The following is a 56364-nucleotide window of genomic DNA, read 5'->3' as shown; positions in this document are numbered from 1 at the left end:
CGGCCCACCGCGCCGCGGCCTACGTCCCTCTCGCCCACGCCGATCTGTATCTGAACCGCGCGCGTCGCTGGAGGAACTACGGACTGTGGAGCTACGCCTCCGAGCTGATGACCGGCGGAGTTGGCATCCGCGTCCGCGATCGCCCCGGCACCTCGACCGGACCGGCTCACTTTCCCGAGTTCCTCGGGGAGATGGGCCGCTCGAGGGGCGCGCGGGCCTTGCGGGAATCGATCGCGGGCAAGTACGGTGGAGCGTTCCATCTTTCGCGGGAGAAGGTGCGTGAGGTCGGTCTTCCGTTCTTGGAGGATTTCTTGCGGCCGGCGTCGAGCGGACCCACCGGCAGCCCTCTCCGCAACACCCAACGCTCTCTGGTCCGGGACCTCGAGCTGACCCCAGAGGAGATCGCCTACCTGCGGCACGTGGAGCCCGAGAGCCGCGCCGTCGAGGAGCTCCTGGCGCCGGACGAGGAAGTGCCGCGAGCGGCGGCCGCGCCGGCCCGACCCACCACCGCGAGCGCCGCCTCGGCGGCCCGCCGGGACGCCCAGCGCAGTCTCGGGGACTTCTGAGGGGAGGAGGCACGACGACGCGTGCGACGGACCCGACCGGCGTCGAGCGACGATCGGAGGATCGCCCGCGGGCCGTGGTCTCCTGGAGCAGCGGAAAGGACTCCGCGTACTCGCTCCATCTGGCCCGTCGTGCGGGCGAACTCGAGATCGTCGGCTTGCTCACGACGATCACGGAGACGTTCGCGCGGGTATCGATGCACGGGGTGCGGGAGGAACTGCTCGAACGCCAAGCGGATGCGGCCGGGCTTCCGCTCTATCCGGTATCGATCCCGTTCCCGTGCCCCAACGCGATCTACGAGGAACGGATGGGAGCGATGATCGCGCGACTGAGGGGGGAAGGGGTGAGCCGGATCGTCTTCGGGGATCTCTACCTCGAGGATATCCGCAGCTATCGAGAGGACAAGCTCCGCGGGACCGGGATCCGACCGGTCTTCCCCCTATGGGGACGCGCCACCCGCGACCTCGCCCACGAGATGATCGCGAGTGGGATGCGCGCCACGATCGTCGCCGTCGATTCCCGGAAGCTTCCCGGGACGTTCGCGGGGCGGTCGTTCGACGAGACCCTCCTGTGCGAACTGCCGGCCGGGGTCGATCCCTGCGGAGAGAACGGAGAGTTCCACACGTTCGTCTCCGACGGCCCGATGTTCCGGGCCCCCGTCGCCGTGCGACCGGGAGCGGTCGTGGAGCGCGACGGGTTCGTCTTCGCCGACCTCGAGCCGGCGTGATTGCAGTCTAGGCGAGCTTCGCGTGGACCGTGACGGCCACGTTGCCCTTCAGCGCTCCGGAGATCGGGCAGTTCTGTCCGGCACCTTGAGCGGCCTTCTCGAACTCCTCGGCGGAAATGCCGGGAACCGTGCCGACGACCGTGACCTCGCTCGTCGTCACTTTCCACGCTTCCCCGACCTTGTCGAACGTGACGGTGACGCTTACCTCGAGCCGCTGGGGAGGCTTCTGCATCCGCCCCAGACCCGCGGAGAGCGCCATCGAAAAGCAGGCCGCATGCGCCGCCGCGAGGAGCTCTTCGGGGCTCGTCTTTCCCCCGGAGGCTTCGGTACGCGAGGCCCAGCTCACCGCGACATCGGGAAGTCCCCCGCTCGTCCCGGTGACGTGACCGTGTCCCTTCGCCAGATCCCCTTCCCAAACCGCCTGGGCCGTGCGCTTTGCTACCATTCCCAGGCGGAGCCCGGCGGGCGATTTAATGGCTCTGCCGGAGGACTTCAGCACGCCGGCGCGCGTGCCATGGGCCATGCGGTTGAAGTACCGGCAGACGCTCCCGGAATTTCGTGGGGCGGGAGAAGGACGAGCTCGTACCGGACTTTATCCGCACCGCCGACTCGGTCGCGATCACCGAGGACACCGGCCGCCTCCTCGCCTTGAGCGACGGCGTATTCGCGTTCGCGATGACCCTGCTCGTCATCAACCTGTCGATTCCCTCGGCGGTGGCCCTGAACTCCCCACCCTACGCCGGCCTGCCCACCGGCGTGGCCATCTCCAGATTCCTTGGTTCGGAGACGAGCCTGTTCATCAGCTACGTCGTCGCATTCCTCGTCATCGCCGTGTGGTGGACGCTCCACCGCCGGATCTTCCGGCACATTCGCGGCGTCGACGCCATTCTCAACTGGACGAACATCGCGTTCCTCATGTTCATCGCGGTGACGCCGTTCGTGACCGGCCTCAACGGCCTCTACGGGTCCACGGGGGTCACGGTCGCGCTGTATTCCGCGGTCCAGTGCGCGGCGGGAATGACGATGGGCCTGATCGCGCTGCACGTCAGCGGCAAGCCCGAGCTCGCCCACCCGACGGCCGATCGGCTCTCCCTCGAGAGGACCGCCCAGACCTCCTTCCTGATTGCCGGCATCTTCTCGGTGGCCGCGAGCATCGCCCAGTACAATCCGACGTACGCCGGGTACGCATTCTACACGATCATCATCGTGACCTGGCACAGCGGCGGGCTCACCCACCGGGAGCGCCCAGTCCGCCCACGACGAACCCCTGCCCCTGCGACGGCTTCCTCGCCGGGAAGCTTATGATGGTGGTCGGCTCGGAACGCCTCGGATCATGAGCACGAGCCGCCTCGACCAGGGCCAGCGCACGGGGGCGATCGCGATGATTGTCGGCCCCATCCAGTTCGCCGTCGTGACGACCGCGGAGGCGCTCATCCTGATCGCGCAGGGCCAGAACTACAGCTTCCAGAACAATACGATCAGCAATCTCGGCGACCCGTCGCTCGTGGCGTTCCCGTACTATTGGATGCTCAACCTCTCGGCGATCGCGCTCGGCGCGCTCGTCCTGATTGGCCTGATGGCGATGCGCCGGGGAGTGCCGCCCGGAGCGTTCGGACGCCTCGGGGTCATCACCTACGCGCTCGTCGGCATTGGAGCGATCGGCGTCGGGATCTTCAACGAGCACCTCAACTATCCGATTCACATATCCGCCGCCTCGCTCGCGTTCATCGCGGCCGGGTTCACCCTACTCTTCGTGGGCCTCGCCGGCTGGGATGATTCCCACTGGCACGCGTGGACGATCCCGTCGATCGTGGGATTCTTCGTGACCGCGATCGCGCTCGTCATGTTCGGCCTCAACCTCTCCTGGCTCCTCGGTCACGGCGGGTGGGAGCGGCTGGTCGTCGCGCCGGCGCTCCTCTGGGTGATCGTGGTGGGGATCAAGTTCCTGCGCGAGGGCTCGTCCGGAGCCGCGCCCGTCCGCGCCGCCTGAGGAGGTCGACGTGCCCAAGCCCCCTTCGAAGGCGACGACTTCCCACGGCCCATCGGTACCGGAAGGAGCCGGAGCTTGGATCGAAGCGGATCGTGCGATCCGCTCGCTCGAGGTCGGCCCCGGACTGATCCGTTGGCTCGCGCATCTCTCTGGGGAGGGAGGCGAATCCGCCTGGACGAAGCCGGCGCTGATCAGCTTCTATGAAGAGAAAGCCGGCGAGACCGACACCGCAGAGCGGTTCTTCGCGGAGCTTCGAGAATTGGTCCTCGCAGTACAGGCGATCGAGGTCGGCCGACGCTATGCACCGTGGGCCTCGGTCACCGCCATCGCCGATGTCCCCACCTCCACGCTCGATCCAGCCGCGACTGCCGCCTCCCCCTCGGCCTGGCTCGCCCGGTGGGTCGGCTGCTGCCAACGAATCGCCGGGCGCTTCGAGGAGCTCAAGCCCTTCCTCGCGGATCTCGCCGAGGAGTCTCCCATCGTGCCCGACGAGGAGTCCGTTGGGATCAGCCAAGGGGAGGCTGGGGTGGCGGGGTTCGCCAAGATGCTCGATGCCCTCATCGAACCCATTCCTCCGCACATCGACATTCCCGGAGGGTCTGCGAAGGTCCCGAGCGGGGAAGATGCCCGCCTCTTCCGGGCCCTTGTGCACGATCTCCCGAGGGGACCGATCGAATCGGCCCTGCGCGGGCGAACGATCCGATACGAGGACGGCGTCGAACTGCGATTCCTGCGTTTCCCTCGCCTCGGGGATATGTCGTGGGATGGGTCTCCGAGCCGTCTGTACTTCCAGCTCGACGCGGATGACGCGCACCTCCCGACCGGCCTCGCGGCCACGCTCGGCACCTACGTCGGCCACGCGATGCCCGCGCTCGCCGCGGAGGGGAGCGCGTTCGCGGCCCGCTGCGCCCGCGCACGCGATCGCCTGCGAAGCGCTTTCTCTACGGAGCTCGTGACGATGGCGTTGACCGAAGAGCTCCCCAACGTGCGCGCCGGCGACACCGAGGATCCGTGAGCGACCCGGGTTCGCTCGCCACCGCACTCGACGAGGCCGGGCTCTCCGCGGGAGAGTACGGGGGTCGAGTCACGGCTCCGGAGCTGCGTCGCGTGCTCGAAGCGCATCTGGAGGCGAAGTGGCCGCCGATCTTCATCTGGGGGCCCCCCGGCGTCGGCAAGAGTTCGATCGTCCGCCAGATCGCGGAGGCCGGGAACCTACGGGTCATCGATCTGAGGATGCTCCTGATGGATCCGGTCGATCTTCGCGGGCTCCCGGTGCCGTATCGGGGGAAGGTCCGCTGGGCGCCCCCGGAGTTCCTGCCGTCGGGCGGCAAGGGGATCCTGTTCCTGGACGAGCTCAATGCGGCTCCTCCGCTCGTACAAGCATCCGTCTACCAGCTCGTTCTCGACCGCAAGGTGGGGGAGTACTCCCTTCCTCCGGGTTGGTACGTGGTCGCGGCCGGGAACCGGGAGAGCGACCAGTCGATCGCTCACGCGATGCCCTCCGCGCTGCTCTCCCGGTTCGAACACCTCGAACTCGTCCCCGACCTCGAGAGCTGGAAGAGCTGGGCGTTCGGCGCCGGGATCGATCCGTCCGTCATCGCATTCCTGGAGTTCCGGCCCACGCTTCTCTCCCAGTCACCGGGGAGCTCGAAGGCGTACCCCTGCCCACGCACCTGGGAGATGGTCAGCCGGGTCCTCGCGCTCGATCTCGGAGACCGGGAGATGCGAGCGGCGATCGAGGGATGCGTCGGAGCGGGCCCCGCGACCGAGTTCGATCTCTTCCGCAAGTCGCTCAACGCGCGGCCGAGTCTCGAGAAGATCATCGCCGGGGCCGACCTGATCCCGCCGGACCCTGCGACGGGCTACGCGGTCGTCACCGGGCTCGTGGCTCGCTACGCGCGCGAGAAGGGCCGGGTGCCGCGCATGATTGAATACGCGCAAGCGCTCGGCAAGAACGGTCTCCGCGAGCTCGAGGTACTGCTCATACGGGACCTGGTGCGCGCGAACCCCTCCGCCGCCCAGCTGCCGGCGTTCCGCGCGTGGGCGGCGCAGAACGTCGAGGCGCTGGGCTGATGGCCCGAGCGCGACGGCGGTCCGGCCCTCGCGCGGCGCGCCCATCTCGTGGGCCGGAGTCGCCGGTCGTCGCACCCCTCGAGTCGACTCTCGATCTCGAAGCCGCGCGGATCCTGGAGGGCGCGCGCTTCCACTTCCTCATGCGCAACCCGTTCCTCGGCGTACTCGCACTCGGAATGCCCTGGAAGGAGTCGACGACGGTGCGCAGCATCGCGTGCGACGGTCGGGTCCTGTACTACCGCCCCGATTTCGTTCGAACGGCGCCCCCGATGCGGCTCGAGGGCCACTTCCTCCACGTGCTGCTGCATTGGGCTCTCGGGCACCCGTGGCGGGGCGAAGGGCGCGACGCGCGCAAGTGGCAGAGCGCGAGCGATCTCTCCCTCGTCCCGCTGTTCCTTCGGAGCGCCTACGACTATCGCGAGGTCCTGCCGCTCAAGGCACCGGTCGATCTCGCACGGGATCGCTCGACCGAAGAGATCTACGCCCTCCTGCCGCCGCCCGAGGAGAACCCGCCGGAGGATGCGATCGTAGCGGACATCGCCGAGTGCTGGCAGGAACCGTCCGGGGAAGCGAGCTCGGGCCGCGATCTCCAGGAGCGCTGGCGCGACCGGATCGTCCAGGCGGCGCAGTCGATGGCCTACACGGGGGAGGGCCGAGAGGCGGCCGAAGAGATCCTCGCATCGATCGGCCGCCCGCAGCTCTACTGGCGATCGGAGCTGGTCCGCTTCCTGCAGCGTGCGTACGCACAAGACTACTCGTGGATCCCGCCGAACCGACGCTATCTTTCGGTCGGGCTCATCCTCCCCGGCACTCGGACCCGGTCCGTGGGCACCCTCGCGATCGCGATCGACACCTCCGGTTCCATCGATCCGGCGAGCGCGCGCGCATTCCTCTCCGAGGTCCAAGGCATCGCGGATCTCGTGGGTGGATCCGGCCGCTTGGTGGTCCTCGAGGCGGACGACGCAGTCCGATCCGTGCGAGAGATCCGACCCGGGGTTCCCGTCCCTCTCGAGTTCCACGGGCGCGGAGGTACGGATTTCCGCCCCGCGTTCGAGTGGGCCTCGCGCTCCGGCGCGATCCGTCCGACCGGGTTGGTGTACCTCACGGATGGGCAGGGCACGTTCCCGGAGCGAGCTCCTCCGTTCCCCGTGCTCTGGGTCATGCCACAACCCGTGCGGGTCCCCTTCGGCGCCGTCGTGGCGCTTCCCGGGCTGTAGACCTCGAGCCCGGCCTCCCACCTGCGGAAGCCGCACCGAGTCAAGGGTATCTCCTCGCCGGTCCATCCGACACCATGGAACGAACGCGAACTCGGACCCGATCGCCGAACTGGAAGGCCCTGCGGCAGAGCTGGGACGAGATGCAGGCGCTGCACATCCCCGAGCGCGAGGCGCGGTTCGAGGCGATGACCGAGATCCTGTCGGTCGCGTTCCCGTCCCGATTCCGCGCGCTGGACATCGGCTGCGGCACCGGCTCTCTCTCGGAACGGGTCCTCCGACGCTGCCCCGGCGCCCGGGTCGTCGCGATCGACCACGATCCCGTCCTGCTCGCGATCGGTCGGAACGGGCTCGGAACCGTCCACGATCGGTTGACGTGGGTCGATGCGGACCTGCGGGCTCCGGATTGGGACCGATCGGTGCCCCGCGGGCGCTTCGACGCGGCCGTCTCGACGACCGCGCTGCATTGGCTGAAGCCTCCCGAGCTTCGCCGGTTCTACAAGGGACTTGCGCGACGACTTCGACCGGGGGCGATCTTCCTCAACGGGGATAGTCTGCCTGCGGACCCGGGGAGCAAGAGCCGGATCGTTCGCCTCGCCGGGGAGATCCGTCATCACCGGGCTCGCGACCGTGCCCTGGCCGATGCTCGGCCGTGGTCAGAGTGGTGGCGGGAGGTCTCGAAGGAGCCCGGCCTCGGGGAAGAGTGGGCCGAGCACGAGCGTCGATACCCGCACGCGCACGGCAACGACCCCGCCTCGGGATTGAATCTGCACTGGCGCGCGCTGGTCACGGCGGGCTTCCGCGAGGTCGGCGTTCTCTGGCAGGATCTCGATAACCGGGTCCTGGTGGGTGTCCGCTAGCCCCATGCCCTGCCGCCGCACGGCCGGCAGAGTAACGCTTAAAGAAGGGCTACCGACCCTCTGAACGAGGGAGGCGTCCACGATGAACGATCTCGGCTTCCTCCTGGCGGTCGTCGCCAGTACGTTCGTCGTCGTGGACCCGGTCGGAACGCTCCCGTTCTTCGTCGGTCTGACGAGCGAGTTCTCCCCGGAGGACCGAGAGCGGATCCTGCGCCGAGCCGTCCTGATCATGACGGGGATCTTGGTCGCCTTCACCCTGGTCGGTCGGTTCCTGTTCACGGCCTACGGGTTCGGGTTCCCAGCGTTCGAGATCGCCGGCGGGATCCTGTTGTTCATCATCGCCTACGACATGCTGCGGGGGGAGATTGGACCGACCAAGCTCACGCACGCCGATCGGGAGGACGCGGCCCAGGCACGGGACGAGGTCGCGGTCTTCCCCATCGCGATCCCGCTCCTCGCCGGCCCCGGCGCGATCTCGACCGTGATGATCTATGAGTCGAGCGCGTCGAGCGACGCTCTGGGCATCTCGGCGACCTTCATCGCGATCGTGATCGTGGGGATCGCGACGTACGTAATCTTCCGGTACGGCCAGATCATCCTGCGCGGCCTCGGCCGGGTGGGCGTCATGGCGATGACCCGGATCTTCGGCCTGTTGCTCGCGGCGGTCGCGATTCAGTTTGTGCTCAACGGAGCCATCGCCATCATCCCGCAGCTATAGGCGCCGACGGAGGTCTACGGTTCGGATTCGTTCCCGCGAGGCAGGTACCGGGCAGCGGCGCGGCTTCCGAGGGCATCTTCGGTGGGCTCCGGGCTCGCGAATCCCCGCTGTTTCGCTGCCCTCAGGATCGCCTCCAAGGCCTTGACCCGTCGTGCAAGCATCTGGTTGTCGCGGAAATATTCGGCCGCTTGAAAGTGGCTCACCGCGCGCTCCTGCGCCGCGTGGACGAGCGCGAGAGAGAGAGCCCGGACCCGATCCCCGTCCTTCACGGCCGCGGGTGAGTCGGGGCGAGGAAGGATCGCGAGCACCGTGAAGAGCCACGCCTCGAACGCCTCCCCATCCACTGCGTCCACGTCGATCCAAGGCGCAAGCGCCCTGCGTAGTTCCGCCGAAAGGGCGATCTTCTCAGAGGACACGCTCTGCTCGGCACGTGTCACGTTCCGCCTTGCTCCACCCATTTCCTCCTCCCAGGAGTCATTGGCGTCGAGGGCGGTTCCCGCGCGTGAGCGCGGCGGCTGACTCCACAGCCGTCGGCGATTGCAATACGATGGCGTGGCTTGAGTCTTTCCCGCTCAGGAGCGAGTACGGCGCCGGCCCGCCGTCGTTGCGCGGCGCGGTCGGGCCTTGGCCGGCGTCTTCGGCGCCGGCTTGCGCGCCCGGGCGGCTAGCTGCCTGCGAGTCATCTCGAGGATCGCGCCGGAGGGCGAGCTCGGGTTCGCGTCTTTCAACCAGGCCTTCTCCCCGGCCCGGATGGCGATCGGCAGATCGTTCTCGGCGGGCGGGAAGCCACATTCGTAGGCGTCCGTGTACGCACAGTACGGATTGAACGCGGCGTTGAAATCGAGATCGTAGCGGTCGTCTTCTGTCAAGGTGAAGACGAGGTAGCGTCCCGGTCCGTAGGACTCCTTTCCGCTCGTGCGGTCGCGGAACGGTACGAAGACGCTCGTCCCTACTCCCTCCCCCGCGTGGTAGACCCGAAGACGATGGCGGTGTCCTTCCAGGGAGAAGACCAGGTCCCCCAGGTACCGCATGACGGCGGAACCGTCGCGGTTGGTGCGCAGGAACGCCTCCTCGGGGGTCGCTCGGCGCTCGAGCCGCGCCGGCAGGCGGTACTTGGCGTCGACCGGAAAGTAGTTCAGAGGGTTGAAGGGAACCCGTTCGGCCACGAACGGTGACTCCGTATGACGGGCCATGAACTCGTCCTTGAGCGCGCGCTCCTCCTCGATAGCCTTGCGCCACTCGCTCTCGATTCCGGGCATGCGAGCCTGTCCGACCGGTCGGCTGCCTTAACGGTTCGCCGGGGGGATCACGCGTATCCGAACTGGCGTTTCGCGAAGTCGCTCATCCGGTCCGGCGTCCAGGGGGGATCCCAGATCATATCGACCTTGGCGGAGTGCACGTCGGGCACTTTCTCCATCGCGGCCTTGATCTCGTCGGCGAGGATCCCGGCGACCGGGCAGCCGGGCGCGGTCAGGGTCATTCGGAGGACGACATCATCGCCCGTCCAATCGAACCCGTAGATGAGGCCGAGATCGACGATGTTCATCGGGATCTCCGGGTCGTAGATCTTCTTGAGTTCGGCGACGAGTTTCGCTTCCCGTTCCGCGTAGAGCCCGCCCTGCCCCGTGACCACGGGGGAAGCCCCGGGCGCGGAAGCGGGTGTACTGGCGGGAGCGACGGGAGGGGACGGCACGTCTTCGGACATACGAAGGTGTACACCGGCACGCTTCGTATAAGGCGTACTCCCGCCGGGTGTCCGTGCTAGAGCGCCGGGGGAACGAGTTAAAGACCCTCTTCTCGTGGAGCGACCGATGAAGGACGTCCACGCGATGGCGCCGACGCGCGGGCGGTACGAGCTCCGCCAGGTCGGGATCACCGGGATCCGCAAACCGATCCACGTCATCCGCGACGGGATCGACCACGTCCTCAGCGCGAGCTTCAGCGTCGCGGTCGACCTTCCGGCCCACCGCAAGGGATCCGATCTCTCTCGGAACGCGGAGCTCCTGGCGGAGATCGTCGACTGGACCGCGCAGAAGCCCGTGGAGAGCTTCGAGGCCGCGTGCGCCAAGATCGCCGAGGAGCTCCTCGTACGGCACCAATACGCGAACGACGCGACCGTCAGTGCGGAGGCGGAGTTCTTCCTCAGGAAGGGGATCGCTCCGGGGCGAGAGAGCTTCGAGGATTTCACCATCCTCGCCGAGACCCGCGCCCACCGGGGGGCCGACGGCCAGGTGACCCTGACCCGGGGCATCGGCGCCGAGGCCGTCGGGATGACGGCGTGTCCCTGCGCGATGGAGACGTGCCGCGAGCGCCTGACGGCCGAGTACCCGCTGCTGGCGGATCCTTCGCTGAAGGGTCTGCCGATGATCACCCACAACCAGCGCAACCGCACGCGTCTATTGTTCGAGCTCCCACCGGGGATCGAGGTCGATGCCACGCATCTGTTGGAGGCAATCGAGCACGCCCAGTCCTCGCCGACCTACGCGATCCTCAAGCGCGGAGACGAGGCCCAGCTCGTCCTGAACGCCCACCGCAATCCGAAGTTCGTCGAGGACGTGATGCGCGATCTGCTCGCCGATCTCCCCGCCCGGTTTCCCAAGATACCGGACCACGTCGTCGTGCGCGTAGGAACCGTCAGCGAAGAGTCGATCCACAAGTACAACGTCGAATCCTCGCACGAGACGACGTTCGGCGAGCTCCGTCGACCATCGGAGTCGTAGGTCGGGCGAGGTAGCCGTGCACCCGGCCTTCGATGCGATCCGGCGAAGACCCGGTCGCTCGAGCCTGGCGTCGCTCGGCATCGGTCTTGCGGCCGCACTGGTCGTCCTCCTCCTCGCCCTTTCCTCGGGCATCCAGACGAACTCGACCCAGCTGGCCACATCGAGCGGCATCGATCTGCTCTCGACGAGCGCGAACACGAGCCTCTCCTCGTCGACCTTCCCCCCCATCCTGCAGGCGCACCCCCTCTCGAAGCAGATCCCGGCGACCGACTCCAACGTCGAGGTCGCGAGCCCGTGGCTCCTCAGCGATCTCGTGTTCGGGAATGCGTCATTATGGGCCGCCGCGAACAGCTCTCAAAACGGCAGCGCGATCCCGAGCGCGTGGGCCCTGACCGGATCGGGATCCGTGGGCTGGATTCCCTCCGACAACACCGGGATCGAGGTCCCGACGCTCTACTCCGGACCCGGGTTCACCTACCCCGGAGATCCCCACTACGCGAACGGGACGTACAACGGCCCCGCGACCGGCGAGGTCGTGCTCGATCAGGGCCTCGCGTCGGTGATGCATGTGGACGTGGGCGACCTCGTGTGGGCGAGCCCATCGTCTGCCTCGGGTCCCACGCAGGTGCAAGGATGGTATGCTCAGGCGACGGGGTTCCGGGTCGTCGGCATCTCGGGGCCCTTCTGGCTTCTGCCATCGGCGTTCCTCGGGTTCTTCTACCTCTCCGAGCTCCAGACGATGCTCGGAAGCGCGCACGCGTCGACGGACTACGCCTCGCTGATCCTCATCCACCTATACAACGCATCCAATCCATCCGCGGACGCGACCCGGATCGCAGGAGCGTTCCCCCAACTGAGCGTCTTCACGCTCCAGAGCATCCTGGGGGCCATCCAGGACGCGGTCTCGCTCTACCGCACGTTCGGGGAGATCGTCGGCGCGATCGGTCTCGTGGTGGCGGCGCTGTTCACGACCACCGTCGTCCTGATGAGCGTTGACGATCGCTCCCGGGAGATCGCGCTGCGTCGCGCGATCGGCCACACGCGAGCCTCCGTCGGGCGGATGGTCGTGGAGGAATCGGTCCTCCTCTCCCTCATCGGTCTCGCGATCGGATTGCCGCTCGCCTTCCTCGCCACCAACGCGCTCAACATCATCCTGCTCCAGCGAGTCAGCGGGCTCCCGGCCGGGTTCTCCTTCGTCTCCTTCGATTTCGGGGTGATCGGGACAGGCGTCGCGATCGTCGTCGCGATAGGCCTCGTCGCCGGCATCGCGCCGGCCGCCCGGGCAATGCAGCTGCCGATCGCCGAGGAGCTGCGCGCGCCATGAGATCGATCTCCTGGCGGAGCCCGACCCGCCACTCCCGCCTACAGATCGTGCTCGCCGCGATCGCGATCGCGGTCGCGGTAGCCCTCCCCGTGATCCTCGTATCGGTGGGCGGAGGAGTGTCGGCGCACGAGATTGCCCAGTTGCAGCAAACCGGGTACGTGATCTCGGTGTCGTCGGCCGGGATGCACGGGGTCTCGTTGTCCCATGGGCTCGTTTCGGAGTTCAATGCGATCCCGCGCGTCGCGGCCTCCTCCCCGGTGCTCAGCGTTCCGATCGACATCTACGCCGGAGGCATCACCCCGACCGCGGTGCTGGCGGAGGGGGTCATCCCCGATCAGTTCACTCCGACCCTCGGCCCATCCGAGGCCGGCCTGTTTCCGTCTCCGCTGCCGCTCGGCGATCCGACCGACCTGATCCACTACGCCAACGGGACGTACGCGGGGCCGACGACCCTCGATGTCCTCATCTCCACCCCGTTCGAGGCCGCGTCGGGCATCCGGGTCGGCCAGTCGATCGTGCTGTCGCCCTCCGCGAATCAGAGCCTCGGTACCGCCTACCGCGTCACCGGGGTGTTCGGAGTCCCGCCATCCCTTCTGGGCCCGACCGGGGCGTTCGCCGTGATCGTTCCCCTGTCCGATCTCCAAGTGCTGACGGGCTGGGCGCGGACGAGCGCGACTCCCTCCTCCCTCCTCGACGCCTCGGACACGGTCCAGGTCGCTCTGAGCGGGACCGCCGAGAACGATCCGTCCCAGATCAATGCGGTCGCCGCTCAGATCCAGTCGCTCGTCCCGTACTACGGCGTCACCACCCAGCTGCAGCAGGCGCAGCAACTCGAGAACGCCAACGCGATCCTGACCGGGTTCTATCTGGCCCTGTCCTCCGTGGGTCTTGCGGTCGGGCTCATCTTTCTCGCCATCGTCCTCATCCGGCGCGTGGAGTCGGAGCGTCGTTCGATCGGGATCCGCCGGGCCCTCGGTCTGCCGCCCCGCTGGATAGCGGTCGGCATTCTCGCCCGCGGAGAGGCTCTCGCGGCGGCCGGGATCGTCGGCGGTACGGCGCTCGGGGTGATCGTGATCTCGATCCTCGCGGCGTACGGGACGGGCGCCGTGAAGCAGGCCGCGTCGCTCGCGACGTACGACCCGATCCTGCTCGGCTTGATCGCGGCCGGCGTGCTGGCGCTCGCCTGCCTCGCGAGCGGCCTCGCCGCGCGCTCGGCGATGCGCCTGGACATCGTGGAGGCGCTGCGATGAACCCGCTGAGCCCGGCTCCGACCATCGAGATCGTCCGGGTGTGGAAGCGTTACCTTCCTTCGACGACCCCTGTCGATGCCCTCCGAGACATCTCCTTGACCCTCGAACCCGGGGAGCGGGTCAGCGTCGCGGGCCCGAGCGGATGCGGAAAGACGACGCTGATGAACATGCTCGGGCTGCTTGACACCCCGACCGCCGGAGAGGTCCGGTGGAACGGACGGCCCGTCGGAGGGCGCTCCGAGCGAGAGCGGGCCCACCTGCGCCTGACGGGGATTGGATTCATCTTTCAGCGCTTCTACCTACTCCCCACGATGACCGCCCGCGAGAACATCGAACTGCCCATGCGCGCCGCCGGTGTGGACCGGGCCGAGCGTGCCCACCGGGCGGACGAGCTCCTCGAGGAGGTAGGTCTCGCTCCCCGCGCGGGCTCGTTCCCGCATCAGCTCTCCGGCGGAGAGGAACAGCGCGTCGCGATCGCGAGGGCGCTCGCGAACCGTCCGGGCCTCTTGCTCGCGGATGAGCCGACCGGGGAGCTCGACAGCGCAGCGACGGAGACCGTCCTCGCCCTGATCGACTCGGTCGGATCCGCTTCCGGCGCGACCGTCGTGACCGTCACCCACAATCCGGAGGTGGCGGCCCGCTCCCACCGGCACATCACGATGCGGGACGGCCGGGTCGTCGACGATCGTCGGGAGGAGTGAGCGATGAGCCGGATCGCCATCCTGCTGAACGACCGCTGTCACCCCAAGGAGTGCCAGTGGGAGTGCGCGGAGTACTGCCCGGTGAACCGAATGGGGCAGGCCTGCATCGTCGAGGGGCCCACCGGCAAGCCGATCATCTCCGAGACCCTGTGCATCGGTTGCGGGATCTGCATCCACAAGTGCCCGTTCGACGCGATCAAGATCCTCAACACCCCCGAGGCGGACGAATCGGAGATCGTGCACCGGTACGGCTACAACGGGTTCCGCCTCTACCGGCTCCCCGCGCCTCCCAGCAAGGGGATCACGGGACTCCTGGGTCCGAACGGAACCGGGAAGTCCACGGCGCTCCGGATTCTCGCCGGTGTCGAGATCCCCAATCTCGGAGACTACACGAAGCGTCCGGAGTGGGAGGCCGTCGTCGAGCATTACCGCGGGACAACCCTGCACGCCCACTTCCAGAAGATCGCTCGGGGCGAGTTGCGCACGGTGGTGAAGCCGCAGTACGTGGATCGGATCGCGGATGAGCCGATGACCGCGGAAGCGTATGTGGCGGCCGGCGGAGGCGAGGCCGCCCCGGCCCTCGACTCGGTCGGGCTGAGCGCGAGGGCCGAACGACCTCTTTCCGAGCTCTCGGGCGGAGAGCTCCAGCTCGCCGCGATCGCGCGGACGCTCGCCACCGAGGCCGATCTCTACCTCTTTGACGAGCCCTCGGGGTACCTCGACATCGTCCATCGCCTCCAGATCGCGCGGACGTTGCGCCGCCTCGGCGAGCGCAAGAGCGTTCTCGTGATCGAACACGACCTCGCGCTGCTCGACTACCTCGCCGACCAGGCGCATCTGCTGTACGGGGAGTCCTCGGCCTTCGGGGTCATCACGCGCGCGATGCCCATGCGCACCGCGATCAACACCTACCTTCAGGGCTACCTGCGGGAGGAGAACGTCCGCTTCCGCACGGACCCGATCCGCTTCGTCGCGCATCCGCCCAAGCCCACGACCCGCCTCGATGCGATCGTGTCGTTTCCCCCACTCGAGAAAGAGTTCCCGAAGTTCCATCTCTCCGTCGGCGCCGGGAGCCTCGCGAAGGGGGAGACCGTGGGAATCGTCGGGCCGAACGCCACCGGCAAGACCACCTTCGTCCGCATGCTCGCCGGGGTCGAATCCCCCACCCGGGGCGCACCTCCGGCCTCGGTGACCGTCAGTTACAAGCCGCAGTACCTCCGCGCGACCCACAAGGCGAGCCTACGCGAGCGGATGGTGGCCCTCGCGGCCGATCCGACGTTCGACGCGGCGCTCTTCGAGCGCGACTTGGTTCCCGGCCTTCACCTGGACGAGGTGCTCGACGTCGCGCTCCCCGATCTCTCGGGCGGAGAGCTCCAACGGGCGGCCGTGGCGCTCGCCCTCGCGCGCCCCGCGCAACTCTATCTTCTGGACGAGCCCTCCGCTTATCTGGACGCCGACGAGCGCATGTCCATGGCGCGCCTGATCCGACGCCAGGTGGAACGCCAAGCGATGTCGGCCCTCGTCGTGGACCACGACGTGTACTTCCTCGACATCGCGTGCGACGCGTTGATGGTCTTCTCCTCCCGCGATGCGGGCGCCGCCGGTCTGGGCGAGGGCCCCTTTCCGATGCGGGAGGGGATGAACCGCCTCCTGCGGAACATCGACATCACCTTCCGCCGCGACGCGGAAACCCTACGCCCGCGGATCAACCAGGAAGGCTCGGCCCTCGATCGAGAGCAGCGGTCGGCGGGCGAGTACTACTACGAACCACTTTCCTGATGACGGACGCGAATGGCCAGCGATCCGTGTGGTGGTCCGTAGTCTCTTCCGACGCCGATCTGCACAATCGAAGTTCTACGGGTCGAAAGAGCGCTGTCGCCCCTGAACCGACGCACGTCCAAGAGCATCGTGTGCGGCGCAGGCTGGAGGGTCAGGGCGGAGACACGGAGCGGGCCTAGCGGAGAATATAGGTCCGCCAGCGCTTAGCGAGGCGTGCCACTCTCCGCTGTTTCCCGTCAGTTTCTCACCTCAGCTCTGGTCCATCTCGCGGCGGCAGGTGCCGTGTTGCTGCTGGGCTCGGGAGTAGGGGCACTCACCGTGCGTTGGGACTTTCTCCTCTGGCTTCTCCTCATCGGCTTCGTCGGGTTCACAACGGCCGGATTCGCTCTCCACCTCTTTCCGACGATCGCTCGGCGACCCCAGCCACCCCCATGGGTTGCTCAGGCTGCGTTCCTCCTCGCCGAGGGGGGACTCGTCCTCGGGGCCGTCGGCCTCTCCGAAGCGACCTCACCTCCAATCCCGGGATGGGTCTTCTCCCTCGGGGCGATGTTGTTCCTGGGCGGCGTGGGAACTGTTTCCGGTCTCTTCGCCTACGGACTCTTTCAACCCCGGGTGGAGACTCCCGGTCCCGAGGCCCGGCCGGGCGATGCCGTCACGGTTCCCCTCTTTCTTGCTTCGTGGGCATCAGCGGTGAGCGCGGGAGGGATGTTCGTCCTTTCCGGATTTGCGGAGGGGCCCGGGTATGGCTGGTGGCTCGGCGCGGTACACCTGTTCGTCCTCGGGCACGTCATTCTCCTCATCACGGCGGTCAGCCTCCGCCTCGTGCCCCGGTTCCTGGGCGCAGACGTTTCGCGTCCGCTGGTCTACCTGCTCGCCGGCCTCGCCATCGCGGGCGCGATCCTCGTTCCCAGCGGTATGCTCGCAACCCCTCCTCTCCCGACCGGCGACATCGTCGTCTTCGCGGCGCCCGAGGCCGCATTCGGGATCCTGTTCGTTTCCATGCTGATCATCCTCGTGAGGCGGGCCCGGACTCGTCGTGCCGAGGCCGGCCTACACCTGATGGGAGCGACGTTCTTTCTGGTCGGTGGAGCGATCGGCCTCTGGATGGTCTCCGAGTCGAATTACACCTTGGTCATTGCCCACGCACTCGTCAACGTCCTGGGCTTCGTGGGGCTCATGATCCTGGCCATGTGGTTCGGGATGATCGCGCCGTTCCAGCGTATCTCCCACGCCTGGACCCGACGCATGCTCTGGGCGCTCTCCGTGGTATGGGTTGCCGGGGTGGCCGCCGCCGCAACGGCGGGCGCCCGAGGATGGGTAGGTACCAGTTGGTTGGCGCCGTTCTCGGGGGCCATCCTTCTCGGAGTGGCCATTGCATGGGGGGTCGGTACGGTACCGGTCCTTTACAGGGGACTCAATCCCCTGCCGGGACTGACCAGCGAGGAGATCCGGACCATTCGAGAAAGATGGAGCAGCCGATGAACCACACGAACGAGCTGCCGTCGCATCTGCTGTCGAACGACCACCGAGAACTCAACCTGAAGTTCGAGGAGTTCCAGGCGACTCCCGTATCCGCGGCGGCTCAGCGTCGCGGACGCTTCGAGCGGTTCGCGACCGACCTGAGTCGCCACATCGAGGTCGAAGAGCGGCTTCTCTTCCCCGTCTTTGCGGAAGCGGATCCCTCCCGTCGCGCCTTGGTCGACCGGATGCTGGACGAGCACCGACGGATCGAGGAGGTTCTGCGAAGGATCCGACTCCGGCTGGACGAAGGGCTGGCGTCGACCGAGGATCTGGAGTTCGAGCTCGTCAACGTCCTCTGGGCTCACAACGCTCGCGAGGAAGATGCCGTCTACCCTTGGTTCGACACGCACCTTTCCGACAGCGATGCAAGGGCGGTGCACCGGGAGCTCGGGGAGCCCGAGCAGAACCGGCACGAGCCGTAGGGGTCCTCCCGAGGAAGCCGCACATTCCTCAGAACCCAGACACGGTTCTTGAGGACAGTAGCCATCTTCAAGGTCGACGGCACATTCGATGCGACCGGAGCGGTTTGCCCGCCGGAGGGAGGGTGGCCCGGAGGCGGGGAATGTCCTGACCCCGCCGTCAGAGTGGGACGTCGCGGGTCGTGACGCCCGAGAAGAGGTGGAGTCCTCGATCGTGACGCACCGAAAGTGTGTCGCGCGACAAATGATTCAATAGTCTCTCATCCGTGCAGGCAACCCGTATGAGCATCCAAACCAAGCGGGTCTATGAGCCACCCGCGCCGACCGATGGGCGGCGCTACCTTATCGACCGACTCTGGCCGCGGGGACTCAAGAAGGAGAGTCTCCGTCTCACAGAGTGGCTCAAGGACCTCGCCCCTTCGCCGGGACTTCGTACTTGGTTTGGGCACGACCCCCAGAAGTACCCCGCCTTTCGGAGACGCTACCGCACGGAACTCGGGAAGCACTCCGACCTACTCGACCGACTCGTGCGGGAAGCGCGCTCCGGGGTCGTCACCCTCCTCTTCGCTGCGCACGACGCCGAGCACTGCAATGCCTCTGTCCTCCGAGAGTCCCTCGAGGAACGCCTCCGGGGTTGAAGGGGAGACCGGCCACCGGCTGAGGTGAGGGCCGAGTCTTCGTGGAGGACGTTGGATGCTCATCGTGACCATGGTGAAGATGGTTCCCGATCTCCAGAAGATGCTCTTCGCTCCCGCCGCGAAAACGATGCGGCGCCGGGTCCGACCTGTAGCTCAATCCGTTCGACGTACGGGTGGCTCTTGTAGCTCCGACGCGGGTGCGATCGGAAGACACTCCGCTCATCGTAGGCCCGGGTCCGCCCGACCGGGTGACCGTCGGATCCCACGCGAGGGAGTCGGAACTGCTGTTATCACGCGTCGACGCAGAGGCCGTGGGGACTGGCGGAAACTCTCGGACCCCCGTGTGAAGGAATTCCGTGCTAGCAGCGGGACAGGACCTCCATGACCGGCGTTATCCAATCGCTTCGTATTGACCGTACGGAATAGAGAGGGAAGATGAGGAACCAGAACGTCAGCCCGGCGAACGAGTGGACGCGGGTGAGGTTGAATGCGCTGGCCAAGACGCACTTCCGTAGCCAACACGAGGTGCTAGAGAGCGTGATTCGCCGACTGGTGGAACGTCACGAGGAGGTCTGGAGGGCTCAGCCGCCCGGATCCTACCGTCCCACCGCTCCGATGTACGCTCTTGCGCTCCAGTGGGAGCTCGACAAACTGGGTCCGAGGTGTTCCGTGTGCGAAGGGGAGGTGGCTCTACCTACCGGCCCTTCGTCTCGTGCCCCGCAGGGATCTTGTCTCAGTTTGGCTCTTCGGTTGCCTCTGGTTGCCGGGGGGTTGAACGTTCCCCAGAACCTCGCCCTCTGCCATGCCGGTTGCATGCCGGGCCTGGGGGGATGAGATCCGTGGACGTCAAGGTCCAAACCGAGAAGTGCACGGGTTGCCGGCACTGCTTCGACGTCTGCCCCGTGAACGTGTTCGTGATGCACGTCCGCACCGAATTCCCCGATGTTATAGACGATGCCGAGGTCGCGGCGAAGTTCCAATTCCGTGCGGAGAAGTCCGTGGCCGAGCAGGGCCCCGACTGCATTCTCTGCAACGCCTGCTTAACGGAATGCGAGGGTTCTTGCATCACGATCTGGGACGACGAGGGGAAGACCTACCAGTCGGTCTACAAGTGAGTCGCACGCCCGAGCGGCGCGTGTTACGGCACCGAGTGGTAGTAGTAGAACGAGCAGAGCCGCCTGGTATCCGGAGAGGGTGGGCCCGAGACGAGCTCTCGCATTCCTCCCGCAGACCGCTCCGCCCTTCTTCTAACGATAGCCATGGATCGGTCCGGGCACGAGGATGCCACGCGCTGTGGGAGACCGGCGGCTGTCAGCAGAAGAAAGAGACGGACGACTGATTCGAGATATCGACGCGGCAATCTTCGCTGCGGCGTCTTATTCCTTGCAGGAGGAGCGACCGCTCATCTCACGATCGAACTGGTCTGGACACGCTAGTTCATTCGTCCGGGTCGAGAAATTCGACGAGTTCCCCGGAACGAAGAGGCGTCGCTCAGTCCGTCGTTCGATGCTCGCCTGAGGTCGTGGTCGCGACCCTTGACCGGGACCGAGAGAGATGAACGAAGGGAGCAACCGTCGCGAGTGCTCCGAGCCCGAAGATCAAGAACGAAGCCGCGACCAACCCCAAGAAGACCTCCGGTGCAGCGGACCCGGGCGCTAGAAGGTCCGCACCGAAGAACCCGGCAAGCCCGACGTTCGCCAGAACGAAGTGAAGCCGTGGGAGATACAGCGGTCGAAGACGGACTCCGAGGTGGTTAGGTATGATGATGACGCTCACCCCGGTGATCATCATTCCCACCCAGCCGAAGAGGGCGACCAGGTCCCGATCGTCGAACAGGCGGCTCGGCACAGAAGCCGCTCCTCCGAGGATCGACTGGGCACTCGTGACGAGCACGACGCCGCACACGACGAGCAAGTACACCATGCCGGACGCGATGAGTCGCAGGCCATCCGAGGAGGGGACGGCGCGGTGAATGGGTGGAGCCACTGCGGATGGAAGCAAGTCGAGCCTCACCGGGCATCCTCTGGGATCGGTCCGCAGCAGCCACCGGACCCACGACCTGCAGTCGTTTCTCTTTGCGGCCCGAGACCCCCCTCATCCATCCACATGGGGAGCGCCTTTCCCTCGTGCGCCAAACACTTCTCGTGGTGCGCCGGGCAACAGAAATCGACCTTTAGACGGATGGTCCGGTCCTTACTGAAGTTCGGCGATTGGGGAGCCACCTGCCAGCCTAGAGGTACCTCGATTCCCAATCGGCCATCGTTCGAGGATACCACGTGCGACTCGGCGCTCGCCTCGCAGTTCGCCCGGCTGCAGCGCACGGTCAACCCATGCCCTGGCGTTCCCGGTGCATGCTCCAGATACCGGACGATGTGCCCATCCAAGTCCGCGATAGCGGAGGATGTCGCCTCGAACGCCGCGGAGACTCGAGAAGCAGCACCGTCGGGGAGCGCGGCCCGGAGGCAGGAGAGGGGGTAGTCATTCTCGTAAACCAAGCTCTGGTGGTCCTTCTCTGTCAGGTCGGCCAACGCCTGGGATAGTCGTGCCCTGGCTTCCTCAGGATCGAGTGTGAACTCCTTCAGCGCCTCCTGGGCCCGGGCGATCCTATCGCCTTCCGTCTGGTGATCGTTGGCGATCGCATCGAGATGCTGAAAGCAGGTGCTCATCGCCCAGGGCCTTGCCTCGACCTTCAGGTCGACGTCGACTCGAGCGGCATGCACGGTGCGATACTGCTCGAGGAGGCGGAGTCCTTCGCTGATTTCTCCGGGCGGTAGGTTCCGGCCCTCCTTCAACACTATCGCCATCTCCGCTAGACGCTCGATCAACTTCTCCGCGACGTCGTTCTCACGCTCTAGCTCGTCTAGTGGGTCCTGTGCTTCGATTGCGTTCATCGTTTTTTCTCCGTGGGACTTTCGCGACGGTATGGTTGTGTCGTCGGTTAAGGCGCGGACCTAGAGGGTTCGGCGGACGATGCTCCGGCGAATTGGATTCCCCGATTCGACTTCCGGGGGCTCCGAAACGAATATGCCCTCCCCGGCGGCTCGCGGGGCATGGTCCCTCGCGCCCAGCTCGCCCGGTCGCGGGGGACGACCCGACGGGTCCATCCGACGAAAGCCCCCCAGCCCGTTCCCGGGCCGACGCGCATCTGTCGCTTGCGGGTGCCCCTCCCGGACTCCGCTTGGATTGCCCGCTTCTCCCGGGAGCACCCCGACGTGACCATCGAGGTGCTGAGCAACCTTGACCTGGGGGCGCGTCGGAGCCTCAGCGAGGTGCGCCTCCACGTAACCGAACCCGGCCCTTGGGCCGACCAGCTCCACGCCATAGACCTGGTGGAAAAGGTGGAGTTCCTCACGTCCGGGCCCCGGGAGGTTCACCTCCGAGTGATCCACCGCACCTCCCCGTTCATTCCGATTTTCCGGAAGCTCTACCTGCTGCGACGCTTTCCATTCACGATACGGGCCGGAGAGGCATCGTGGGTCGTGATCGCTTCGGAGCAGAAGATACGCCAACTCCTCGACCAGTTGTCACAGCGCGCACCGGGAGTGATCCTCGAGTCGGTCCGTCACTCAGAGGTCACGACTGGAAGAGAGGCGCTCACTCCTCGTCAGGCCGAGTTGCTCCAACGGGCGATGGCGGCCGGATACTTCGACGTTCCCCGCAAGATTACCCTGACCCGTCTTGCCGCCCAGGAACGGATGGCGGTCTCAAGCCTTTCCGAGGCGTTGGCAATCGTCGAGAAGAAACTGCTCGAGCGCTGGCCGCCGGGGAGCTAGGACGCCCCTCACGCGAGGGGGCAACGGCCGTCCACCGAACCGTTTCGGCGCACCGGTAAGCCGCTGGCCGCCTTGTCCAGTATCATGGAGACACCGCGCAAGAGGGAATTCACCCTTGAGTCGAACCGGATCATCGTACCCTCGGTCCACGTCCTAACCTTCCGTACGGCCCGGGATGACAGCTTCGCGTTCGCTCCCGGCCAGTACGTTACCTTCTACCTCTCGAGGGCGGGGAACTCGATCACCCGTTCCTACTCGTTCTTCTCAGCGGCCGGGAAGGTCGGGCAGTTCGATCTGCTCATCAAGCAGGTCCCTGGCGGATACGGCTCGACCTTCCTCTGCGGCCTCGCCCCCGAGAGCCACCCGACGCTGAAGGGGCTAGCTCCACTGGGACGCTTCCTGCTGGATCCTCCCGGAGATAGGACCGCCGTGTTCGTGGCGACCGGGACGGGGCTCGCCCCATTCATCCCCATGCTGGACGATATCCGAGCTCACTCCCCCCAAACCCCCACCTGGCTCATCTTCGGCGAGCGCTTCCGGGAGGATCTGTTCTACTTCGACGAGATGCGCGCACTTGAGATCGCTTGGCCGGCGTTCCACTTCGTACCGGTCCTCTCGCGCCCTCCGGCAAATGGGACGTGGCACGGTGCCGTTGGCCACGTGGAAGGAGCTCTGCGCGAGCGATTCCCAGACTTATCGAACTCGGATGTCTACGTCTGCGGCGTCCCGGCCATGGTGAACGAGACCCAGGAGCTCGCGCTCCACCTGAACTGCCCCAAGGACCATGTCTTTGTGGAGCGGTACTGAACGGGGGCCCGCGACCGAACCCCCGGCTTCCTTAACGGACGAGCGGCAGCTCGGAGGTCCGAGTACCCTCGAATGGGGAATCTAGATCGCCACGGTCTCGGAGAGGAACCGTTCGATGTTCGCCTCGAGCGCCGCCCGGGTCCCCGCATGATCCGAGAACCGGTTCGAGAGGCGGTTCTCGGCGTCTTCGGGTAGCGCTGACTCCAGGCAGATGAGCGGGTACGCCTCCTCGTAGGTGGCGGCGTCATGGTCCCTGCTTGCGAGGTCGATGAGCTTGTCGCCGGCTGCCCCACGGCAGGATTCGTCCCCGGAAGCCCATCTGCCGATGAGGGCGAGGAGCTCCCGCGCTCGAGCCCGCATCTGTTCATGGTTGGTTCGCATCCGGTCCAGGTGCTCAAAGCAGCCCGGCATCGCGACGCCCTGCGCTTCGGGGCGGAGTTCGCGGTCCATCTGCGAGGCGTGAACACGGTGAAGGTACGCGTCTAGCAGGCCGACTCCGAAGCGGACGGCCTTGGCATCGACTCGCTCCCCCGACTTCATCCGGTCTCCGAGTTCCACGAGTCGTTCCAGCAGGCGCTCGGCGACCTCGTGCTCCCGGTGCAGTTCCTCTAGGGCTCCGGCCGGCTTCGACATGAGTTCGCTGACGAGGTCTGCCCCCGCAAGAGGCAGAGACTTCTCTCGGCAAGAAGGGAAGACCGAAAGGGTTCGGCCGCCCCGGATCTTTTCGGTCGGTGTCCACCGCGAGAGGATGAGAGGGTCCGCGCGGGCTCGGGAAGTTCCGACCGAACCCATTCGGATTCCGCTTCAAGGGTTTCCAGAGAGTACGGTCGCTGGGAGGGAGAGCGATGTCCCACGATTGCCGGTTCTGCATTTGCGTCTCCTGCTATCCATGGGAAGAGGGGGTCCACAACTTCCGCCATCCCTATCGCGCGGAAGCGTGCGACTGCGATCACTGCCCTCGGGAACGCCCACCCTACCCGGACTATCCTCTCGGGCGGAGTTGGAGACGGGCCGTCCCACCTTCGGATTCGATGGTGCCTGCCGGTTCTCCTGGGGCGCGCTCGGAGCCTTATCCTCCCGCGTCCGGTACGTAGGCAGCCTACGGAAGGACATCAGCCATTGACGAGCCAATCCGGACCTGAGCGGGCCGCCGGTGCCGGTCTCCGAAGCGGCTCGTTGCTCAGAATCGCGTTCTTTACCGACAGCTTCCTGCCCACGCACGACGGCGTTGCGGGGACCACGGCCGCACTCGCCGCGGAACTCGCCGCCCGCGGCCACGAGCTTTCGGTGTTTACAGTCCGGTTGCCGGGGCAGAAGCGACGGGAACGGCTCGCGAACGGTGTGACCGTGTACCGACATCTGTCCCTACCGGCTCCGAGCTACCCTCAGTACCGCATCGCACTCTTTCCGTGGCCGTCGTTTCTTTCCGGAGGACATCGCTTTGACGTGGTCCATGTTCACACACCCGGGTTCGTTGGACTCGCCGGTTGGCTCGCCGCTCGATGGTGGCACGTCCCCAAGGTCGCTACGTACCACACAAACCTGACCGACATGTTGCGGGGGGCGGGGACGAGTCGGCTGTCGCGCGCGTTCTACCGGGGATGGGGAAGGTTCAGCGTTGAACTTTGCCGTTCGTCCGATCTAGCGACCGCACCAACGGTGGCGGCGGGGGCGGCCCTCCGCGCGCCAGGGCGGTCCCACCTCCACGCGCCTCCTCGAATCGTGGAGAACGGGATCGACACCACGACCTTTCGACCGGGGATCGCCTCTCCCGACTGGAGGGCCCGATGGGGCGTGGAGGGGGTTCCGCTGATCACGTTCCTCGGGCGACTCACCCGGGACAAGGGGGTCCATCGATTCCTCGACGCGGTTGAGCGACTGGGAACTGCGACGCGTTGGCTGGCCGTCGTGGCGGGTGAGGGACCCGAGCGACCTTCGATGGAAGAGCGGTTGCGCCCCGGGACTGCCCTGTCCGCACGCGCCCAGTACCTGGGGCCGGTGCTCGAACGAGAGAAGGCAGCCCTGCTCGCGCAGACTCAGATCTTTGTGCTTCCCTCGCTGTCCGACACCTCGTCGGTGGCCCTCCTCGAAGCGATGGCGTCGGGGGCGGCATGTGTGGTCACGTGTCGAGGAGGTCCCGGCGAGATCGCACGCGAATCGTCGGCAGGTCTCATCGTCGATCCTCAGGACCTTGGAGCACTGACCGCGGCGATCGAGCTCCTGCTCAACGACGGGATCCTCGCTCGCGAGTTTTCCGAACGCGGCCGAGCCTGGGTCATCGCGCGTGCGTCCGTGGAGAAGATGGCGACGGAGTTCGTGAATTCCTACCTCGCGGTGCTACGGGCCCCTAAGGCTTCGCCACTTTCCCCGGAGATCAGAGCGAAGCGAGAATGACCATCACGATCACAATCAAGATGGCGGTCATTAGGGTCAGCGCTTCGAGGACGTGATTGAAGCGCACGAGGGTCGTCAATTGCGGCGACGGGGTTCTCCGGCTTCGTAGGACCCGGATCCTCGGCCCCACCACGAAAGTGTGCAATCCCGCCGAGATCACCATGAGCGCGGCTACAGCGAAGCTCGTGACGATCCACTCTGCCCCGGGAATCCCGGTCCAGTTCTCCGCCGGAGGCGTGTACCACGAGAGGTTGGCGAGCCCGGTCGCTAGGGTGGCGGCTAGCGCCGGCCACATGACCCACGCGAAAGCCCTACCGACCTCAGAGATGACCCGAGATACCGTCTCCGGCTGGTTCGGAAACGACCTCCGAATGCCCCAGACGGCGATCGCGAGAGAGATGTTGCCGCCCACCCAGATTATGGCCCCCAACACATGGATCACGAGAATCAGTGGAACCCATTCGAACATCCGGACCCCTTCCCATCGAACGAGGCTGCACCGCCGCGTTCTTACCGCGGCCCCTTGACCAAGTCGTGCATCAGGATCGAGCGGCGAAGAGAGAGTCTCTTCTCGTGGCACGGTCCGGGTTTACACCCGTGGGTCGGTAGCTACGCGCGTGGAATCTCATCGACCGGCGACACTCTGGGTGACTATCTGCCCTCCGCTCGAACCTGAGCGGCTTTCTGGCGTCGCCTCCGGTTTCTACCTAGACTTGTTCGAAGGACCTTGCCGTGCGCTTGGCGTCCGTCTCGAAGCGCCCTCCCCTCGCTCTTCGCCCCTCCCGCAATCGCCCGCACGCGTCCTACTTCCATATCGTGCGGAACGGATCGCCCGCGTCGTGTGAGGGCTCAATCCTCCTTCAGACCCACGTTCGAGATCTACGGGCACGATGAGCCGGAGGCTTCCAAACCCATCCGCCATCCCGCTCGCTCGAACACCGAAACGGTTCGGCGAGGGCTTGTAATCCAAGCCCGGGATATCCCTGTCGGCGAGGGAACATGGCCAAAAAGGAACTTGCCTTCCGCTTCGAGGTCACGACTGCGGCCCGGGATGCGATTGCTGCGGCCATCGCCCGGAGTCCGCCTCCCGCGATCGTGCGGCTTGGGATACTCCCCGGCATGCACCCGACAGTACAGATGTACCTATCGAGGCCCCGGTCGGGAGATGAGACCCTCGACTTCGGCGCGGCGCGGCTGGTCGTGGACACGGCCAGTCGGGTCTATCTCGACGGTGCGACCGTGGATTTCCATGAGGGGTCCCCCCAGCAAAGTTTCTCGATCGTAGGCCCCCACTTCAGCACCCATCCGCCGGTATCCTCTACATCGGACCGAACGGTGGAAGGGCCGGGTTCGACCCCCGCAGCCGTCGACTCGGCAGGGGTCCATCGCACCGAGAACGAGCGGGAACGCCAGCTCCGGGAGGCCCTCCGGCGGGTCTATGATCCCGAGATCCCGGTCAACATCTTGGACCTGGGCCTAATCTATGACATCGAGTGGCCAGAAGATGGAAAAGTGGGCGTTCGGATGACCATGACTAGTCCAGGCTGCCCGGTCGCCGGCATGCTCCAGGACGAGGTCAAGGCCGTCGCCGAGAGGATCCCGGGCATTCGCGAGGCCGTCGTCACCGTCGTATGGGATCCCCCTTGGGGGCCGGAGAAGATGAGTCCGGCGGCAAAGCGCCAGTTCGGCTACGCGTAAGGGCCCCGATTTCAAGTCCGTGTGGGCCGGTACGATGGCGACGAGTTCACGGAGGAACTCCACCTCTGCTGAGAGACACCTCAAGGGTAGAACGTCGAAGCATCCACGCCGTAGGCCCGTCGGAACGGAATGCGTTCATAGAGGTAGAGCGCGGGAAGGAGTGCTCCGAAGAGAACGATTGCGACGACGTTGAACAGGCCGGCCCATTCGCGCAGGACCGGAAGGCTGCCGAAGTCTGCATAGATTCGAGCGGCCAGGGAGGTGTACAGGAGTGCGACCGGAAGGTAGAGGACTCGATGGAATGGGAGCCTCTTGCCCAGAACCGCGGGCAGAATGATCAGAGAATGGGCAAACACCAGCGAGAGGACGAAGCCCAGGAAGACCGCATGGAGGCCCGCATCGTAGGAGAATCCGAGAAGGATTCCGCCCTCGGAGTACACGATCCCTCCGCCCACAAGGAGCCACGCATAGCCGCTGAGCAAACAGAACGCCGTGAATCGGGGAAGGCCGGGTCGCGAAAGGTTCTGGTACGCGATGTCGTGGAACAACAGCCAGACCGCGACGAGGATCCATCCTGAGGCTACCACCAGAAACCCGGACGCGAAAAAGAGGGCGGAGAGGACACATCCGAGGAGAGCGAGCGCGACCGAGATTGCGAACGTGAGTTTGTCGAGCATGTTCAGGCGGAGAACCCGGCTCAGTTCCAGCCTCTCGGCCCCAAGCAGGAGGACCAGGAAGGTACCCCACCACGGGATCAGGAACGGGATGTCGAGCCCGCTCCAGCCCAGGACGTTGCCTCCGACAAGGCAGGCGGCGCCCAGGACCTGGACAACGGTGTGCAACGCGGGCTGGCGTCGAAGGATCACTAGGAAAATCAGCAGAAGGGCCACCGCACCGCTGGTGATGACCGGAAAGGCGAGGGCGGCGTCCCCACTCAGAGCGAGCGAAATCGCACCGACGGCGGTGAGCAATGGGGCGAGATAGAAAACTCGCTGTTCAAGCGCTACGGCCCGCTCAATGCCGATAAGGCTCGCAAGGACTCCGTTCACCATCAGAACGCCGTGGGCGTCCGGGAGCGAAGTACTGAGGAGCGGGATCGGCCACCCGATTAGCCACAGCGCCGCCCAGAGGCCCAGCGCCAACGCGAGGAGTGTCAGGGCGATGCCTAGGAATCGGACCCGAGAGCGCGTTACCACGGGAGGTCCCACGCACCGTCCGAGGGAAGATCCTACCGACCGCGGCCCCGCCGGCCGTCAGGGGATAGTGTGGAGAGGTGTCCGGTCCACTGCGGACCCCTGCTTGCCGATTCGCACACGCCAGGTTTTCGGTCCCTGTTCGAGGTACTCCCAGGAAAACTGGCCAGTGTATTCGGCCTGGAGCTGGTAGAAGAGCGGCTTCGGGTCGTGGTCATTCACTAGCACGAAGGATTCCCCGAACTCGAGATTGGTGAATGTTCCGAAGATGCGAGGATGGCGCTCGGCGGGGCTTACCCCCCGGATGTCCAGCACGCGCTGGCCGCCTTCGGCTGGTTCCCCTTTGAGACCGGCAACGACACTGCTGCGCTCGACCCCGGACATGTCTTCCCCGTCCCTGAAGGCATGGAGACGCGGCTTCGAACTAAAGGACGTGCCGAAACGTTTCGGAGTTCCGGTAAGGCGGCACCGGCCGGCCGAGGCTCTCCCGCTCCATGGACCGGTTCGTAATCTCACCGCGAACTGAGGACATGCCATCTTCTCTCTGACGGCGCGGAGGGTCATGCCGCCCTCCTGTATCCGAGTCTGAGGTGCTCCTCAATGGGAGGCATCTGCGTAGAGCGGGCCGTCCACAAGAAGACCGTAGTCGCGGTTGCTCTCGGCTCGAAGGACAGGAGGATTCAGCAGGCAAAGTTTGGGCCGACCGATTCCGAGATGGTCAGCTACTTGGCCGGGCTCGGGGTCGTCGCGTCGATGTTCGTTAGCCGAGCCTAAGGCATCCCAGCACGGGCATCTTCCAAGGATGACCGGGGCTAGGATCGCCTGACGGTAATCCACTCCAAAGTAAGCCACTGGCCCCGGCACGGCTCTCACTCGCGGAGCCGATTCCGGCCGGCAGGGTTGATCCCGGGGGACGGTTCTCCCGTCGCCCCGGGGAAGTGGTTCGTCGCCTTCGGTGGAGGACCGGAGCGACTACGTCGGCACGTCTCGATCAGAGAGTTGGCGATGTCGCGGTCGGAATAGTCGGGCCGGATCAGCGACGAAAAGGGCCGGGCTCTCGTCAGTCGGCGAGTACTACTACGAAGCACTTTCCTGACGCTGCATGTCCTTGGCCACCGCTGGTTGAGGAGGAGTTGCGACTCTCCCTATGGGGAGGATCCTCGTCCCTCGAGCCCGGGCCGCGGCGTCCCGTAAGTCCGGGTGCAAAGGGCGGAATGGTTAACCGGGCCGTCGGCATGAACGTCGTCGAACACCACGGAGGTTCCTATGCCGACGACGGTCGCTTCGCCTGTCAGGGTCGGCAAGGTGGACAGGGTTCTCGTGGTCGGTGCCAGCGGTTTCCTGGGTCGGTCGGTCGTTCGAGCCTTATCGAGGGCCGGCCACGAGGTGCGAGGCCTCGTCCGCGACCCACTCAAGGGGGCTCGCGTCACAGAGGATGGAGGAACCCCGGTGCTGGGGGACATTCTGGACGTTCCCTCCCTTCTAATGGCCGTGTCGGGCTGCTCGGGGGTTATCCATGTGGCAGCGAACCCTCCGGTGGGAGAGGACCCGACAAGAGTACGCGTTGAGGGTGCCCGGAATCTCGTGGAGGTAGCTCTACGGGAAGGGGTATCTCGTCTCGTGATCGGCTCAGGATATTGGGTGTACAGCGGTCAGCCAGGGCCAATCGGTGAGGACTCACCCGTCGATCCTCGGGGCGAGTCGCAGATCAACTACGACGCGGAGCGGGCCGGTTTGGAAGCGAACACGCAGGATGGTTTGGAGGTGCTGGCCGTGCGTCCGGGGATGGTCTATGGGAACGGGTCGTGGTTCCGCTACATGGCAGAATCGATCCGGGTCGGAGATTACAGGGTCGTCGGCGAAGGGGCGAACCGCTGGTCATTCATCGACCGGTGGGATACCGGGTCAGCGTTCCGCACCGTTCTCGAATCGGGGTCGGCCGGTGAGGTGTACAACGTCGTGGATGGGCATCCGGCCCCCCTTCGCGAGTTTGCCGATTTTGTTGCCGCCGAACTCGGCGCACCACCCCCGCGAAACCTCGCCCTTGAGGAGGCGGTGCGTGAGATGGGAGAGACGGTCGCGCGACATCTCGCTGCCGACCGGCCCACCTCAAACGCTAAGCTCAGGGAGCTGGGCTGGAGGACGCAGTACTCCAGCTATCGAGCAGGTGTTCCCGGCCTCCTCCGCGAGATGTTTCCCCGCGGCGGGGGGACCGGGTAGAGAGAACCTTCCTGTTGATTCGGAGTCGCGGGCTCGCAGATCTCCGTCCGATTGATGCGGGCGCCTCCCTCCCTCCTCGAGGAGAATGTCCCGGAGGCCGATACCGATAGAAGTCCCGATGAAGTGGAATGCGGTAGAGTCACGGAATGGAGGCAGTACCCCTCAGCGTGGTCATCGTCACGCGAGATCGTCCCAGGCGGTTGACAAACCTGCTCCAGGACTTGCGAGTCCAAAGTCGAGCCCCGATCCGGGTCGTGGTGGTGGACGACTCCGATCCGCCTGTTCCCTGGGATCGAGCGTTTCCCGATTTGCCACTGATTGTGATCCGCTCCGAGCGTAGGCTCTTCATCTCACGCGCGAAGAACCTGGGAGCTGCCCGGACCGGGACCCCCTACGTGGTCTTCATCGATGATGACAATCGCCTCCCACCTCAGCTTCTCGCAGAACTCGCTGGCACGCTCGATCGAGATCCGCGGTGTGGCGCGGTGATGCCGGCGGTCCTCTATCATCGCCGTCCCGCGCTCATCTGGGTGTACGCGACCCCATTCCGCACGGATCGGTGGGGATTCTCCTTGGTCGGTCGAAACCGCCCGCGGCGCCCGGACCTCGAAGGGAAGCTCCTCGATACTGACGCCCTCCCGAACCTATCTATGGTCCGCTGGGATGCCTTCCGCGAGGTCGGCGGATTCGACGAATGCTTGCCGGTGAACAGCTCAGCGGACTTTTGCCAGCGCCTGAAGAAGGCCGGCTGGTACGTCTGCGCGAATACGGGTATCCTCACGGAGCACGATGTGGAGCCGCCCGGAATTCCGGGATACTGGGCCGAGCACACGGTGGGTGACCCCGCACGCGCGCGCTTGGAGGTGATGGACTGGCTCCGATTCCACCGACGGTGGAACGGTACTCGTCCGCTCTTCGTGGTACGCGCGAGCTACCACGCCCTCGGGTTCTTGGTCCCCAAGATGCTGGCCGCGATCGTGCGCCCAGATGGCCGACCCATGGCTCTTTTCATCGCGCTCATCCAAGGATATCATGAAGGTCTACGGCCGTCCTCCACAAGCCCACCCGATGGGAAGGGAGTGTGAGTGCCCCACCCGCCGGCCCTCGCTAGCCCGGTCGCAAGGGTCTGCGCTCGTCCTTGTAGAATCCTGCGAGAAGTAGGGAAACAGACCTCCGATGTGAGTCCTCTTCGGTCGCCTCGATTTCAATGGCGGCGCGAGCCAGAAAACCGCGACACCAGATTGGATCCGTCGCTATCGACAGGTGGTGTCCCGAATCGTTCTAGCGCGAGACCGCGGGCCCTGCTCGCGAGCGCGTCTGCCGTGGCGGAGGCGGTGATATACCCGCTTAGACATCCACGGCACAGACGAACGCCTATCCTTCCACCATGACCTCAACCCTTCGTACCTACATGCGGTCGTGCCGGATCCTCGGGAAATCGGAGCGACCTCTGTGCATGAGCGATTTGTGACCTCTGAGCCGGGGGAGCCGGATCTCCTCCAGCTCCTCCTTGCCTCCGGGCGGGTCCCGTTGCGGTTCGTTCGAGAATCGACCACGATATTTCTCGTCGCTTCGGATCCTTCAGCGGTGTGGCCGGTCGAGGTTCTGCGACGTGGAATGGCTCGCGTCCATGTTTCGGCAGGGACGTTAGAGGGAGCCCCCTACCTCCTCTCCGCTCCGGAGGAGAGGGCTCGCGTGTTGGGGCTGTTCCGATTAAAGTACGGGGACGCGGCTTCTGCCCGCTGGTTCGAACGGTCCGATCGCGTCCTACGCATCGAGTTGGGATCTCCCGAAGTCCGGCCGACCCCCGACGGAGTCTCGTACCTCCGCTGGCTGACCGCGGAGTTCGATAGCATCGCGCCGGAATATGACGAACAGATCGCCACCAACCGGATCAGCTGTTTGCTCCGCGAGCGCTCGTCGCGCCTCCTCGAGGAGTGCTTTCGCTCCTCCTACCATCTACTAGAGATCGGTTGTGGCACGGGCCTGGAGACCCTTCCCCTGCTCGAGGCAGGCCATGAGATTCTCTGTGTGGACATCTCAGAACGCATGTTGGAGATCGTCCGGTCCAAGGCGCGCGCTGCCGGGGTCGGGGAGCGGTTGCGGACCCGGCGACTTGGCGCGTCCGTGCTATCGACATTGGAAGCGGAGTATGGACCCAGAGCGTTCGAAGGGGGATACTCGACCTACGGAGCGCTCAACTGCGAGGCCGACCTGCGGGCGGTGTCCGCCGCGTTAGGGACCCTGCTCCGCCCGCCGGCTCGATTCGTAGCGGGGGTCTACAATCGCTGGTGCCTGTTCGACATCATGGCGTACGGTCTCTCGGGGCGATTCCGTCAGGTGCAGGGCCGTGTACGAGGACACGTCCGGGCTGGGTTCTCCCGCTTCCGCGTGGACGCGTACGCCTATTCTCCCGACGAGTTTCGCCGGAGCTTCGAGGAGGAGTTCTCAATGGAATGGCTGGAAGGAGTTACAGTCCTCCTCCCGCCGCCGAACCGAGCGAAGTGGGTCGAACGGTTCTCGCGACGCTTCGACCTCCTTGCGCATTGGGACGAGCGGATTGGTCGCTGGGGGCCGTTTCGATCTCTCGGGGACTCTTTCCTGATGGTCCTCTCTCGCCACGATACGCATGCGGCGAGCGCAGGCCCGTGATCGGTCGGGCGTAGGGCCACCGACGCGCCTGGAAAGGGACCGCGGGACGGATCGGCGGTCACCGGGCAGACGCCCCCCTCCGCTCGGCGGTCGTCGGGTGGATGCAGTTCTGTCCGCCGATCTGCTATATGTCAGAATGTCTGTATCGCTTCCGGGCCTATGGTGCGGCGCTGGATTGCGGAACATCACACTATCAAGATTTTGATGGAACCGGGGGGCGCAATCGTCGGCTTCACGATGAAGCGGTATTCCTACCTCCTTTTCGTGAGCCGAACGTTCTTCGGGATTAAGCGAGTCCGAACCCAGGATCGAGTCGTGGCTCGCGCGGGATACAGCACGCCCCAAGTCCTCGAACTGATTTCCACGCTCTATCCAAACGGCGCATAGGCCTACCGCACTGCCGCCATCCCGCTTTCGTGGCGCGCCTTCGCGCTCCCCTCATGCGCAGGCCATCAACATGGAGACCCTGCCTCGCAGCACTCCGATCCCATGTCTCTCCGAGCGACTTGGCAGCGCGATGGACCAGGAGCAGGTCGATGGCTTCGGCGGGCACCCCGCGCCGGTACGATTGTCGTTTTGCCGTGCGGCCGTCAAACACCGCGCCCGAGTGACTCACAAAGTCGCACTACGCCCCCTTCGGGGAGCGCGGAGCGCGGCGTCGCCACGGCGAGCCGGTAATCCGTTATCCGAGCTCTTCCCCACACCCCGGCTTTGTTTTGAAGAACGCAGGCTCCGAAACCCCGCCGGGGGATATCCCCGCAACCCGGGCTGCGTTTCGATTCGCAGGGCGTGGTGGTCATCTCACTGTGGGGCCACCCCGCATCGCCTATGAGGCGGGCGACGCTGAGCGTGTCATTCACGTCCATCAGAGCCTGGACCCAGATGCGTCACGGACGAGTTCGTGGAACAGCTCGAGAAATTTCGGGATCAAACGCGGCCAGCTGAAATCGAGTGCCCGCGTGCGCCCACAATCGCCCAGCCGGGTCCGAAGCAAGGGATCGGAGGCCAGCCGGTCGAGGGCGTGGGCTAGGGCCGAAGGATCTCCCGATGGGACCAGCGATCCCGTGACCCCGTCCGCTACGACCTCCGGAATGCCTCCAACCCGTGTCGCGAGCACCGGTAGGCCCGCCGCCATCGCCTCCAACAGCACGATCCCGAACGGCTCAAAGTGGGAGGGGAGAACGAAGAGGTCCGCCGAGGCGTATTCGCGCCGGAGGGAGTCCTGGGGTACGGCGCCCGTCCAGATGATCACGTGGTCGATCCCGAGTCCCGTTGCCAAAGATCGAAGGGCAGTAGCTCCTCCCCAGTCTTCCCCGACCAGTCGAACCGATACCGCCTCCGGTCGTTCCAGCAGAGCCACTGCACGAAGGAGATCGTCGAGTCCCTTCTGCTCGGGGTCGATGCGGCCGACGTAGAGGATTGTGACCGGACCGGCATCGGGCCTGGGACCGCGCCTCGGGAGGAAATCCTCCGTTCCGATCCCGTTGGGAATCACCCGAATCCGTTCGCGATCCACTCCGAGGGTCGCCAACGAGATGGCCTCGCTCTGGGTCAGCGCGACCACCCGGTCTGCCCCGGCTAACGTCCCTCGTGCCACCGCTCGAGCGTAGAGTCGGGAGCCCGATCCTCCGTCGAAATGCGGAGTGATGACCAGTGGCAACCCTCGGAGTTGCTGGGCCAGGCGCCCGGCCCACGTAGGGAAGAAGCCGAAGGCGTGGGCGTGGACGATTGCGTGAGTGAGGCGCAGGGCGTCCCACGCCATGCCGGGAGCAGCGATCCCGAGTCCGTGGGGGGCCGGAAAGCCGCGGAACGCTCGATGCCGCCGTACCGGAAATGGGAGCGGTTCCGACGCGGTGAAGAGACGCGTGAACGGGCGGTCGCGGTAGAGATCCGACGTAATGACTTCTACCGACGCTCCTGTCCGGTGGAGGTTCGTCGCCAGGTCCTTCACGTGCCGCTCGACTCCCCCGATGGCTGGGGGGAATCGTTGGGTGAGTTCCACGATGCGGAGATCGCTCCCCGCGTGGGGAACGCCCGGTCCGTTCACGGTTCGGAGGGCCGAGCGGCGAGCGCGGCGGATTTCGTCCACGGCCAAAGCCACGGGACGGGACGAGCGCCGTCCCGTACCAGCTCGACGATCCACTGGACGAGGCTCAACGTGACGACCACGTCCAGGATCTCGAGCGCCCAGGATCGGACGGTCCCGTAGACGGAACTCTGGTCGAAGTTGCTGAGCGTGGGCCAGAGATTGGTGTCGAGCGGGGTGACGAATCGGGCTCCGAGGTCGTTGTTGATGAGCAGGAAGACCAGCGAGAGCAACCAGAGGTAGACGAGGTACGATCGGCGGTCCGGATGGAACGCCGCGCTGTCGAGGGCCATCAGGGCAAAGATGTAGATCATGTACTGTTCGTAGAGGCCCCAGCGCAACAGCAGGAACACAGTCGTGACGAGCATCATGGCGCGCAACTCCGTCTGAGGGTCGTTCGGGCGGATCCACCGAGCGGCCACATAGCCGGCCAGGATCGCGCCGGGCACCCACAAGTAGGAGAACAACGTGAACAAGTGAGGGACCGTCGAGAGGACGGTCACCAAGGGCGCCGCGGTCAGCACGCCCGCGAGGTTCATTCCACCGCCCCCCCCAGCACTTTGGGATTGTCCGGTCGACGTGATCCCGCCGAACCCCCACCCTTCCGCGGTGAGCACAAGGACGGTCAACGCGACCGGGACGGCAAGGGCCACGAGGAAAGTTAACCGGCGCACGCCGCGCGCCCGGAAGAACTCGAGCGGGAGGTAGATCGCCGTGATCAGTTTCACGAAGATGCCGACGCCGTACAGGAGGTTTCGTTCGATCGGATTGCGGTACCAGAAACCGGCGAGGATCGCGGCGACCACGAGCGAATCGAACTGGCCCCAGATCGCCGAGATCAGGATCGCATAGGGGAAGAGCGACCAGAACGCGAGCGCCCCGAGCGCGGACGCGCTCCTTCCGGTCCAGCGCAGGGTCAGTCCGTACAGGAGCACCGCCGTGAGGGCGTCTCCCAGGATCGGCGGCTGCTTGATGAGGAAGTACAGGACGAAGCGATTACCGCCTCCGATTACCTCCCACAGCCGATAGATCTCCCCGAGGACGGCGGGCCAGAACGGAAGGTAGGCTGCCGACGGCAGATTGGTGTTCAAGAAGGCGAAGCTGACCGAGGGAACCGGCGGCCAGAACGACACGTACGGGTTGATGCCCTGCGCGGCGGCATGGCCCGTACGGATCCAGACCTCAAGGTCGTACGGGTTTCCGGTCCAGAACGAGAACGCCTCTCGAAGAAGGATCCCGGCGAGGAGAATCTTCCACGCCACCGCCGGAAGTTTCACGATGCCGACCTGCTTCGGGGATCGCTCGCCCCGTGGGTCGCGAACCCCGATCGAACGATCGCTCCGCCGATCACGCGCGCGGAGGGCTCGCCCGGGGCCGTCGCGTCAAGGCGAGCGCGACCAGTCCGAAGAGGAACGTCGCGAGATAGACGGCGAGCAGGACATCATACAGGTAGCGGATGTTGCCCCCGTAGTAGGTGATCCCGAAGAGGTAGTTCGCGAAGTCGGTCATCGAAGAGAATCCGACCTGGCTGTACGCGAAGATATCGCCGAGGAAGATCGCTGCCAGGAGGCCGGAGCCGATCACCCCGCCGATGAACGCGGCGCGGGAACGAACAACGAGCAGGAGCACCGCGCCGGCGATCTCCGCGACGGCGGTGACCAGCACGACGTACCAATGGAAGTAGTAGCCGCTCGAGACCGTGCCGAAGTTCGTCTGGAGATTCTTGTCGGTGGCCAGCATGACCACCGAGAGGGCGAACGCGAGGAAGAACGGGAGTGAGTAGAAGGCCGGATCTGCAAGTCGGTCCCGAATGCTCGTCATGCGATCGCTCCGAACGGTCGAGTGGTCGAGGGTGTCACTCTCTTTTTGGTCCAAACACGGAATTACTTGGTCCAAACCCGTTCGGCGAGTCGATGGCTTTAACCCGGGGGGGCCCCATCCTGCGTTCCATGGGTCTCGCCGAGCTGTTCGTCGCGATTCTGATCGTGGGAGTCTCTGCCATCAATGCCGGCGTCACCGTGGCGGCGTGGACCCGAGTGCGGGATGCGAGATTTCTCCTCATCGCCTCGGCGAACCTCGTCCTAGCGGCCCTCGGAGCGGTGTGGACGTGGGGGCAGTTACCGGTCGGCCCGCCGTCGTTCGCGGACGCCGCACTCCCCGTCCTCACGCTCGCGCTCCTCGCATCGCTTCTGTTTTTGGCGACCACGCTCTGGCCCCGCCGCCGCTAGCCGATGGAGGAGGACCCGCTCGCCCTCGAGACCCGAAGACGCATTTACGACGCGGTTCGGAGAACTCCGGGGCTGAGCGGACGGGAAGCCCAGCGAAAGGCCGGGACGGGTTGGGGCGAGACGGTCTATCACCTCGATCGACTTACCGGGTCGGGGTTGCTCCATCGCGAGCGCAGCGAGCGCCAGGACCATTACTTCGTGGCGAGCGTGCCGCTCGGCGACCGTCGCATCCTGCGTCTCATGCGATCGGCGTCGGCGCGCCGACTCCTCATCGCGCTGCTCAAGACTCCGCACCAGACCGTTCCCGATCTGAAGGTTCGAACTGGTTTGAGCGCCGGCCGCCTCTCGGTCCATCTGCGACGGCTCGTCGAAACCGGGGTCGTTCGACCCGGACGCGAAGGTCGCCTCCGAACGTTCGAGGTCACCGATGCGGCGGGTGTCGCGCGAATCCTCGTCACGTACCGGAGCGGGCCGGCGGACGAGTGGGTGGAACGGGCCTTCGAAACCTGGTCTGAGTTGTTTCGTCGATAGCGGTGCGCCTCTGAACCAATGGATTCCGTACTTGGACCAAAAAAGGGGTTACCTTGGGAGCGTCTCGCATCCTTCGCAATGATCGCAGATGGCAGGAGGAGCCGGGCCCGGGCCACCGCTCCCGTCGCCCTCGCGATGGCGGGGTTTGCGGTGACCCTCGCACTCATCGTTGCGATCTCTCCGCTCGCCGCCGCGCAAGGCGCCTCGGGACGGTGGACCCCGTCGACATCGCTCGGATGGAACAACGGACTCGTGGCGTGCGACTTCAACCTGACCAGCCCATCGGTCGCGGTCGCGGCGGTGGACGTCCCGCAGTCGGGCCTCTCCTCCGGTGTCGCGGGGATCGCCGAGGTCAGTCCGGCGGGCCAAGTGGTCGCCCTCGCCGACTGGGCAGGAGCTAACTGGACGCTCCGGAACGCGAGCACCCCGAGCGAGTTCGACCTCGCCTACACCGCCGATCTGGTGCTCGTGGTCCCCGGCGCACCCGCACCGCCGATCGGAACGACCGAGGTCCAAGTGGACTACATCCTCGCCGGAGGGGGCGACGCCTACGAAGGGAATGCGAGCTCGGTCGAGGCGCTTCTCCAAATCTCCAACTGGACCTGGCAGGCCTCGGGAGATCATCTCGTCGTGAACCTTCCCGTCTGGCCCGCATTCGCCTCCACCGAGCGTCTCGGCGCATCCGGCCCGGACGCGCTCGAGATCACAAGCTCGTCCACCGCGACCGGAGCCCTCCGGGAGTATCTGGTGCTCTCGGACAACGCCACCGCGGCCGGCGTCGGGGGCCGCACAGAGCCGGTCGGTGTCGTACCCCTCATCCGGCTGACTCCGAGCTTCGCGTCGGTCAACCTGACGATCGGCTCCGGGGCAGGAGAGTTTTCCTCCCTTCGGTACGCGGCCGTGATCGGGATTCCGGTTCCCTCATCCATCGCGGGCATCCCCCTCTACGAGCTTGTGGTCGTGGGGAGTCTCGCGGGAGTCGTCTCGGTTATCATCGCCGTCGGAGCGCGCCGAGTCCGGCAGCAACTCTCCGACAGCGAGTATGCGGAGGAGTAGCTCTGCCGCGATCGATTCTGTCGGCGGGACGGCTCGGAAGCGCCGACACTGAGCTCGTCGTGGCCCCCCTCGATTGGAGCGTGGTGACCGAATCGCGTGCGCGGCTTCCGGCAGATGTGGGGCCATCGCTCCGCTTGGGGCGAGAGTAACGTGTCGGTCTCGAGCGCACCTCGGCTGTCTGCCGGCTACAACCTTACGTACGAGGAGAAGTCGCCAACGAACCTCTCCGGGGGGATCGTCGCTTACAACGAGGAGCAGAACCTCGAGGGGGCCGTGCGCTCGCTACTCGACCAAGAACTGCCTTCGGACGTTCGGTGGAATGACCTGTGGATTGTCGCGAGCGGCTGCGCGGACCGGACCGTAGAGATCGCGGAGCGACTTGTGTCAGAGGATCGCCGGGTGCGCTTGATCACGGAGCCGGAACGCCGGGGAAAGGCCCGGGCCCTCCAAGAGGTGTTCCGGCGGGCCGAAGGGAATGCCCTTGTGCTGCTCAATGGCGATGCCCGAGCCGAGCCCGGAGCAATCGCGGAACTCGTACGGGTCGGGGCAGCACGGGCAGCTCCGTATGCGGTGATGGCGCGTCCGGTGGTCCCGGACGATGCGCCGGGGCGGTGGGCCCCCACGTTCCGATGGATGTGGGACCTCCACCACGAGTTCCATGCGGAGCTGCTCGCCCGCGGGGAGGGTCGCCATCTTTCCGACGAGCTGCTCCTCGTAAGTCTGCCGAGCGTGCCAGCCATCCCAGACGGGATTATCAACGACGGATCGTACCTCGCCGTCTGGCTGTCGCAGCATGCCGGGGGCGGGTGGTACGCGCCTGACGCCCGAGTTTCGATCCGGGTTCCCTCTGAGGTGCGCGACCATCTCCACCAGCGGCGACGAATCCACGTCGGCAATGCCCAGGTCTCCTCCGTATTGGGGGACGCCCCGGCGACGATTCCCCGCGAGTTCCTTCGCCACCCGGCGGCCACGGTCCGAGTGGTCCGAGGGATGATTGACCGCGAAGGGGGGCTTGGACACTTGGCCCGACTGGCGACGTGGGAACTCGCGGCCCATGGTCTGGCGGCGTGGGATCGGCTGCCGCCTCGACGGGACCACGTACGTTGGCGGCGCATTGGTTCCTCCACGCCCCCGCCGGGCGCCCAGGGCACGTCATCGTCGACCAGCTTCGATGGGGCGTCAGGCGCCACCCCAACGGAGCGCCGGGTGGCGTCGCTTCTTCTCGTCGCAGGCGAGTTCGGGACCGGCATCCCCCTTGAGAGACTCCAGCGGCTCCTCCCCGCCAACGGACCGGAGAGCGTCGACGCGCTCGAACGCTGGCTCCGAGAGCGACCGTGGCTCGCGCAGGTACGGAACGCGCAGGCATACGCGCCGACGACGCCCGTGAGTCCCACCGGAGACCGGGGCCCCCGCGCGTTCGAGTTTCGTCAGTTCGCCGACTCCCTTTGGCGCGGGCCACTCTCCTTCAGTAGGGATCTCGTCCGCTGCATCGGTATCACGGGCTCGGTGGCGTTCGATGAGCCGCTCCCGGACGACGACCTCGATCTGTTCGTCGTGACCCGGTCCGGCGCGCTCTGGTGGTTCCTTGCTCGGGCGTACTTCTCGCTGTTCCTCTCGCGGCGACGACCGGCTCCCCTCCGAGGCCCGACCCCGTGCCTCAACTACGTGCTCGAAGATCGCGCGGTGTCTCCCGAGTTCGCGCGACCGCGCGATCTGCTCTTTGCCCGTGAGGCTCTGAGCGTCCACGTGCTCCATGGGGAGGAGTACTATCGTGGAGTGTTGGCCTCCGCCGGGTGGATGCGCGCCGAGCTCCCCTATCTCTACGACTCGCGGACCCGATCGCCGGGCGGCATCGCGACTCAACGAGCCCCAACGGGGATCCGAATGCTGAATGCGATCGCATATCCCCTCCTCGCGACGTACCTGCAGCTCGCGGGCCTCGTCCGGAACGCGCACGCCCGTCGTCGAGGGACTTCGGAGGACGAATTCCGCACCGAAACAGGTGGGCAGCGCCTCGTTTTTGCATCCCGTCGATTCGAGCAACTGCGAAGGCAGTATTCGGAGAACGGGCACGCGAAGACGGGCCGAGAAGGGAGGGGAGCGTCGCCGCATGTACCGGCGGTTCGATGAGGGGCACCCTGGCCGGCGCGGCCGCCACCGGAGACGAGCGGACCGGCTCGCCGACGGTTCGTCTAGCAAGGCCCCGTCGCAATCATTCTCCTCACCGTCGCTAGCCCCGGTTCGCCCTGGGGTGAGCGAGCTAGACCAGATGCGCACCTTCCTCGGCGAGCTGCCCGATCATATCGAGCCCGGATTCCGCGAAGGAGCATGCCTGTCAGGCTCGGCCCTTCGCATCCCTCGGGCCCCGGTGATCATCGTCGGCATGGGGGGATCCGCTACTGCAGGGGAGCTTGCGAGCGTCGTCCTCGGCGGAGAGGGAGGCTTGCCGATCCGGGTGGTCCGAGGCCCCTCGCTTCCTCCCGAGCATGGCCCCGGCTCGGTTGTGATCCTCTCGAGTCATTCAGGAGAGACCTGGGAGGTACTGCGCGCGTACGAGGAGGCCGGACGGCGCGGCGCGTGTCGTATCGTCTTCACAGCCGGGGGCCAACTGCACGAACGCGCGGACCGAGAGGGAGTCCCGATCTTTCGGCTCGCTCCCGATCGGCCCCCGCGGACCACCGTCGGGTCCGCCCTAGGGGGGCTCCTCGGACTGTTCGATTCCTGGCTGGCCGTATCGAATGCGGATCGGATCGCCGGCACGGTTCGGCGGATCCACAGGATGCGGAGTCGGTACGCGAGTCCTCGGGGTCCGGCCGCAGCTCTCGCTGAGGCTCTCGGGCGAAGGACCCCGATCATCTACGCCGAGGCCGGTCTCCTGCCGATCGCCCGCCGCTGGAAAACGGGGGTGGAAGAGAATGCCAAGCGCCTCGCGATGTTAGATGAGCTTCCCGGTGCGTTTCACAACGCGATTGCCGGCTGGGATGCGCTCCCGAGTTCCGACGCCAATCGGTGGGGCGTTATCCTTCTGACTTGTGCGCAGACATTGCGACCGGTCGCTCAGGGGTGTGTCCACTTCGAGCGCTTGGTGCGCCGGCGGGCGGCGTTCGCCCGGGTCGTTCGACTCCCTGGGAACGATTCGCTGGAGTACACGCTCGGGGGCGTCGTTCTCGGCGACTTCTTCAGCCTCTTCCTTGCCGACCGCCTCCGATCGGCTCCTTTGGAGACCGGAGCGATCGACCGTTTCAAAGCGAGCCTTGGGTATGCGGACCAGGTACCACCGGCACGTACGAGGGCCCACCCGCTTGATCCGATTCCGGCATCGACTGCTTGAAGCGGAACGAGGGTGCAACCCCGGCCCTCCGAGTGGCATTTCGCGTAGGCGAGGGTGAGTGGACCGGCTCGGAGCCGGGAGGTCGTCGGTTCAAGTCCGCGTGGACCCAAACAAACCGACTACCCGCGGCGAGCATCGGACTCGCGGAGCCGACTTCGAGCGGCTGGGTTGGTCCCGGGGGACGGATCTCCCGTCGCCCCGGGGAAACGGTTCGCCGCCTTCGGTGGAGGACCGAAGTGGGTTCGTCGGCACGTTTCAGTCAGGGAGTTAGCGATCTCTTGCACCGAGTAGGCCGGTCGGATGAGCGTCGAAAAGGGCCGGGCTCTCGTCAGTCGGTGAGTACTACTACGAACCACTTTCCTGACGACTGACGCGAATGGCCACGGATCAGTGTAGTGGTCCGTAGTCTCCTCCGATGCCGATCTGCACGATCGAACTTCTGCGGGCCACCGCGCGACCTCTCGGTCCTCCGCGCACTTCGTCCGGTTGGCGCGGTCGCTCGTCACTCCCAAGGTGCTGAAACAGCGGGTCTCGCCCGTCTCCTCGTCGCCCTTTTCCTTGAACACCACGCGCGACTCGGAACCGCGTTAGCGAGCCACCGCGCATGCGTGGTCGTGGCCTCCGGCCGGTTCGCGCGGAACGGCGCGCGTTTCGCTCGGGTGGGCTAAAGTTCGGCGAAGGGGTTCGCGGCATCGAACTCGGAGGCGCGTTGCGCGCTCGTTGTGGTCATCGACGCGGAGCGAGCGCGCAGGCCTCAGGCCGAGCGGTGCCAGCGAGGACCGAGGCCGGGCCCTCTTGATGTTCGCGCGGGCGGCAGTCGCTGCGCGGACTTCAAGAAGGGACCGCGTGGTCGATGAGAGGAGCGCGATGAGTGCAGGAGCAGGGAACCACTGACTCGAAGGCGGCGAGGTACGTGACCTACGTGTGGGCTCGGGTGGACCTTGGGTGAAGGGCGGAGTGAGCGTTCTCTTCCGCATCGGTTCCGAAGAGCCCCTTCGCCTTCGCGGCTCGGTCAATGGCTCTCGAGCCCGCGGGCGTGAAGGACGATTCCCCGCACCGCCCGCAGATGCGGACCTCGAACGCCCCGAGGTTGACCCCGCGGAAGGTGAATGCCTCCTTCCCACGGAGGATGGGCCCCCCCGCACTCGGGGCAGACTTTGTCGCGAACCGCCTTCCTCATCCGAGCCGGCGAAGCCTACGCCGGGGCCTTCAGACCCCTGGCGGGCGTCACCGGGTGAGGCACTTCGAGGCTGGCTGCTCCATGTCCGAACAGTCCCTTGGCCCGCGCCACCTTCTTCAAAACGCTGTAGGTCTCGGGTGGTGTCAGAACCTCCCCGCACTTGGAACAGACCCAGAACGGGTAGTTGCCGAAGAAGACACGCTCCATGGAAAACGGACGAACCTCTTCCAGCAGGACACCCCCGCACTCGGGGCATGACTTCCCCTGGAGACGCTTCCCTTTCGCGCTCATCGTCGGTCCTCCGGAAAGCCGGTCGAGACCTTAAGGGTACACCGGCCCGCGCGGACCTTCAGATGCCATCGCCCGTACGCAACGTCGAACCGGTTCTCGCCCTCGGGCCGCCAGGAACCCTCCCGGACCGCTCTTTCCAGGTCGGTCCAAGCAAGACCCCGTTTGAGGAGCTGCCTCGTCGCGTGCAGGTCGGGAGCCAGATCGCAATCCATTCTGGGATTAACCATCCGTCCACCCTCGACAACTGAGGGGGGACGGTTGGTCCCGTATGGTCCCTTCGGTCGGTGGGATCCCGGGTGGCAGTCGCCTTTTCGAGACTCGCGCCGGCGTCTTCTGGAGGGTGGCTCGCACCGTTCCACACCACCGCCTCGTCGCCCGCGCGATTCGAACCGGGTCCGATCGGATTCACCGCGAAGCGCCGCCGAGCAACGATACTGCCTCCAGGTCCCGGAGAACGATGTCCTCATGAGAGTCGGGGCAGAAGGAGTGGATTTCGTTGCGGGCCGGGTCAAGGGTCAGCGTCCCGGCCCCCCGAGCCGTCGTCACCGTCTCGAGGAGTCGGCACGGGGCGAGCCCGAATACGTGGATCACGCCGGGATCTTCGACCGCGCAGTAGAGGTGGTGTCGCTTGAGATTGAGCCAGAGGACGTCCGGAGCGCCCGCGAGGGCGCCGACGCGTTCTGCCCGCCCCGAAGGGAGTTCCACGGTCACGAGTACACCTTCGTCGCAGGCACAGTACAGGAGCGTCCCCCCGGGGTCCTGTTCCAGTCCATGGGGACCCTTCGCGGGGACGCGGATGAGACGGCCCAACCGACCGGTGTCGGAGGCTTTGACCTCGGCGATGGTGGGAGGGTCGGCGATGTTTACATAGAACGAGTCAGTCGCGGGGTGATAGGTCGCCCACCGGGTTCTCCCTGGAGCGAGAAGCTGGTCGATCACCCTCCCACGGGCCGTGTCCACGAAGGTGAGGGTCGGTGGGGCCCCGGGGATTTCCGGGTTCCCGACCCCTGCCACCAAGAGAACTCCCCGGCCCGGGTCGAAGGCCATCCCATTGGGCCGAGAGCCGGTCGGAACCCGGAAGGTTTCCTTCGTCGTGTCCAAATCGATGATGCTAACGGTATCCTCTGCTCGATTCGAGGTGAACAGCCGGCGCTCGTTCTCGGCCACCCACACACCGGCGACCCCCGCCAGATTCGGAATGGATTGGAGGAACCTCCGGCCCTCGAGATCCACCACGTCCACGGCGTCGTTGGAGGTATGGGCGACGTACAGTCGGGACGTCCGACTGTCTACGGCGGCGTGGTCGAATCCTCCCTCGGGAGGGTGCCCGGGCAAGGCGATGCGCGCGACCCGGGCCAGGCTCATGCCGGCAACCTCACTCCGAAGGTGCTTTCCTTTGCTGGGATCATTTGCGGATCCGTTCGGTTGTCGGTCGCAGGGAAGCTACGCGAGTCGGTCGTAGAGCGAGTGGGGTGGCTAGGAAGATCCACGCGTGACCTCCCCAATTCTCGATGTCGTGCGCTATGTCGGCGACTCGCAGGCGATTCAACGGTGAGTCGGGCAGGACGAAGAGAGCACGATGCAGCGGGACTGCTCCGATTCGGCGAAGACGTCGCCAGACGGAGACCCGATAGCGACTGGGCTCCACCGGAATCTGGTACCCAAGAAGCAGCGAGCGCTCTCGTGTCGACGGAGGCCGAGTCAATGTTCCTGATCCCCGCGGTAGTACTGGTAGAGCCCTTCGAACACCGGCTCGGCCTTGAGAAGAACTTGCCGGTCATCTGGCTCCGCCAGGAGGAGACCGTAAAGGATGATCTCAAGCCCACGTGACTCCGGAAGCCGAAAGGCAGCGAGGTCAATATCGCGAACGAGCTCAGCCATGCGGGCCAGAGCCCGGTCCTTCCGGGGGTACTTGGCCGGGCACTTGACCAACAGCGCGTCGAAAGTGACTCTCCCGCCACGGTGGCCCAGCTCGGCCGATGGGAGGTCGAAGGGCGTCGCCCCGCGGGGAGCCACCTCCTGCGGGCCCACGAACAGGAAGCTCGCCTTCGGATCCACGAACCGGCGAATGAACCACGCCGACGCGCACCGATCAACGTGCGGCCTCCGTTCGGTAGCCCACCGCATCTTCGGGTTACGTTCGAGGTAAGCCGGTCATCCTTTGGATCCCCTTCCAACTCATGCGACGGAGTGTTCGAGCTTCCCTTTCTCGCGGATCCTCCACTCGCAGTAAGCGTAGAGCGCATCGTATGCCGGTAACTGGAGCCGCAGGTTGTCGTGATCATCCTTCGCAATCTGGCGGAACCCGAGCGCCATCGCCTCGAGTCCCGCAGACTCCGGCCGCGGGTTCGCGAGCGACGCGTCGGCCCCTCGAACAATCTCTGCTAGATCCAGCAGGGCCGGGTCCGTGAGCTTGTACTTTCGAATGACGGCATCGAAGCTGACCCGTTCCTGCCCACTCTCCTCGTAGTGGTGGAGTTCCGCTCCCGGTGCATCGAACGGGACCGCCCCCTCCTCCTTGGCTACCTCGAATACTTTCTCCTTTGGGACGAACAAGAACTCGGCCTTGTTGTCCACGAACCGGCTGATGACCCAGGGGCAGGCGATACGGTCGACCTTGGCTTTCTCTCGCGTGACGAACTTCATGGTTTCTCCCAATGTCCCAGGGAATGAACGCACATAAGTGTAACGTACGTTACATTGGATGGTCCGTTACGACTCTCGCCGCTCGGCGGAATGGTCAGAGCTAGGACTTCGCGTAGACCTCTCGTGGGTATGCTCTGACCCCAACACGCTGACGCCTCACCCGCCTCCTCATCCCCCGCGTCCTCAAACACCACGCGCGACTCGAACCCCCCCCGCGTCCGCGACCCGTCCCGGGCGCGCCGGCGGGCCTGCCAGCGGGGCACGCTGGCGTAGCGTGGGACGGGAGCGGCTTGCGAGGACGCACGGCAGAGTTTGGCGAAGGGGTTCGCGGCGTCGGTCTCGGAGGCGTTGGCGTCGGTCCGAGGACCATCGTTCCTTCCTCGAGGTTTGGAGAATCTCAATCGTCGAAGCGACCACGTTAGAAGACCGCCGCTCCCGGCCGCTCTTTCGGCATCGCGACCGAGACGCCCAGGTCCCGGGACTCCGCGAGTTCGTACATCATCTCCGCCAGCATCAATTCCTCCCACGCGGCACCCGTATTGATGATGATCCGGGTGGACGTTTGGTCGCGGGTCGACCCGTCGGCTATTCCTTCACCGAGCGGACGGAGCTTGGCGCGTCGCGCGTCCGGCTCGAACAGACATCCCGGACCGCTCGCCTGCGCGACGCTGTCGGTCCAGATGCGGGTGGCCGAGTCCAAGAGCCGAACGTCGATCTCGGGACGTCGATAGGCACTGATGCTCAGGAGCAGCTTCGGCTGGGCGATCATCTCCGACGTGACGACCGTGTTCTCAGCCGAGGTCACGAGGACGATCGCCGGCACGCTCCGGACCACCTCGGCCGCGTCCTGGCCAAGCTCGACCCGAAGACCAAGGACACGGTCCGCCCACGCGCGGAACTCCTCTCGTCGAGCCAAGGTCGGGCTCCACGCGACCACACGGCTCGGTCGCAACGTGGAGGCGATGCAGGCGAGGGCGTTCCGGGCCTGGTCACCGGTTCCGATGAACCCGACCTCTTGCACGCCCGGCTCCGCGAGGTGGAGAGCTGCGGCCAAGGCCGCCCCGGTACGGAGATTCCCGACGAGACGGCCGACGAAGACGGCCCGAACGTCCATGCTCGAGTACCCATAGAGCGCCACCACCTGTTCTCCTCGGTCGTATCCCTCGGCGTTGTAGGCGTAGGAGCGGTAACCCAGCAGGTCTTCGGAAGGAATCGCGGCTCCCTGCCACGCCAGAAACACCCCGCGGGCCTCGAAGCGGCTCCGGGGGAACGGCACGACATCTCCCCGGGCGTCGGCTCGGTACCCCGCCTCCATGCGCTCGACCACCTTGGGGAGGTCCACCAGCTCTTGGAGATCGAGGTCCCGAAGGATCCGCATAGCGATCGCCCGCCCTGACCAGGGCAGGTCGTGATAATGGGCTTGCGGGTTCCGCGGCCTCGACGGCGTTTCACGCGGTCATCGACGCGAAGCGAGCGCGCAGGGCTCGCGTCGAGCGGTGCGAGCGAGGACCGAGGCCGGGGCCGCATTATGCCCGCCGAGCGGAGCGAGGGGACGGTCGTGTCTCACGCGACCGCGGGCTTAATGTGGGGAGCGCGCGCCGGTCTCAGCCGGGCTTGTGTGCTGTCTCGTAGGTCTGTCGGCAACTGTCCGAGCAGAAATAAACGACCTTTCCCCCGTACGACCCTTGGGCGGCTGCCTTGGCGCTCTCAATCGACATTCCACAGACCGGGTCCTTCACTTTCGTCATGCTAACGTCGCCGACGATGATTATCCATTAGAGTACTTAGCCACCTCCGTCCGTTGGGGCTGTAACGTTGTCGGGGCTTCTGGCTCCCTTGCTTCTCAGTCCGTGCGTGGAAAAGCCCCGAAGAGTCACACAACCCCGTCCGTTTCCCCCCTCAGGTTCAGCTAATATCGTTCCGACCCTCGTAGGCGTTCGATGGCCCACGGGCACGTGCATCAAGGCCCTCGGGAGCGCACAGGAGCAGGACTCCTGGCTGTGGACTTCGCCAACTCGGTCGCCTGTCCAAGTTGTCGCGTCGCAGACGCCCTCTCGTCAATCGAAGAGTTCAATCGATGGATACAGGCGCGGCCGAACCTGTCGATCAGTAAAGCCGGACGTAAGGATATCGGGTCCTTGCGTCAGTTCCGGGCAGACATCCGGGTGTTGCTTGGTGCCTGCGTTGGCCGCACCTCGCCGCCCGCATCTTCGCTTGCCCGAGTGAACTCGACTCGGCAACGAGCCACAGGGCGGAACGATCTAATGTGGCACCGGGGGCGATGGATGGTCATGGAGAGGAGTACGAGGAGGTCCGCAGCTGACGGGATCGCCGGGGCTGTGGCCCAATCGGTGACTGACCTTTTGACAAGCCCCGGGCGGGCGACGTTGAGGGCGTGCCGGGGCCCCGGATGCAACCATTTCATCCTAGCCCGGACTCGCCAGCAAATCTGGTGCTCCCCGACGGGGTGTGGGAACCGGGTTCGAGCTGCCCGCCACTACCGGAGGGTGATGGGCCGGAGGTCCACACCTCGCCGGAAGACTCGCCACAGCAGACCCTAACGGAGTTTGACCCACCTCGCTGAGCTTTCCCGACGAGGTCGATCCTGTTCGTCATCAGGTCGGGACAGATCCATTGATACTGAGGGGCCGTACCGCACGCCCCGCGGGGGTATCGAGTCTAACCTTCCGGAGCGACAGAGAGTTGAGCACGACCGTCGTCGAGGAAAGAGCCATCGCGATGGCCGCGGCGATGGGGAGTGTTTGGAAGACCCCCAGGCCCAAGACCGGCACCAGCGCTCCCATAGCGAGCGGAAGTAGAGCCGCGTTGTATCCGATCGCCCAGGTCAGGTTCCCTCGGACCTTCCGAACCGTTCGACGACCGATGCGGAGGGCCAGCGCCACTCCTCGAAAGTCGGACCGTATCAGGATCACCCCTCCGGCCTCGCGGGCGACGTCCGTTCCCGACCCGATCGCGATACCGAGGTCGGCTTCTGCGAGAGCGGGGGCGTCGTTGATCCCGTCGCCAACGTACGCGACCTTTCGACCGGCCTTTCGGAGTTCACGGATGAGGGCGAGCTTTGCTCCCGGAGTCATCGACGCGTGGACCTCGGCGATTCCGGCCTCTAGCGCTACCGTCTGAGCCGCCGATGGGTGGTCCCCCGTGACCATCACGACCGAGATGCCGTCCGCCGCAAGCGTCTGGATTGCCTCGTGGACCCCGGGCGCCACTTCGTCGAAGAATCCGAGCAGGCCGATTGGTGTCGAGTCTCGGAGGACCACCGACCATCCCCTACCCTCGGAGGTCAGCCGGTCGATCGCCGTTTGGAGCTCGTTGAGCCTCGCCCCATCCTCGAGGGCCGCACGTTCGTTCAGAACCGCCACCTCAGCTCCGGCGACCCGCCCACGTATCCCCCTACCGGGGTCAGCCCGGATTGCGTCCGCCGCAGGGAGCTGGAGATCACGTGCCTCGGCAGCCCGGACGACCGCTCTTGCGAGAGGGTGTTCCGAGCCGGACTCGAGTGCAGCCGCCAACGAGAGAAGCTCCTGCTCGGTAGTCCCGGGCGTAGTGATTGTGTCGGTTAGGATCGGCTCGCCCCGGGTCAACGTACCCGTCTTATCGGTGAGTACAACGTCCACCCGACTCGCCTGTTCGAGGGAGTCCCGTCCCTTGAACAGGATGCCTTCCTCTGCCGCTCGCGCTGTGCCCGCGACAATCGCAGCGGGGGTCGCGATTCCGAAAGCGCACGGGCATGCGATAATCACGACCGAGACGAAGACGAGGAGGGCGACCGTGAATCCCACACCGAGCAGCGCCCAGGCCAGGGAGGCGCCGATCGCGAGGAGGAGGACGAGGGGGACGAACACTGTGGCGATCCGGTCGGCCTGTTGCTGGAGCGGAACCCGACTGGTCTCCGCTTCGGTCATAAGCCGGCCGATCTGGGCAAGCGCAGTGTCCTCACCCACTTTGGTGGCTTGCACCGTTAGAAGCCCCTCACCGTTGACCGAACCTGCGATGACCCCGGTTCCGGTGCTCTTCTCTACCGGCATGCTCTCGCCGGTCAACACCGCCTCATTGACCGAGGAACGCCCCTCGAGCACCGAACCATCCGTTGGAAATCGGGCGCCAGGTCGCACTCGGAATCGGTCGCCCACCTTGACCTCCGAGACGGGCACCTCGAACTCCTTCCCGCTTCGAAGAAGGAGCGCAGTGGTCGGGAGAAGCTCATTCAGCCGCCGGAGCGCGCCCCGGGCGCGTTCGCGCGTAAGGTGCTCGAGGTAGTTGCCGGTGAGGATCAGGGTTATGATGATCGCCGACGCGTCGAAATAGTACGCCGCGGGGAGACGGGCCGGCAGGACTAGAGCCGCGACGCTATACGCAAACGCGGCAGTCGTTCCGACGGCGATCAGAGTGTCCATGTTCCAATTGCGGCCCCGGATCGCGTCCCGGGTGCCGACGTAGAACTGCCAGCCGGGGTAGAACTGTACGATGCTCGCGAGGAGGAGCGCTACCCATGGCCAGGTGGGGAAGGGCTGCCCATAAGTCAGGAAAACGATGACGATTGAGGCTGGCCAACCGACAGCGAGTTTGGTCCGAAGACGGGCCATCTCACGTTCCGGCTGAGCGAACTCCTGAAAGCACCGGTTCGAGCAGAAGGAGTAGGTGCGGTTGTCACGGACGAGCTTGAGGGTGGCCGACCTCTCATCGACAAACATACCGCAGACGGGGTCGGTCGCCAAGGCCGGTGTTCAGCTTCCCGACCGAGGAGGAGCGTCCCGGACCCACGGCCCCCGGATCTCGGCAATCCGGCTCCAACCCGGCCATCGGCGCTCGAGCAGCCGGTCCAGGGAGTATCGGGACGGGCCATACGTCGCGTTGACGATCATGAGGAGGAGGAACACGAAGGCGTAGACGATTCCCGTCCCGATGTCGGTGGAACTGGGACCGTAGGGGCCACCGAATCCTTCAGGGACCGCCCAGATGAACAGGCTCAGGAGTATGCCGCCTCCGTAGGCGACCTTGCGAGCGAATCCGAGGAGAAGCGCGGCAGCCAAGGCGATCTCTAACACCCCAGTGAGGTAGACCCAGAACGTCGGGTTCTGCGCCGCCTGACCGGCCCAGAAGGAGAACCAACCCTGTAACCACGCGGGCTGGCCGTTGCCCGCGGATTGAACCATCGAGGAGAACGAATCGGGTACCCCACTCCCGAACTTCAGGACGCCGTCAATCCCCCAGACGGCGCCAAATAGGACACGCATCCCTGTCTTGAGGCGCTCTCGATTACGGTAGATCCACGAGTCCAGTCGTTCGTGGGAAGCTGATACAACCGCCATCGAATGCATTTACCTCCGTACGCTCTGGATGAAAGCGGGTTTCAGTGAATCGCTTGCAGGTCGTTGAGAACCTGACGGTACTGTTCCGACGTGATTTCCCCGCGGGCGTAGCGCATCCGGACCTCGGAAAGGGAATCGGGAGGGGAGGCCATCAAGACGACCTGAGGTTGCGAGGAGGAGGGCCGGAGGAGTAAGGCGATCAGCAAGACGAGGAGAATCAGGGGTATCGCCATCATCAACGCGCCCACTACCCACATCCAACCCCAGCCGCCGTCCCCACCCATCATCCAGCCATAGCCGCTGGTGTTAGCCGACGCAGCCCATGCCGCAGTTACTACGACGAAGACAACGGCGACGAGGATTATCGCTACCAGGGGAAGCAGCCACCGGCGTTTGTCGCTCGGCGCAACCGAAGATGGGGCGTGGCTCTGCATGAAGGCCTCTAATGGGGTAATGTGACAAACCACATTATAAAGGCCGCCCGTCGAATGAGATTGACCAACGGCTTATATCCGAACGGTACTACACACTCGATGGTAGCTCGAGGTCGGCGAATGCCAGAGCAGAACTGCGGGCACAGATGCTCTCTCTAGCATCGACTTGTGCCGTACATCGGTGGGCTCAACCACACGCCTTTGTCGGACAAGCACGCGCATCGCTCCACGCCTCATTTCAACAAGATGACGGACAAGAAAGCGAGAAGGGTCGCGAGAGCACTACAAGCTTGAACGGGTCCTATCCGAGCGCACTTACATGACGGACTGGCAACGAGTCGAGAAGCTTCATGCCCGGGGGGCAACCTGGGACAAGGTGGCCCGCGACCGGAAAGTAGGATTCCACGCCCCGGGGGACGCAGACCCTGCCGGAGCGTTGAGAGCCCTCTACTACCGGCGTCAAGCCAAGATTGATCGAAAGCCGAAGCAGCTCCCGCCGGTGGACGAGCGGCGGCATCGCGCTCCGGGGTCGCGGCAGATAGTCGTCCTCGTAACGATCCTGGTGGCCTTCGCTCTCGTTGTCGTGTACGTCGTTCAGTACGGACCCAACCTTGGCGCAAAGCCGACCGGGTGGGTGGGCCGCGATGCTCCCGACTTCAGTCTGGCCATTGCGAACGGTGGAGGGACGTTCACGCTGTCCGCCGAGTGGGGGCAATATAACGTTTTGCTCTTCTTCAATGAGGGGTTGGGCTGTTCGCCCTGCCTGCAGCAGATGATCTCGCTGGACGGAGATGCCGGCGCGTTCCAGCAGTTCCACGTCGTGGTTGTTCAGATCACGGGCGATTCTCTCTCCGACATGTCCACCTGGTCCCAGCAGAGCGGGGTCAGTCACACCATTGTACTCGCCGACCCAACCCTCGCCGTCTCAAACGCCTACGACACGACCGGGGCTGCGGTCAGCATGATGCCCGGAGCAGCGCCGGGGCACACGTTCCTTCTCGTGAACGAAACGGGCGTTGTGGTCTGGCGGGCCGACTTTGGACCGACCGACATGTCGGTCCCGGATTCCCAGATCCTTCAAGCGGTCCAGAACGCCCTGAGCGGCTGAGGGGATGGCCCTACGCAAGTAGTCCTGATCACCCAGGAAGGCTGCAATCCGTGTGTCCGGGTCAAGCGGATCCTGGGTGAAATCGCTCAAGTTGTACCCGACCTCTCGGTGCGAGAGGTGCGGTTCGATTCGGAAGAGGGAGTGAGGCTTGCCGAGGAGCACTCCATTCTCTTCCCTCCGGGCGTTATCGGCGATGGCCGGCTTCTGGGTAAGGGGAAGATTCGCGAGGAAGATCTGCGCCGAGCGCTGGGTGCGTCGGTTCCCGTGAACCTCTGATGTCGGCGGCGCTATTCCTCGCCACGATTGTCGTCGCCTTCATCGCCGGGATAGTGGCGCTCGCCATGCCATGCTGCTTTACCGTCCTCCTCCCGTCCTACATGGCCAAGTCGTTCGACACGATGTCCGGTCGCCTGGGGATGACCGCCGTCTTCGGCGCCGGGATAGCGACGGTGCTCCTCCCGATCGCGATGGGTGTCTCGCTCCTAACGACGTTCATCACGGTGAACCACCCGTTGCTCTTCGTTATCGGAGGTTTCTTCATGGTTGTCTTGGGACTCCTCACGCTGTGGGGGGTTGCCCTTCTCCCGCCCATGCACCGCGGTGTGGATCTCAAGAGAAGCGACCTTCCTTCCGTCTACGCTCTCGGTGTCTTTGGGGGGGTGGCGAGTTCCTGTTGCGCCCCGGTGCTCGTGGGCGTCTTGGTGCTTACGGTGCTCTCCGGAACGATGCTGTCGGCTCTCGTCGTCGGCCTCGCGTACGTAATCGGGATGGTCTTTCCGCTGCTCGTAGTGGCTCTCGCCTGGGATCGGCGGGCCGTACCGACACCGAGGTTCCTTCGAGGCAGACTGGTTCGGCTGCGCCTCCTCGGTCACGAGACCGAGATCCACTCCTCGAAGCTCATCGCGGGTGGTCTGTTCCTCGGCATGGGTGTGTTCACGATTGTCTTGGGGGTATTGGACCGGATGCTCCTGACCCCGGGGTCCGACCTCTTCGGCATCTACCAATCGTCGATGGAAAGTGCGCTAATCGCCGCGTTCTCGAACCCGGGCTTCGTTCTGCTGGCCGCCGGAATCGCCGCCGCGATAGTTGCCCTTGTACTGCTTCGCGAGCTGCGGTCCCGGCGCCTCCGACGCGAGATCGCTTCCCCCTTATCCTTGGACAGCGCGTCGGCCGGGTGGCCTTCGGATCAACCCATCGCCTCCGAGGACGAAGACGACGCGCCCGGCGCAGCCGGCTTGACTCCCCCCCAGGATCACGGGCACCCTTAGGGGTGACTCGCGGCGAGAACCCCCAGCGGCCTAGCCAGTCGCGAGGAGACTCTCCCGTCCTCCGCGACTGCGATCTTGATGTGGAGCGCGCGCGATCGAGTGGGGACTGCGAGGAGCGCGCCCAGAGACGAGGGTGCCTCGTGAACTCGCCGACCGAGCCCGCGGCTTCATGTGGCGTGCCATCCTCGTCCTGCCGAGGATGCGGTACGGAACCGTAAGGCCGACGATGCGGTCCGAGGAAGGGAGCGGAAGACGGCTGGCACTCATCCGGCTCGCACGAACCTTCGTACCCGACATCGCCCAGGTCCACGGAGTCACCCGAGTCGCCTTGATCGGTTCGCTGACCACGACCAAGCAGGACCCGAAGGACATCGACCTCCTGATAACGGTGGAACCCATCGCTGACCTCGCGCCTCTTGCGTGTCACGCGAGACGGCTGATGGGGGCCGCTCAGTCTCTGGGGAAGGGTGCGGACGTCTTCTTGGCGGATCCGGATGGGAACTATCTCGGTCGGGTCTGCCAGTGGAAGGTCTGTCGGGCCGGCGTGCGTCTGCGATGCGATGCGCTCCACTGCGGGCAGCGCCCGCACCTCCATGATGATCTCGAAGCCGTCCGCCTACCGGTTGCGCTAATACGGTCCCCGCCCGTAATCTTGTGGCCCGAGGCCCGGTGCAACGAACCGGCTCCGGCGGACCTCGAGCAGGGACTCCTTCGCTCGCTTCCCGTAGCCTTCACTGTCCGACTGTAGGGAGGCGCGGGCGGAAAGCGAGTGGTTCGGTACGACCGTCAGGCGTGGGCCCTCGTGCCCCTGGGCTGCGGCACGGGAGGTTCGACCGTTCCCGGGCCCGCTCCCCACAGGCCTCGTTCCTTCGCTATCTTCTCGATGGCGAGCGAGGTTCTCTTGGGTACCAGCGTGTCGCCGCACTCGGAGCAGACATCGAACTCGAACTTACCGAAGGAGACACCTCGAGACGTGTAAGGACGGGTTTCACGTCGCAGCGCTCCCCCGCATACGGCGCACCGTTTCCCGTTCCCCTTCATGGTCCTCCCCGTCGCCACGCGGTGACCACCCGGATATTGCAGACCCCCACCATGACCTTTGCCATCCACCTCTTGTGGGTCACCACGAACGGGTTCGCGCCCTCCGAGGCCCAGCGACCCTCCCGGACGAGTCGTTCCAGCCTGGCGGTCGAGAGCTTCCGGTCGCGCATCTGTTCACTGGCGTGAAGTGTGGGTTCCACTTCACAGTCGGTCTTTGGGTTCACCATCGCCTGCCCCCACTCCGTCGACGGCGGGTGGGCTATACGTATTGCCGCCATGTTCCGTTGCTCCCGATTCCGCGCCTACTCGCGTCGATCACTGGGCCTACCAAACTAGGGTGCCCTAGTGCCGAAACCGGTAACCGAGTTTCACCTTTGGTGACTCTCCAGCGATAGTACTATCCCGGGGAGGGAGTATCCTCCTCCCCGATGCTTCGCGTCCGCGAGCTTCCGCTCTCTGACCTGCCTTCCCGCGGATTTAGGTAGCAGGTAGATACTCGCTCGCTCCGAGGGTGGCGAGGAGTTCCTTCTGCTCCTTGGTGAGACGGGTGCACCATTCCCGGACCGATTTCCCCGCCCCAAACCGTACCCACGAGA

The 56364-nt window shown here is 65.5% G+C and carries 58 protein-coding genes (1 of these 58 only partly in view); 34 read left to right on the top strand and 24 right to left on the bottom strand.

The annotated features are described in order from the left end of the window. Positions 1 to 566 carry the 3' end of an AAA family ATPase gene (locus VMV28_07025; GenBank protein ID HUZ80351.1) on the top strand. The gene continues 1120 nt to the left of window position 1, outside the view, so 566 of the gene's 1686 nt are visible here — the last part of the coding sequence; its start codon lies off the left edge, out of view; its stop codon occupies positions 564 to 566. 74 nt (positions 567 to 640) lie between these two features. Further along, entirely contained in the window at positions 641 to 1291 is a 651-nt protein-coding gene (locus VMV28_07020) for an ATP-binding protein (protein HUZ80350.1), read from the top strand. A 7-nt stretch (positions 1292 to 1298) separates the two neighbouring features. On the opposite strand, the gene VMV28_07015 is transcribed toward VMV28_07020, so the two are convergent. Beyond that, on the bottom strand, positions 1299 to 1736 hold the full coding sequence (locus VMV28_07015) for an OsmC family peroxiredoxin (GenBank protein HUZ80349.1): 438 nt from the start codon (positions 1734 to 1736) through the stop codon (positions 1299 to 1301). Between the two features lie 113 nt (positions 1737 to 1849). On the opposite strand from VMV28_07015, the gene VMV28_07010 reads away from it, so the two are divergent. From VMV28_07010 to VMV28_06980, 7 genes are all read left to right on the top strand, one after another. Next, positions 1850 to 2596: a TMEM175 family protein gene (locus tag VMV28_07010; GenBank protein ID HUZ80348.1), complete on the top strand. Its 747-nt coding sequence runs from the start codon at positions 1850 to 1852 to the stop codon at positions 2594 to 2596. A gap of 28 nt (positions 2597 to 2624) precedes the next feature. Next, on the top strand, positions 2625 to 3281 hold the full coding sequence (locus VMV28_07005) for a DUF998 domain-containing protein (GenBank protein ID HUZ80347.1): 657 nt from the start codon (positions 2625 to 2627) through the stop codon (positions 3279 to 3281). A 10-nt stretch (positions 3282 to 3291) separates the two neighbouring features. After that, on the top strand, positions 3292 to 4296 hold the full coding sequence (locus tag VMV28_07000; GenBank protein HUZ80346.1) for a hypothetical protein: 1005 nt from the start codon (positions 3292 to 3294) through the stop codon (positions 4294 to 4296). Next, complete coding sequence (locus VMV28_06995) at positions 4293 to 5354, top strand: MoxR family ATPase (GenBank protein ID HUZ80345.1); 1062 nt, start codon at positions 4293 to 4295, stop codon at positions 5352 to 5354. Before VMV28_07000 ends, VMV28_06995 begins: the two co-directional genes overlap by 4 nt. Next, on the top strand, positions 5354 to 6571 hold the full coding sequence (locus tag VMV28_06990) for a VWA-like domain-containing protein (protein HUZ80344.1): 1218 nt from the start codon (positions 5354 to 5356) through the stop codon (positions 6569 to 6571). The genes VMV28_06995 and VMV28_06990 overlap by 1 nt, the downstream gene beginning before the upstream one ends. A gap of 74 nt (positions 6572 to 6645) precedes the next feature. Next, positions 6646 to 7428: a class I SAM-dependent methyltransferase gene (locus VMV28_06985; protein ID HUZ80343.1), complete on the top strand. Its 783-nt coding sequence runs from the start codon at positions 6646 to 6648 to the stop codon at positions 7426 to 7428. An 82-nt stretch (positions 7429 to 7510) separates the two neighbouring features. Then, entirely contained in the window at positions 7511 to 8146 is a 636-nt protein-coding gene (locus VMV28_06980; protein ID HUZ80342.1) for a MarC family protein, read from the top strand. 14 nt (positions 8147 to 8160) lie between these two features. Here VMV28_06980 and VMV28_06975 read toward each other — a convergent pair whose 3' ends face one another. The 3 genes from VMV28_06975 to VMV28_06965 form a co-directional block, all read right to left on the bottom strand. Next, the gene (locus VMV28_06975) at positions 8161 to 8583 is read right to left on the bottom strand and encodes a hypothetical protein (protein HUZ80341.1); all 423 of its coding nucleotides are present in this window, start codon (positions 8581 to 8583) and stop codon (positions 8161 to 8163) included. A gap of 135 nt (positions 8584 to 8718) precedes the next feature. Continuing rightward, positions 8719 to 9405: a DUF1684 domain-containing protein gene (locus tag VMV28_06970; protein HUZ80340.1), complete on the bottom strand. Its 687-nt coding sequence runs from the start codon at positions 9403 to 9405 to the stop codon at positions 8719 to 8721. A gap of 47 nt (positions 9406 to 9452) precedes the next feature. Further along, positions 9453 to 9851 carry an iron-sulfur cluster assembly protein gene (locus VMV28_06965; GenBank protein ID HUZ80339.1) on the bottom strand — a complete coding sequence of 133 codons (399 nt, stop codon included), beginning with the start codon at positions 9849 to 9851 and terminating at the stop codon, positions 9453 to 9455. Positions 9852 to 9957: 106 nt separating this feature from the next. On the opposite strand from VMV28_06965, the gene mptA reads away from it, so the two are divergent. The 9 genes from mptA to VMV28_06920 all read left to right on the top strand — a co-directional run bounded on the left by mptA (position 9958) and on the right by VMV28_06920 (position 19613). After that, complete coding sequence (gene mptA / locus VMV28_06960) at positions 9958 to 10866, top strand: GTP cyclohydrolase MptA (GenBank protein ID HUZ80338.1); 909 nt, start codon at positions 9958 to 9960, stop codon at positions 10864 to 10866. A gap of 16 nt (positions 10867 to 10882) precedes the next feature. Then, positions 10883 to 12190 carry an FtsX-like permease family protein gene (locus tag VMV28_06955; GenBank protein ID HUZ80337.1) on the top strand — a complete coding sequence of 436 codons (1308 nt, stop codon included), beginning with the start codon at positions 10883 to 10885 and terminating at the stop codon, positions 12188 to 12190. Continuing rightward, positions 12187 to 13440 carry an ABC transporter permease gene (locus tag VMV28_06950; GenBank protein ID HUZ80336.1) on the top strand — a complete coding sequence of 418 codons (1254 nt, stop codon included), beginning with the start codon at positions 12187 to 12189 and terminating at the stop codon, positions 13438 to 13440. The genes VMV28_06955 and VMV28_06950 overlap by 4 nt, the downstream gene beginning before the upstream one ends. Beyond that, the gene (locus VMV28_06945; protein HUZ80335.1) at positions 13437 to 14141 is read left to right on the top strand and encodes an ABC transporter ATP-binding protein; all 705 of its coding nucleotides are present in this window, start codon (positions 13437 to 13439) and stop codon (positions 14139 to 14141) included. The genes VMV28_06950 and VMV28_06945 overlap by 4 nt, the downstream gene beginning before the upstream one ends. A gap of 3 nt (positions 14142 to 14144) precedes the next feature. Then, positions 14145 to 15920 (top strand): ribosome biogenesis/translation initiation ATPase RLI, encoded by a 1776-nt coding sequence (locus VMV28_06940; GenBank protein ID HUZ80334.1) that lies wholly within the window; start codon positions 14145 to 14147, stop codon positions 15918 to 15920. A 213-nt stretch (positions 15921 to 16133) separates the two neighbouring features. Then, positions 16134 to 17402: a hypothetical protein gene (locus VMV28_06935; protein ID HUZ80333.1), complete on the top strand. Its 1269-nt coding sequence runs from the start codon at positions 16134 to 16136 to the stop codon at positions 17400 to 17402. Further along, positions 17387 to 17863 carry a hemerythrin domain-containing protein gene (locus VMV28_06930; GenBank protein ID HUZ80332.1) on the top strand — a complete coding sequence of 159 codons (477 nt, stop codon included), beginning with the start codon at positions 17387 to 17389 and terminating at the stop codon, positions 17861 to 17863. The genes VMV28_06935 and VMV28_06930 overlap by 16 nt, the downstream gene beginning before the upstream one ends. Positions 17864 to 18141: 278 nt before the next feature. Beyond that, positions 18142 to 18498: a DUF488 family protein gene (locus VMV28_06925; GenBank protein HUZ80331.1), complete on the top strand. Its 357-nt coding sequence runs from the start codon at positions 18142 to 18144 to the stop codon at positions 18496 to 18498. Between the two features lie 839 nt (positions 18499 to 19337). Then, entirely contained in the window at positions 19338 to 19613 is a 276-nt protein-coding gene (locus VMV28_06920; protein HUZ80330.1) for a 4Fe-4S dicluster domain-containing protein, read from the top strand. 376 nt (positions 19614 to 19989) lie between these two features. Here VMV28_06920 and VMV28_06915 read toward each other — a convergent pair whose 3' ends face one another. Continuing rightward, positions 19990 to 20421 (bottom strand): hypothetical protein, encoded by a 432-nt coding sequence (locus VMV28_06915; GenBank protein ID HUZ80329.1) that lies wholly within the window; start codon positions 20419 to 20421, stop codon positions 19990 to 19992. Positions 20422 to 20507: 86 nt separating this feature from the next. Next, positions 20508 to 21389: a hypothetical protein gene (locus VMV28_06910; GenBank protein HUZ80328.1), complete on the bottom strand. Its 882-nt coding sequence runs from the start codon at positions 21387 to 21389 to the stop codon at positions 20508 to 20510. Between the two features lie 159 nt (positions 21390 to 21548). Here VMV28_06910 and VMV28_06905 point away from each other — a divergent pair, with 159 nt between their 5' ends. Both VMV28_06905 and VMV28_06900 read left to right on the top strand, forming a co-directional pair. Next, complete coding sequence (locus VMV28_06905) at positions 21549 to 22271, top strand: helix-turn-helix domain-containing protein (GenBank protein ID HUZ80327.1); 723 nt, start codon at positions 21549 to 21551, stop codon at positions 22269 to 22271. An 84-nt stretch (positions 22272 to 22355) separates the two neighbouring features. Next, positions 22356 to 23078, top strand: coding sequence for an FAD-dependent oxidoreductase (locus tag VMV28_06900; GenBank protein ID HUZ80326.1), 723 nt, complete (start codon positions 22356 to 22358; stop codon positions 23076 to 23078). Between the two features lie 81 nt (positions 23079 to 23159). On the opposite strand, the gene VMV28_06895 is transcribed toward VMV28_06900, so the two are convergent. Next, positions 23160 to 23711, bottom strand: coding sequence for a hemerythrin domain-containing protein (locus tag VMV28_06895; GenBank protein ID HUZ80325.1), 552 nt, complete (start codon positions 23709 to 23711; stop codon positions 23160 to 23162). Positions 23712 to 24197: 486 nt separating this feature from the next. On the opposite strand from VMV28_06895, the gene VMV28_06890 reads away from it, so the two are divergent. Next, positions 24198 to 25472: a glycosyltransferase gene (locus tag VMV28_06890; protein HUZ80324.1), complete on the top strand. Its 1275-nt coding sequence runs from the start codon at positions 24198 to 24200 to the stop codon at positions 25470 to 25472. On the opposite strand, the gene VMV28_06885 is transcribed toward VMV28_06890, so the two are convergent. Next, positions 25453 to 25941 (bottom strand): CopD family protein, encoded by a 489-nt coding sequence (locus VMV28_06885; protein ID HUZ80323.1) that lies wholly within the window; start codon positions 25939 to 25941, stop codon positions 25453 to 25455. The genes VMV28_06890 and VMV28_06885 overlap by 20 nt on opposite strands. A 530-nt stretch (positions 25942 to 26471) precedes the next feature. Here VMV28_06885 and VMV28_06880 point away from each other — a divergent pair. After that, positions 26472 to 27170, top strand: a complete 699-nt coding sequence (locus VMV28_06880) for an iron-sulfur cluster assembly protein (GenBank protein ID HUZ80322.1) — start codon at positions 26472 to 26474, stop codon at positions 27168 to 27170. Positions 27171 to 27250: 80 nt separating this feature from the next. On the opposite strand, the gene VMV28_06875 is transcribed toward VMV28_06880, so the two are convergent. Together VMV28_06875 and VMV28_06870 are read right to left on the bottom strand one after the other, a co-directional pair. Further along, entirely contained in the window at positions 27251 to 28366 is a 1116-nt protein-coding gene (locus tag VMV28_06875) for a hypothetical protein (GenBank protein ID HUZ80321.1), read from the bottom strand. A 57-nt stretch (positions 28367 to 28423) separates the two neighbouring features. Further along, complete coding sequence (locus VMV28_06870) at positions 28424 to 28675, bottom strand: DUF2249 domain-containing protein (protein HUZ80320.1); 252 nt, start codon at positions 28673 to 28675, stop codon at positions 28424 to 28426. 288 nt (positions 28676 to 28963) lie between these two features. On the opposite strand from VMV28_06870, the gene VMV28_06865 reads away from it, so the two are divergent. The 4 genes from VMV28_06865 to VMV28_06850 all read left to right on the top strand — a co-directional run bounded on the left by VMV28_06865 (position 28964) and on the right by VMV28_06850 (position 33235). After that, positions 28964 to 29137 carry a hypothetical protein gene (locus tag VMV28_06865; GenBank protein HUZ80319.1) on the top strand — a complete coding sequence of 58 codons (174 nt, stop codon included), beginning with the start codon at positions 28964 to 28966 and terminating at the stop codon, positions 29135 to 29137. Positions 29138 to 29629: 492 nt separating this feature from the next. Then, positions 29630 to 30583, top strand: a complete 954-nt coding sequence (locus VMV28_06860) for an NAD-dependent epimerase/dehydratase family protein (GenBank protein HUZ80318.1) — start codon at positions 29630 to 29632, stop codon at positions 30581 to 30583. Positions 30584 to 30729: 146 nt separating this feature from the next. After that, on the top strand, positions 30730 to 31668 hold the full coding sequence (locus VMV28_06855; GenBank protein ID HUZ80317.1) for a glycosyltransferase: 939 nt from the start codon (positions 30730 to 30732) through the stop codon (positions 31666 to 31668). A gap of 382 nt (positions 31669 to 32050) precedes the next feature. Further along, on the top strand, positions 32051 to 33235 hold the full coding sequence (locus VMV28_06850) for a methyltransferase domain-containing protein (GenBank protein HUZ80316.1): 1185 nt from the start codon (positions 32051 to 32053) through the stop codon (positions 33233 to 33235). Positions 33236 to 34100: 865 nt separating this feature from the next. Here the strand turns inward: VMV28_06850 and VMV28_06845 are convergent. The 3 genes from VMV28_06845 to VMV28_06835 form a co-directional block, all read right to left on the bottom strand. Continuing rightward, positions 34101 to 35282, bottom strand: a complete 1182-nt coding sequence (locus VMV28_06845; GenBank protein ID HUZ80315.1) for a glycosyltransferase family 4 protein — start codon at positions 35280 to 35282, stop codon at positions 34101 to 34103. Next, a complete protein-coding gene (locus tag VMV28_06840) occupies positions 35279 to 36598 on the bottom strand; it encodes a glycosyltransferase 87 family protein (GenBank protein ID HUZ80314.1) in 1320 nt (439 codons plus the stop codon). The genes VMV28_06845 and VMV28_06840 overlap by 4 nt, the downstream gene beginning before the upstream one ends. Before the next feature lie 70 nt (positions 36599 to 36668). Next, positions 36669 to 37142, bottom strand: a complete 474-nt coding sequence (locus tag VMV28_06835) for a hypothetical protein (GenBank protein ID HUZ80313.1) — start codon at positions 37140 to 37142, stop codon at positions 36669 to 36671. 128 nt (positions 37143 to 37270) lie between these two features. Here VMV28_06835 and VMV28_06830 point away from each other — a divergent pair, with 128 nt between their 5' ends. The 5 genes from VMV28_06830 (at position 37271) to VMV28_06810 (ending at position 42467) form a co-directional block, all read left to right on the top strand. Then, complete coding sequence (locus tag VMV28_06830; GenBank protein ID HUZ80312.1) at positions 37271 to 37549, top strand: hypothetical protein; 279 nt, start codon at positions 37271 to 37273, stop codon at positions 37547 to 37549. A 3-nt stretch (positions 37550 to 37552) separates the two neighbouring features. Next, on the top strand, positions 37553 to 38080 hold the full coding sequence (locus VMV28_06825) for a winged helix-turn-helix transcriptional regulator (GenBank protein ID HUZ80311.1): 528 nt from the start codon (positions 37553 to 37555) through the stop codon (positions 38078 to 38080). Positions 38081 to 38158: 78 nt separating this feature from the next. Further along, positions 38159 to 39136 carry a hypothetical protein gene (locus VMV28_06820; GenBank protein HUZ80310.1) on the top strand — a complete coding sequence of 326 codons (978 nt, stop codon included), beginning with the start codon at positions 38159 to 38161 and terminating at the stop codon, positions 39134 to 39136. A gap of 150 nt (positions 39137 to 39286) precedes the next feature. Beyond that, on the top strand, positions 39287 to 41266 hold the full coding sequence (locus VMV28_06815; protein ID HUZ80309.1) for a glycosyltransferase family 2 protein: 1980 nt from the start codon (positions 39287 to 39289) through the stop codon (positions 41264 to 41266). Between the two features lie 121 nt (positions 41267 to 41387). Continuing rightward, the gene (locus tag VMV28_06810; GenBank protein ID HUZ80308.1) at positions 41388 to 42467 is read left to right on the top strand and encodes an SIS domain-containing protein; all 1080 of its coding nucleotides are present in this window, start codon (positions 41388 to 41390) and stop codon (positions 42465 to 42467) included. A 1195-nt stretch (positions 42468 to 43662) separates the two neighbouring features. On the opposite strand, the gene VMV28_06805 is transcribed toward VMV28_06810, so the two are convergent. From VMV28_06805 to VMV28_06760, 10 genes are all read right to left on the bottom strand, one after another. Next, entirely contained in the window at positions 43663 to 43938 is a 276-nt protein-coding gene (locus tag VMV28_06805; protein HUZ80307.1) for a hypothetical protein, read from the bottom strand. A gap of 405 nt (positions 43939 to 44343) precedes the next feature. Further along, on the bottom strand, positions 44344 to 45303 hold the full coding sequence (locus tag VMV28_06800; protein ID HUZ80306.1) for a hypothetical protein: 960 nt from the start codon (positions 45301 to 45303) through the stop codon (positions 44344 to 44346). A gap of 40 nt (positions 45304 to 45343) precedes the next feature. Next, positions 45344 to 45586, bottom strand: coding sequence for a Chromate resistance protein ChrB (locus VMV28_06795; GenBank protein HUZ80305.1), 243 nt, complete (start codon positions 45584 to 45586; stop codon positions 45344 to 45346). A gap of 53 nt (positions 45587 to 45639) precedes the next feature. Continuing rightward, complete coding sequence (locus VMV28_06790) at positions 45640 to 46065, bottom strand: chromate resistance protein ChrB domain-containing protein (GenBank protein ID HUZ80304.1); 426 nt, start codon at positions 46063 to 46065, stop codon at positions 45640 to 45642. Between the two features lie 51 nt (positions 46066 to 46116). Continuing rightward, complete coding sequence (locus VMV28_06785; GenBank protein HUZ80303.1) at positions 46117 to 46584, bottom strand: chromate resistance protein ChrB domain-containing protein; 468 nt, start codon at positions 46582 to 46584, stop codon at positions 46117 to 46119. A gap of 418 nt (positions 46585 to 47002) precedes the next feature. Then, positions 47003 to 47962: a hypothetical protein gene (locus VMV28_06780; protein ID HUZ80302.1), complete on the bottom strand. Its 960-nt coding sequence runs from the start codon at positions 47960 to 47962 to the stop codon at positions 47003 to 47005. 226 nt (positions 47963 to 48188) lie between these two features. Continuing rightward, complete coding sequence (locus VMV28_06775) at positions 48189 to 48332, bottom strand: YHS domain-containing protein (protein ID HUZ80301.1); 144 nt, start codon at positions 48330 to 48332, stop codon at positions 48189 to 48191. Between the two features lie 867 nt (positions 48333 to 49199). Beyond that, complete coding sequence (locus VMV28_06770) at positions 49200 to 51323, bottom strand: heavy metal translocating P-type ATPase (protein HUZ80300.1); 2124 nt, start codon at positions 51321 to 51323, stop codon at positions 49200 to 49202. A gap of 9 nt (positions 51324 to 51332) precedes the next feature. Then, positions 51333 to 51917, bottom strand: coding sequence for a DoxX family protein (locus tag VMV28_06765; protein ID HUZ80299.1), 585 nt, complete (start codon positions 51915 to 51917; stop codon positions 51333 to 51335). A gap of 41 nt (positions 51918 to 51958) precedes the next feature. Beyond that, the gene (locus VMV28_06760; GenBank protein HUZ80298.1) at positions 51959 to 52351 is read right to left on the bottom strand and encodes a hypothetical protein; all 393 of its coding nucleotides are present in this window, start codon (positions 52349 to 52351) and stop codon (positions 51959 to 51961) included. Between the two features lie 319 nt (positions 52352 to 52670). Between VMV28_06760 and VMV28_06755 the strand changes: the two genes are divergently transcribed. From VMV28_06755 to VMV28_06745, 3 genes are all read left to right on the top strand, one after another. After that, positions 52671 to 53459 carry a redoxin domain-containing protein gene (locus tag VMV28_06755; protein ID HUZ80297.1) on the top strand — a complete coding sequence of 263 codons (789 nt, stop codon included), beginning with the start codon at positions 52671 to 52673 and terminating at the stop codon, positions 53457 to 53459. Positions 53460 to 53734: 275 nt separating this feature from the next. Then, complete coding sequence (locus tag VMV28_06750) at positions 53735 to 54727, top strand: cytochrome c biogenesis protein CcdA (protein HUZ80296.1); 993 nt, start codon at positions 53735 to 53737, stop codon at positions 54725 to 54727. Between the two features lie 169 nt (positions 54728 to 54896). Continuing rightward, positions 54897 to 55475, top strand: coding sequence for a hypothetical protein (locus tag VMV28_06745; GenBank protein ID HUZ80295.1), 579 nt, complete (start codon positions 54897 to 54899; stop codon positions 55473 to 55475). A 289-nt stretch (positions 55476 to 55764) separates the two neighbouring features. Here the strand turns inward: VMV28_06745 and VMV28_06740 are convergent, their stop codons facing one another. Next, positions 55765 to 56046, bottom strand: coding sequence for a DUF4258 domain-containing protein (locus VMV28_06740; protein HUZ80294.1), 282 nt, complete (start codon positions 56044 to 56046; stop codon positions 55765 to 55767). Positions 56047 to 56364: the final 318 nt, after the last annotated feature.

Source organism: Thermoplasmata archaeon, assembly GCA_035532555.1.
GTDB lineage: Archaea > Thermoplasmatota > Thermoplasmata > Lutacidiplasmatales > UBA184 > Lutacidiplasma.
The sequence above is the reverse complement of the archived record's forward strand: the minus strand, read 5'-3'. Positions and strand labels throughout refer to the sequence as shown.

What these genes read in the sequence shown, in the direction of transcription:
- VMV28_06860 (HUZ80318.1), top strand. Translation starts at nt 29,630, where the DNA reads ATGCCGACGACGGTCGCTTCGCCTGTCAGGGTCGGCAAGGTGGACAGG.
- VMV28_06780 (HUZ80302.1), bottom strand. Translation starts at nt 47,962, where the DNA reads ATGCGGATCCTTCGGGACCTCGATCTCCAAGAGCTGGTGGACCTCCCC.
- VMV28_06885 (HUZ80323.1), bottom strand. Translation starts at nt 25,941, where the DNA reads ATGTTCGAATGGGTTCCACTGATTCTCGTGATCCATGTGTTGGGGGCC.
- VMV28_06980 (HUZ80342.1), top strand. Translation starts at nt 7,511, where the DNA reads ATGAACGATCTCGGCTTCCTCCTGGCGGTCGTCGCCAGTACGTTCGTC.
- VMV28_07015 (HUZ80349.1), bottom strand. Translation starts at nt 1,736, where the DNA reads ATGGTAGCAAAGCGCACGGCCCAGGCGGTTTGGGAAGGGGATCTGGCG.
- VMV28_06750 (HUZ80296.1), top strand. Translation starts at nt 53,735, where the DNA reads ATGTCGGCGGCGCTATTCCTCGCCACGATTGTCGTCGCCTTCATCGCC.
- VMV28_06970 (HUZ80340.1), bottom strand. Translation starts at nt 9,405, where the DNA reads ATGCCCGGAATCGAGAGCGAGTGGCGCAAGGCTATCGAGGAGGAGCGC.
- VMV28_06950 (HUZ80336.1), top strand. Translation starts at nt 12,187, where the DNA reads ATGAGATCGATCTCCTGGCGGAGCCCGACCCGCCACTCCCGCCTACAG.
- VMV28_06900 (HUZ80326.1), top strand. Translation starts at nt 22,356, where the DNA reads ATGGAGACACCGCGCAAGAGGGAATTCACCCTTGAGTCGAACCGGATC.
- VMV28_06765 (HUZ80299.1), bottom strand. Translation starts at nt 51,917, where the DNA reads ATGGCGGTTGTATCAGCTTCCCACGAACGACTGGACTCGTGGATCTAC.
- VMV28_06760 (HUZ80298.1), bottom strand. Translation starts at nt 52,351, where the DNA reads ATGCAGAGCCACGCCCCATCTTCGGTTGCGCCGAGCGACAAACGCCGG.
- VMV28_06740 (HUZ80294.1), bottom strand. Translation starts at nt 56,046, where the DNA reads ATGGCGGCAATACGTATAGCCCACCCGCCGTCGACGGAGTGGGGGCAG.
- VMV28_06755 (HUZ80297.1), top strand. Translation starts at nt 52,671, where the DNA reads ATGACGGACTGGCAACGAGTCGAGAAGCTTCATGCCCGGGGGGCAACC.
- VMV28_06805 (HUZ80307.1), bottom strand. Translation starts at nt 43,938, where the DNA reads ATGAGCGCGAAAGGGAAGCGTCTCCAGGGGAAGTCATGCCCCGAGTGC.
- VMV28_06785 (HUZ80303.1), bottom strand. Translation starts at nt 46,584, where the DNA reads ATGAAGTTCGTCACGCGAGAGAAAGCCAAGGTCGACCGTATCGCCTGC.
- VMV28_06930 (HUZ80332.1), top strand. Translation starts at nt 17,387, where the DNA reads ATGGAGCAGCCGATGAACCACACGAACGAGCTGCCGTCGCATCTGCTG.
- mptA (HUZ80338.1), top strand. Translation starts at nt 9,958, where the DNA reads ATGAAGGACGTCCACGCGATGGCGCCGACGCGCGGGCGGTACGAGCTC.
- VMV28_06820 (HUZ80310.1), top strand. Translation starts at nt 38,159, where the DNA reads ATGATCGCAGATGGCAGGAGGAGCCGGGCCCGGGCCACCGCTCCCGTC.
- VMV28_06965 (HUZ80339.1), bottom strand. Translation starts at nt 9,851, where the DNA reads ATGTCCGAAGACGTGCCGTCCCCTCCCGTCGCTCCCGCCAGTACACCC.
- VMV28_06895 (HUZ80325.1), bottom strand. Translation starts at nt 23,711, where the DNA reads ATGTCGAAGCCGGCCGGAGCCCTAGAGGAACTGCACCGGGAGCACGAG.
- VMV28_06990 (HUZ80344.1), top strand. Translation starts at nt 5,354, where the DNA reads ATGGCCCGAGCGCGACGGCGGTCCGGCCCTCGCGCGGCGCGCCCATCT.
- VMV28_06910 (HUZ80328.1), bottom strand. Translation starts at nt 21,389, where the DNA reads ATGAACGCAATCGAAGCACAGGACCCACTAGACGAGCTAGAGCGTGAG.
- VMV28_06855 (HUZ80317.1), top strand. Translation starts at nt 30,730, where the DNA reads ATGGAGGCAGTACCCCTCAGCGTGGTCATCGTCACGCGAGATCGTCCC.
- VMV28_06880 (HUZ80322.1), top strand. Translation starts at nt 26,472, where the DNA reads ATGGCCAAAAAGGAACTTGCCTTCCGCTTCGAGGTCACGACTGCGGCC.
- VMV28_06945 (HUZ80335.1), top strand. Translation starts at nt 13,437, where the DNA reads ATGAACCCGCTGAGCCCGGCTCCGACCATCGAGATCGTCCGGGTGTGG.
- VMV28_06905 (HUZ80327.1), top strand. Translation starts at nt 21,549, where the DNA reads ATGGTCCCTCGCGCCCAGCTCGCCCGGTCGCGGGGGACGACCCGACGG.
- VMV28_06745 (HUZ80295.1), top strand. Translation starts at nt 54,897, where the DNA reads ATGTGGCGTGCCATCCTCGTCCTGCCGAGGATGCGGTACGGAACCGTA.
- VMV28_07005 (HUZ80347.1), top strand. Translation starts at nt 2,625, where the DNA reads ATGAGCACGAGCCGCCTCGACCAGGGCCAGCGCACGGGGGCGATCGCG.
- VMV28_06925 (HUZ80331.1), top strand. Translation starts at nt 18,142, where the DNA reads ATGAGCATCCAAACCAAGCGGGTCTATGAGCCACCCGCGCCGACCGAT.
- VMV28_06830 (HUZ80312.1), top strand. Translation starts at nt 37,271, where the DNA reads ATGGGTCTCGCCGAGCTGTTCGTCGCGATTCTGATCGTGGGAGTCTCT.
- VMV28_06915 (HUZ80329.1), bottom strand. Translation starts at nt 20,421, where the DNA reads ATGGTGTACTTGCTCGTCGTGTGCGGCGTCGTGCTCGTCACGAGTGCC.
- VMV28_06985 (HUZ80343.1), top strand. Translation starts at nt 6,646, where the DNA reads ATGGAACGAACGCGAACTCGGACCCGATCGCCGAACTGGAAGGCCCTG.
- VMV28_06800 (HUZ80306.1), bottom strand. Translation starts at nt 45,303, where the DNA reads ATGAGCCTGGCCCGGGTCGCGCGCATCGCCTTGCCCGGGCACCCTCCC.
- VMV28_06775 (HUZ80301.1), bottom strand. Translation starts at nt 48,332, where the DNA reads ATGACGAAAGTGAAGGACCCGGTCTGTGGAATGTCGATTGAGAGCGCC.
- VMV28_06825 (HUZ80311.1), top strand. Translation starts at nt 37,553, where the DNA reads ATGGAGGAGGACCCGCTCGCCCTCGAGACCCGAAGACGCATTTACGAC.
- VMV28_06835 (HUZ80313.1), bottom strand. Translation starts at nt 37,142, where the DNA reads ATGACGAGCATTCGGGACCGACTTGCAGATCCGGCCTTCTACTCACTC.
- VMV28_06865 (HUZ80319.1), top strand. Translation starts at nt 28,964, where the DNA reads ATGGGAGGCATCTGCGTAGAGCGGGCCGTCCACAAGAAGACCGTAGTC.
- VMV28_06790 (HUZ80304.1), bottom strand. Translation starts at nt 46,065, where the DNA reads ATGCGGTGGGCTACCGAACGGAGGCCGCACGTTGATCGGTGCGCGTCG.
- VMV28_06940 (HUZ80334.1), top strand. Translation starts at nt 14,145, where the DNA reads ATGAGCCGGATCGCCATCCTGCTGAACGACCGCTGTCACCCCAAGGAG.